At 44.5% G+C, this 57,671-nt stretch carries 52 protein-coding genes and 1 tRNA gene (2 of these 53 cut by a window edge); 18 read left to right on the top strand and 35 right to left on the bottom strand.

The window, feature by feature from the left end:
• Positions 1 to 875: the 5' portion of a 2OG-Fe(II) oxygenase family protein gene (locus FLAVO9R_RS02440; protein ID WP_159528459.1), read on the bottom strand. It extends 37 nt beyond the left edge of the window; 875 of the gene's 912 nt are visible here — the first part of the coding sequence; it begins with the start codon at positions 873 to 875; the stop codon falls past the left edge of the window.
• Positions 876 to 1,131: 256 nt separating this feature from the next.
• On the opposite strand from FLAVO9R_RS02440, the gene FLAVO9R_RS02435 reads away from it, so the two are divergent.
• The 3 genes from FLAVO9R_RS02435 (at position 1,132) to FLAVO9R_RS02425 (ending at position 2,817) form a co-directional block, all read left to right on the top strand.
• Complete coding sequence (locus FLAVO9R_RS02435) at positions 1,132 to 1,791, top strand: NADPH-dependent FMN reductase (RefSeq protein WP_159528457.1); 660 nt, start codon at positions 1,132 to 1,134, stop codon at positions 1,789 to 1,791.
• Between the two features lie 179 nt (positions 1,792 to 1,970).
• Complete coding sequence (locus tag FLAVO9R_RS02430; RefSeq protein WP_159528455.1) at positions 1,971 to 2,225, top strand: RNA recognition motif domain-containing protein; 255 nt, start codon at positions 1,971 to 1,973, stop codon at positions 2,223 to 2,225.
• A gap of 106 nt (positions 2,226 to 2,331) precedes the next feature.
• On the top strand, positions 2,332 to 2,817 hold the full coding sequence (locus FLAVO9R_RS02425) for a GNAT family N-acetyltransferase (protein WP_129736178.1): 486 nt from the start codon (positions 2,332 to 2,334) through the stop codon (positions 2,815 to 2,817).
• Between the two features lie 97 nt (positions 2,818 to 2,914).
• Here FLAVO9R_RS02425 and FLAVO9R_RS02420 read toward each other — a convergent pair whose 3' ends face one another.
• Both FLAVO9R_RS02420 and FLAVO9R_RS02415 read right to left on the bottom strand, forming a co-directional pair.
• On the bottom strand, positions 2,915 to 4,177 hold the full coding sequence (locus FLAVO9R_RS02420; protein WP_420838765.1) for an NRAMP family divalent metal transporter: 1,263 nt from the start codon (positions 4,175 to 4,177) through the stop codon (positions 2,915 to 2,917).
• Between the two features lie 115 nt (positions 4,178 to 4,292).
• Complete coding sequence (locus tag FLAVO9R_RS02415; protein WP_159528453.1) at positions 4,293 to 5,564, bottom strand: alginate export family protein; 1,272 nt, start codon at positions 5,562 to 5,564, stop codon at positions 4,293 to 4,295.
• Positions 5,565 to 5,836: 272 nt separating this feature from the next.
• Between FLAVO9R_RS02415 and FLAVO9R_RS02410 the strand changes: the two genes are divergently transcribed.
• Positions 5,837 to 7,480, top strand: a complete 1,644-nt coding sequence (locus FLAVO9R_RS02410; protein WP_159528451.1) for a methyl-accepting chemotaxis protein — start codon at positions 5,837 to 5,839, stop codon at positions 7,478 to 7,480.
• Between the two features lie 96 nt (positions 7,481 to 7,576).
• Here FLAVO9R_RS02410 and FLAVO9R_RS02405 read toward each other — a convergent pair whose 3' ends face one another.
• Together FLAVO9R_RS02405 and FLAVO9R_RS02400 are read right to left on the bottom strand one after the other, a co-directional pair.
• Positions 7,577 to 8,374, bottom strand: a complete 798-nt coding sequence (locus FLAVO9R_RS02405) for a substrate-binding periplasmic protein (protein WP_159528449.1) — start codon at positions 8,372 to 8,374, stop codon at positions 7,577 to 7,579.
• 9 nt (positions 8,375 to 8,383) lie between these two features.
• Complete coding sequence (locus FLAVO9R_RS02400; protein WP_159528447.1) at positions 8,384 to 9,502, bottom strand: hypothetical protein; 1,119 nt, start codon at positions 9,500 to 9,502, stop codon at positions 8,384 to 8,386.
• A 219-nt stretch (positions 9,503 to 9,721) separates the two neighbouring features.
• Here FLAVO9R_RS02400 and FLAVO9R_RS02395 point away from each other — a divergent pair, with 219 nt between their 5' ends.
• From FLAVO9R_RS02395 to FLAVO9R_RS02385, 3 genes are all read left to right on the top strand, one after another.
• Positions 9,722 to 10,123: a VOC family protein gene (locus FLAVO9R_RS02395; RefSeq protein ID WP_159528445.1), complete on the top strand. Its 402-nt coding sequence runs from the start codon at positions 9,722 to 9,724 to the stop codon at positions 10,121 to 10,123.
• A 37-nt stretch (positions 10,124 to 10,160) separates the two neighbouring features.
• Positions 10,161 to 10,463, top strand: a complete 303-nt coding sequence (locus FLAVO9R_RS02390; protein WP_013785580.1) for a hypothetical protein — start codon at positions 10,161 to 10,163, stop codon at positions 10,461 to 10,463.
• A 191-nt stretch (positions 10,464 to 10,654) separates the two neighbouring features.
• Positions 10,655 to 11,344 carry a YitT family protein gene (locus tag FLAVO9R_RS02385; protein ID WP_126872893.1) on the top strand — a complete coding sequence of 230 codons (690 nt, stop codon included), beginning with the start codon at positions 10,655 to 10,657 and terminating at the stop codon, positions 11,342 to 11,344.
• Positions 11,345 to 11,694: 350 nt separating this feature from the next.
• On the opposite strand, the gene alr is transcribed toward FLAVO9R_RS02385, so the two are convergent.
• Positions 11,695 to 12,762 (bottom strand): alanine racemase, encoded by a 1,068-nt coding sequence (gene alr / locus FLAVO9R_RS02380; protein WP_159528443.1) that lies wholly within the window; start codon positions 12,760 to 12,762, stop codon positions 11,695 to 11,697.
• Between the two features lie 306 nt (positions 12,763 to 13,068).
• Here alr and murQ point away from each other — a divergent pair, with 306 nt between their 5' ends.
• The 3 genes from murQ to FLAVO9R_RS02365 are packed head-to-tail and all read left to right on the top strand — an operon-like array spanning position 13,069 to position 18,555.
• Positions 13,069 to 14,010, top strand: coding sequence for an N-acetylmuramic acid 6-phosphate etherase (murQ, locus tag FLAVO9R_RS02375; protein WP_159528441.1), 942 nt, complete (start codon positions 13,069 to 13,071; stop codon positions 14,008 to 14,010).
• A gap of 16 nt (positions 14,011 to 14,026) precedes the next feature.
• Positions 14,027 to 15,457: an exo-beta-N-acetylmuramidase NamZ family protein gene (locus FLAVO9R_RS02370; RefSeq protein ID WP_159528439.1), complete on the top strand. Its 1,431-nt coding sequence runs from the start codon at positions 14,027 to 14,029 to the stop codon at positions 15,455 to 15,457.
• A complete protein-coding gene (locus FLAVO9R_RS02365; protein WP_159528437.1) occupies positions 15,454 to 18,555 on the top strand; it encodes an FAD-binding and (Fe-S)-binding domain-containing protein in 3,102 nt (1,033 codons plus the stop codon). The genes FLAVO9R_RS02370 and FLAVO9R_RS02365 overlap by 4 nt, the downstream gene beginning before the upstream one ends.
• Here the strand turns inward: FLAVO9R_RS02365 and FLAVO9R_RS02360 are convergent.
• Together FLAVO9R_RS02360 and FLAVO9R_RS02355 are read right to left on the bottom strand one after the other, a co-directional pair.
• Positions 18,508 to 19,545 carry a mechanosensitive ion channel family protein gene (locus FLAVO9R_RS02360; RefSeq protein WP_159534341.1) on the bottom strand — a complete coding sequence of 346 codons (1,038 nt, stop codon included), beginning with the start codon at positions 19,543 to 19,545 and terminating at the stop codon, positions 18,508 to 18,510. The two genes, FLAVO9R_RS02365 and FLAVO9R_RS02360, sit on opposite strands and share 48 nt — an antisense overlap.
• Positions 19,546 to 19,761: 216 nt before the next feature.
• On the bottom strand, positions 19,762 to 21,633 hold the full coding sequence (locus FLAVO9R_RS02355) for a glycoside hydrolase family 3 N-terminal domain-containing protein (protein ID WP_232370558.1): 1,872 nt from the start codon (positions 21,631 to 21,633) through the stop codon (positions 19,762 to 19,764).
• Positions 21,634 to 22,108: 475 nt separating this feature from the next.
• Here FLAVO9R_RS02355 and FLAVO9R_RS02350 point away from each other — a divergent pair, with 475 nt between their 5' ends.
• Positions 22,109 to 23,485 carry a Na+/H+ antiporter NhaC family protein gene (locus FLAVO9R_RS02350; protein ID WP_126872899.1) on the top strand — a complete coding sequence of 459 codons (1,377 nt, stop codon included), beginning with the start codon at positions 22,109 to 22,111 and terminating at the stop codon, positions 23,483 to 23,485.
• Positions 23,486 to 23,608: 123 nt separating this feature from the next.
• Entirely contained in the window at positions 23,609 to 25,249 is a 1,641-nt protein-coding gene (gene ggt, locus FLAVO9R_RS02345; protein ID WP_232370713.1) for a gamma-glutamyltransferase, read from the top strand.
• Between the two features lie 56 nt (positions 25,250 to 25,305).
• Here the strand turns inward: ggt and FLAVO9R_RS02340 are convergent, their stop codons facing one another.
• The 4 genes from FLAVO9R_RS02340 to FLAVO9R_RS02325 all read right to left on the bottom strand — a co-directional run bounded on the left by FLAVO9R_RS02340 (position 25,306) and on the right by FLAVO9R_RS02325 (position 29,035).
• Positions 25,306 to 25,725 (bottom strand): VOC family protein, encoded by a 420-nt coding sequence (locus FLAVO9R_RS02340; protein ID WP_159528432.1) that lies wholly within the window; start codon positions 25,723 to 25,725, stop codon positions 25,306 to 25,308.
• 10 nt (positions 25,726 to 25,735) lie between these two features.
• On the bottom strand, positions 25,736 to 27,142 hold the full coding sequence (locus FLAVO9R_RS02335) for an aldehyde dehydrogenase family protein (protein ID WP_159528430.1): 1,407 nt from the start codon (positions 27,140 to 27,142) through the stop codon (positions 25,736 to 25,738).
• A 238-nt stretch (positions 27,143 to 27,380) separates the two neighbouring features.
• Complete coding sequence (locus tag FLAVO9R_RS02330) at positions 27,381 to 28,679, bottom strand: adenylosuccinate synthase (protein ID WP_159528429.1); 1,299 nt, start codon at positions 28,677 to 28,679, stop codon at positions 27,381 to 27,383.
• A 170-nt stretch (positions 28,680 to 28,849) separates the two neighbouring features.
• Positions 28,850 to 29,035 (bottom strand): DUF2065 domain-containing protein, encoded by a 186-nt coding sequence (locus FLAVO9R_RS02325; RefSeq protein WP_159528427.1) that lies wholly within the window; start codon positions 29,033 to 29,035, stop codon positions 28,850 to 28,852.
• Positions 29,036 to 29,316: 281 nt separating this feature from the next.
• Here FLAVO9R_RS02325 and FLAVO9R_RS02320 point away from each other — a divergent pair, with 281 nt between their 5' ends.
• Entirely contained in the window at positions 29,317 to 29,742 is a 426-nt protein-coding gene (locus FLAVO9R_RS02320) for a hypothetical protein (RefSeq protein WP_159528425.1), read from the top strand.
• A gap of 28 nt (positions 29,743 to 29,770) precedes the next feature.
• Here the strand turns inward: FLAVO9R_RS02320 and trxA (FLAVO9R_RS02315) are convergent, their stop codons facing one another.
• Positions 29,771 to 30,640, bottom strand: coding sequence for a thioredoxin (gene trxA / locus FLAVO9R_RS02315; RefSeq protein ID WP_159528423.1), 870 nt, complete (start codon positions 30,638 to 30,640; stop codon positions 29,771 to 29,773).
• Between the two features lie 174 nt (positions 30,641 to 30,814).
• Here trxA (FLAVO9R_RS02315) and FLAVO9R_RS02310 point away from each other — a divergent pair, with 174 nt between their 5' ends.
• The gene (locus FLAVO9R_RS02310; RefSeq protein ID WP_159528421.1) at positions 30,815 to 31,144 is read left to right on the top strand and encodes a DUF962 domain-containing protein; all 330 of its coding nucleotides are present in this window, start codon (positions 30,815 to 30,817) and stop codon (positions 31,142 to 31,144) included.
• Positions 31,145 to 31,272: 128 nt separating this feature from the next.
• Here the strand turns inward: FLAVO9R_RS02310 and FLAVO9R_RS02305 are convergent, their stop codons facing one another.
• The 6 genes from FLAVO9R_RS02305 to purE all read right to left on the bottom strand — a co-directional run bounded on the left by FLAVO9R_RS02305 (position 31,273) and on the right by purE (position 35,456).
• Positions 31,273 to 32,406, bottom strand: a complete 1,134-nt coding sequence (locus FLAVO9R_RS02305; RefSeq protein WP_159528419.1) for a PQQ-dependent sugar dehydrogenase — start codon at positions 32,404 to 32,406, stop codon at positions 31,273 to 31,275.
• A gap of 29 nt (positions 32,407 to 32,435) precedes the next feature.
• Complete coding sequence (locus tag FLAVO9R_RS02300; RefSeq protein ID WP_013785598.1) at positions 32,436 to 32,909, bottom strand: Dps family protein; 474 nt, start codon at positions 32,907 to 32,909, stop codon at positions 32,436 to 32,438.
• Positions 32,910 to 33,048: 139 nt separating this feature from the next.
• Entirely contained in the window at positions 33,049 to 33,534 is a 486-nt protein-coding gene (locus FLAVO9R_RS02295) for a copper chaperone PCu(A)C (protein WP_159528417.1), read from the bottom strand.
• A 157-nt stretch (positions 33,535 to 33,691) separates the two neighbouring features.
• A tRNA-Thr gene (locus FLAVO9R_RS02290) sits at positions 33,692 to 33,767 on the bottom strand.
• Between the two features lie 61 nt (positions 33,768 to 33,828).
• Positions 33,829 to 34,965 carry a 5-(carboxyamino)imidazole ribonucleotide synthase gene (locus FLAVO9R_RS02285; protein ID WP_159528415.1) on the bottom strand — a complete coding sequence of 379 codons (1,137 nt, stop codon included), beginning with the start codon at positions 34,963 to 34,965 and terminating at the stop codon, positions 33,829 to 33,831.
• Positions 34,962 to 35,456, bottom strand: coding sequence for a 5-(carboxyamino)imidazole ribonucleotide mutase (purE, locus tag FLAVO9R_RS02280; protein WP_159528413.1), 495 nt, complete (start codon positions 35,454 to 35,456; stop codon positions 34,962 to 34,964). Before purE ends, FLAVO9R_RS02285 begins: the two co-directional genes overlap by 4 nt.
• A gap of 242 nt (positions 35,457 to 35,698) precedes the next feature.
• Here purE and nhaA point away from each other — a divergent pair, with 242 nt between their 5' ends.
• On the top strand, positions 35,699 to 36,976 hold the full coding sequence (nhaA, locus tag FLAVO9R_RS02275; protein WP_159528411.1) for a Na+/H+ antiporter NhaA: 1,278 nt from the start codon (positions 35,699 to 35,701) through the stop codon (positions 36,974 to 36,976).
• Here nhaA and FLAVO9R_RS02270 read toward each other — a convergent pair.
• From FLAVO9R_RS02270 to trxA (FLAVO9R_RS02255), 4 genes are all read right to left on the bottom strand, one after another.
• The gene (locus FLAVO9R_RS02270; RefSeq protein ID WP_159528409.1) at positions 36,938 to 39,754 is read right to left on the bottom strand and encodes an ATP-binding protein; all 2,817 of its coding nucleotides are present in this window, start codon (positions 39,752 to 39,754) and stop codon (positions 36,938 to 36,940) included. The two genes, nhaA and FLAVO9R_RS02270, sit on opposite strands and share 39 nt — an antisense overlap.
• Positions 39,755 to 39,781: 27 nt before the next feature.
• Positions 39,782 to 41,071: an amidohydrolase gene (locus FLAVO9R_RS02265; RefSeq protein WP_159528407.1), complete on the bottom strand. Its 1,290-nt coding sequence runs from the start codon at positions 41,069 to 41,071 to the stop codon at positions 39,782 to 39,784.
• 211 nt (positions 41,072 to 41,282) lie between these two features.
• Entirely contained in the window at positions 41,283 to 42,548 is a 1,266-nt protein-coding gene (gene rho, locus FLAVO9R_RS02260) for a transcription termination factor Rho (protein ID WP_057794263.1), read from the bottom strand.
• Between the two features lie 278 nt (positions 42,549 to 42,826).
• Positions 42,827 to 43,153, bottom strand: coding sequence for a thioredoxin TrxA (trxA, locus tag FLAVO9R_RS02255; RefSeq protein WP_013785606.1), 327 nt, complete (start codon positions 43,151 to 43,153; stop codon positions 42,827 to 42,829).
• A gap of 99 nt (positions 43,154 to 43,252) precedes the next feature.
• On the opposite strand from trxA (FLAVO9R_RS02255), the gene rhlB reads away from it, so the two are divergent.
• A complete protein-coding gene (gene rhlB / locus FLAVO9R_RS02250; protein ID WP_159528405.1) occupies positions 43,253 to 44,560 on the top strand; it encodes an ATP-dependent RNA helicase RhlB in 1,308 nt (435 codons plus the stop codon).
• A 13-nt stretch (positions 44,561 to 44,573) separates the two neighbouring features.
• On the top strand, positions 44,574 to 46,085 hold the full coding sequence (locus FLAVO9R_RS02245) for a Ppx/GppA phosphatase family protein (RefSeq protein ID WP_159534339.1): 1,512 nt from the start codon (positions 44,574 to 44,576) through the stop codon (positions 46,083 to 46,085).
• Between the two features lie 107 nt (positions 46,086 to 46,192).
• Here FLAVO9R_RS02245 and hemB read toward each other — a convergent pair whose 3' ends face one another.
• From hemB to tatA, 7 genes are read right to left on the bottom strand one after another with little or no spacing between them, the layout of a single operon-like run.
• Positions 46,193 to 47,191 (bottom strand): porphobilinogen synthase, encoded by a 999-nt coding sequence (gene hemB / locus FLAVO9R_RS02240; protein ID WP_159528403.1) that lies wholly within the window; start codon positions 47,189 to 47,191, stop codon positions 46,193 to 46,195.
• A 3-nt stretch (positions 47,192 to 47,194) separates the two neighbouring features.
• On the bottom strand, positions 47,195 to 49,084 hold the full coding sequence (locus FLAVO9R_RS02235) for a sensor domain-containing diguanylate cyclase (protein WP_232370557.1): 1,890 nt from the start codon (positions 49,082 to 49,084) through the stop codon (positions 47,195 to 47,197).
• Between the two features lie 5 nt (positions 49,085 to 49,089).
• The gene (locus FLAVO9R_RS02230; RefSeq protein ID WP_159528399.1) at positions 49,090 to 49,869 is read right to left on the bottom strand and encodes a TatD family hydrolase; all 780 of its coding nucleotides are present in this window, start codon (positions 49,867 to 49,869) and stop codon (positions 49,090 to 49,092) included.
• Position 49,870: 1 nt separating this feature from the next.
• Entirely contained in the window at positions 49,871 to 50,404 is a 534-nt protein-coding gene (locus FLAVO9R_RS02225) for a hypothetical protein (RefSeq protein WP_159528392.1), read from the bottom strand.
• 26 nt (positions 50,405 to 50,430) lie between these two features.
• The gene (gene tatC / locus FLAVO9R_RS02220) at positions 50,431 to 51,186 is read right to left on the bottom strand and encodes a twin-arginine translocase subunit TatC (protein ID WP_159528390.1); all 756 of its coding nucleotides are present in this window, start codon (positions 51,184 to 51,186) and stop codon (positions 50,431 to 50,433) included.
• A complete protein-coding gene (gene tatB, locus FLAVO9R_RS02215; protein WP_013785614.1) occupies positions 51,187 to 51,486 on the bottom strand; it encodes a Sec-independent protein translocase protein TatB in 300 nt (99 codons plus the stop codon). It abuts the gene before it with no gap.
• Positions 51,486 to 51,734, bottom strand: coding sequence for a Sec-independent protein translocase subunit TatA (tatA, locus tag FLAVO9R_RS02210; RefSeq protein WP_159528388.1), 249 nt, complete (start codon positions 51,732 to 51,734; stop codon positions 51,486 to 51,488). Before tatA ends, tatB begins: the two co-directional genes overlap by 1 nt.
• Before the next feature lie 179 nt (positions 51,735 to 51,913).
• Here tatA and FLAVO9R_RS02205 point away from each other — a divergent pair, with 179 nt between their 5' ends.
• Positions 51,914 to 52,873, top strand: coding sequence for a hypothetical protein (locus FLAVO9R_RS02205; protein WP_159528386.1), 960 nt, complete (start codon positions 51,914 to 51,916; stop codon positions 52,871 to 52,873).
• Between the two features lie 71 nt (positions 52,874 to 52,944).
• On the opposite strand, the gene ilvN is transcribed toward FLAVO9R_RS02205, so the two are convergent.
• The 5 genes from ilvN to FLAVO9R_RS02180 form a co-directional block, all read right to left on the bottom strand.
• Positions 52,945 to 53,442 (bottom strand): acetolactate synthase small subunit, encoded by a 498-nt coding sequence (gene ilvN / locus FLAVO9R_RS02200; protein ID WP_013785617.1) that lies wholly within the window; start codon positions 53,440 to 53,442, stop codon positions 52,945 to 52,947.
• Positions 53,442 to 55,160 (bottom strand): acetolactate synthase 3 large subunit, encoded by a 1,719-nt coding sequence (locus FLAVO9R_RS02195; protein ID WP_159528384.1) that lies wholly within the window; start codon positions 55,158 to 55,160, stop codon positions 53,442 to 53,444. The genes ilvN and FLAVO9R_RS02195 overlap by 1 nt, the downstream gene beginning before the upstream one ends.
• 202 nt (positions 55,161 to 55,362) lie before the next feature.
• On the bottom strand, positions 55,363 to 55,743 hold the full coding sequence (maoP, locus tag FLAVO9R_RS02190) for a DUF413 domain-containing protein (protein ID WP_159528382.1): 381 nt from the start codon (positions 55,741 to 55,743) through the stop codon (positions 55,363 to 55,365).
• Positions 55,744 to 56,003: 260 nt separating this feature from the next.
• Positions 56,004 to 56,498 (bottom strand): DUF4442 domain-containing protein, encoded by a 495-nt coding sequence (locus FLAVO9R_RS02185; RefSeq protein ID WP_159528380.1) that lies wholly within the window; start codon positions 56,496 to 56,498, stop codon positions 56,004 to 56,006.
• 76 nt (positions 56,499 to 56,574) lie between these two features.
• Positions 56,575 to 57,671: the 3' portion of a tetratricopeptide repeat-containing sulfotransferase family protein gene (locus FLAVO9R_RS02180; protein ID WP_159528378.1), read on the bottom strand. The gene runs 490 nt beyond the window's last position; only the last 1,097 of its 1,587 coding nucleotides appear in the window; its start codon lies off the right edge, out of view; its stop codon occupies positions 56,575 to 56,577.

Raw genomic sequence — 57,671 nt, 5'->3', positions numbered from 1 at the left:
ACTATCCATCGCTCTCGGGCATCAATATCAACGCTTTTCACACCTTGTGGTGGCATTTGCCCGCGATCCCCATACAACCAAAGTACAAAGTTACTTCTTTCGCCACTGGTGATAGGTTGTGCCGCATGCGGTACGTTTCCACGGTGGAGCATAGCGCTACCAGGCGTAAACGTTAATGGGTTTACTTTCCCTGCTTTTACATCATAAAAATCGACTGTCGAACCCGTAAATGTTTCACCCGGAACGTTTAGATTAATATTTAACGTTACTGCTGACGCGTCGGTATGCGGTCTTATCGAGGTATCGGTATTTGGCTGATAGTGAATAGAAAAGCCAAAGGTTTGTGTGTCGTACCCCATAATTTCCGGAAACAGTAAACGAGCAATTGGGCGCATGTAAGTGTCTAGCATCATGCGATAAAACGCTTGGAAACTTGGCGCAGCCAAATAGCCTTCTGAACGCTTATCTAGCATGGCACCACGACGGTTTAACACAATGCCGTAGGGCGGTCTTAGCGCTATTTCTGCATCCCATACTTTTTCTAAATAGGCGCGTAACTCAACCAAACGTTCAGGGTCAAAGAATTGGAATTGATACACATCGGGTGATACCTCTTCCAATAGCGCTTTTACCTCTGTTTCTTTTTCAGGATTTTCCCACGCTTGCATGACTGCGCTGCGTAATTTGGCATCTAGTAAAGCATCATCAAGGGTGAATAGGTTGTCTTTTTCACTGCCTTCCCACTCGCTCCACGCGTTGCTAAGCAACTCGTTATTTGTACTCCAAAACTGTTGCACAGATGGCGCACGATGAAGCATAGCCTCGCGGCTTGGTAAATCTAAAGCACGTGCTTGCTGTAATTGAGTAAATGTCATAATAAATTATCTCCAATGGCAAAATGGGGGACAGGCGTTGTATTTCAAACCGGGCCCCAAACCTATGCCTATAATCTATTACACCTGATTTAGTTAATAAATGCGGCTATTCTGGAAACAGAATTAAGATTTAGAAGATAATCAAAAATGGATATTCACTGCGATGATTTGCGATTTTCGCTTCAGTACCTCAGTATTGTTTCCACCAGCGGTGTTAGTAAACTACACAGAATAGTTTTGTAAAAGGGGCGTACCAATGAAGTTTCTTATTTTTTTAGGCACGGTACGGGATAGCACACCACCTAGACCAGCTCGTCTTGGGGAGCGCGTGGCAAAGGCGGTAATGGCCTGTTTGCAGCTTCGTTACGACGAGCATGACGTAGAATTGATAGACCCATTAGATTACCCCTTAGACGCTATCTTTAAGCCCCATTTTGCCTATGCCAAAGGTAAGGCGCCTTCAGAACTAAATGCATTGGCAGAGAAAATTGCCAATTGCGAAGCTTATGTCATGGTTAGCCCCGAGTACAATCACTCTATGAGCCCTGCCCTTGCTAATTTGCTTAATCACTTCGGTAGCTCGTTATTTGCTTACAAGCCTAGTGCTATTATCACTTATTCAGCTGGGCAATGGGGTGGTATGCGGGCAGCGGTAGGCATGCGTACTTTTTTGTCTGAGTTGGGCTGCTTACCGGTGTCGGCTATGATTCATATACCCAAGGCCCAACAAGTATTCGAAGAGAATGGTGAGATGTGTTCAGGGGAAGACCAGTCATCGTGGTTTGACTACTTTTCTCGTACTTTGAATCAATTGATGTGGTGGGCAAAAGCAGCCAAGCGCCATGGTGAAGACGTTAACCCTCATGAGGTGATTAAAAACTTTAATACCGCACCGTCAGAACGCAATTCGCCCTAAGGTAAAGCGCGCAACGCCCCTTAAATTAAAAAGGCAATCGGGGCTAATTACCCAACCGTTACGTTGACCTGCTTTTAATTTGATTTACTGCCGGTAAGTATGACGAAACCTATCTACATCGCTTTAGCTTTGCTGTATAACAAGCTTCTTCTTACCTTGTCGAGCGCACAGGAAACAAAATGAAAATATTAATACGTAATTTAGACAGACAAACTACACAAGAAGAGCTTGCTAGTTTATTTGAAACCTTCGGTTCTGTGCAGTCTTGTACAATTGTGGTTGATGAAAAGAGCGGTGCCTCTAAAGGCTTTGGATTTGTAGAAATGCCCAAGCCAGGCGAAGCTAAAGCGGCCGTTAAGTCGTTGAACAATCATGCTTTAGGCGATGCGAATATCCGTGTAAAAAAAGCAGAAGATAAACCCGAAACAAAGTAAGCCCGATACAAAGAAAACAGTGGTAGTGTAAAATCCACCAGCATTGTCTCTCATTATAAGTGGAACGTATATCAAGCTGGGGTCATATAAAGAAGTGAAGGTATGTATGAATATAGAAATCATAAAAGCAGATTATTTTGACGACGCTCATAAGCAAGCTATTCCTTATTTGCTAAACGAATATGCGAAAGATCCTATGGGCGGCGCTGAGGCACTTTCTAAACATACCTACGACAACTTAGTCGATAAGCTCTCTACACTACCCCATGCCTTTAGTATTCTTGCTTATGTTGATGGCAAACCCGCTGGGCTAATCAATTGCTTTGAAGCATTTTCTACTTTTGCCTGCAAACCCCTTATTAATACTCACGATATCGCTGTATTGCCAGAGTTCCGTGGTTTAGGACTTAGCCAAAAAATGTTAGATAAAGTAGAGGAAATAGCGCTAGAGAAAGGCTGCTGCAAGATTACCTTAGAAGTATTAAGTAATAACACGGTGGCAAAATCGGCCTATGAAAAGTTTGGTTTTACCAGCTATGAACTGGCGGAAGGTGAAGGCCACGCGCTATTTTGGCAAAAAAAATTAGGCTAACATTTAAAGTAGATTAAACGCTTTTAGTTATTGCTTGTTAAGACAACTTGCCTCATTCCCACGATGGCGCTTTTCTTAAGCGCCACAGATTAAATTATTAGCCCCATTTCCACCAAACAAACAGTAGTAAAAAGCCAAATAAATAAACTAAGCCTACGTAGCTAAGTAATGTTACCCACCAGCTGGCTTTTGCATCTTTATGTAGCGAAGCGCTTTTTACCAAACGATGATTCAGCCATGCAAACATTGGCGTGGTAACAAAGGCGAGAGTCATAGCAAAGCCTAACATGGCCAGCAGCGCAGATTTGAAAAACAGTACGATACTAAAACTGATGGCAGCCATAGCCAGTAATACGGGAACGAATACCGCATCACGAGCCATTTTATGTGGCGATACCAATGAAATGGCTTCGGCAATCACGCGGGCGTAGCCATCGTAAACTGTTAACGCCGAACCAAATATGCAAAGAAAGGCAACAATGGCTATAAGCCAGTGCGCCCAATCACCAATCGTGTTGGCATATAAGCTGACCAATTGCTGCGAAAAGCCTATGCCACCCGTTGCGAGTGTTTCGCCACTTCCATGTAATACTAAGGCGCCTAAGCCTAAAAAAAGCAGGGCTAAAATGGTGGTAACGGCATAGCCTAAGTTAAAGTCGAACAACGCATTTTTTGGAGTAACAGCGTGGGTTTTACATTGGCGCTTTAACCATAACGATGTAATGCTAGATATTTCTATTGGTGCAGGCATCCACCCCATAGTGACCACTAAAAATCCTACGGTAGCAAGCGTCCACGGTGATGGTGACTCAAAGCTGGCTGGCCTTGGCTCTATATTTATTACCGCTGCACAAAAAGCTGCGATAGTTGCTAAAACCAATACCCCCATAATGGCTTTTGCTACGCCTTCGAGGGCTTCAAAATGCCCTGCCAGTAAGATAAATAAGATGGCGCCGAGAATAGCCGCAGAGGTGATAGCAATAGAGATGTTGAAGGGCAGAAAGTAAGAAAGCAGGCTTGCAGCAAAGAGCAGGAGTGCGGCTGCGTTCACTACTGACGCCAACGCATTTAAGCACAGCGCCACAATCAAATAGCCTTTCCCCATTTGGTGGTAGCCGTATTGCAAGGTTTGCTTCGTACTGATGGTATAGCTGACACCGGCTCGGAAAAAAGGGTACTTGAGCACGTTAACCGCAAGAATAAGCACAACTAACTGCCAACCGAATTTCGCACCTGCTTGCGTTGAAGCAACAAGGTGGCTTCCGCCAACGGCGGCAGTGGCCATTAGAACGCCTGGACCAAGTAACTGCACCATGCGCATGAAGCGGTGATATTGTGTAAGTGAAATACTGAGGCTCAATCCTTTTCCTTTAATCGCAAACTGCTAGAAGCGGTTACGGAGTATACCTATTCCCGCCACAAAATTGCGAGCTTCCAGCAGTATTAGATTAAAACGAGTAAGAATTAGCACTTATTTAGAACTTGTATAACGCGCCGGTAAATACAAACTGGCTATCATCAGGGTAATCCCCACGCTCAAACCCATCACCTTTCAGCAGATAAGCCGCACCAATGGCAACCCTCAGCGAGGGTAATATCTGCCAGCGCCACCTTGCTTCCAACTGTTGCCCGATAAAGTTATCAACAGAATCAGGGGCTTTTTGGTACCACATGGCCTTGTAGCTAACCATAATATTATGTTCTTTAGAAGGTTTAGTCACACTTCTCGCGCCAACTGTGTATAAGTTTCTTCGAGGCATAGCCTGATAAACATCCGTTGGACCAAAATCGAAACGCCTTACCCCATAAAGGCTATCAAAGTTAGAAATGGTATTATCTGAGCTATCATTATCACCGCTAATCGCGTCTATTTCGCCGCGTAAGAACGTATGTTCGGTGATTTTCTTGCCTACGTTTGCGTGAAGTAACCAGCTCTCCACGTCTAGCTCCGTGGTGTCACTTGCACTGGAGGTTTGATGTGACGTGCCGGTTTGCCCAATCACTTCAATATTAGCTTTCCAAGTCTCTGCAAACGGCTTGGTGTAATCAACGGAAAGTGTGTATAAGTCACGATTTTTCGTGGCAAGTTTTTCAGAGTCTTCCTCTTTTAACCAGTAACTGTGAACCTTCACGTTTTTATCTGGTGAGGTTATATACAAACCAAAGAACTCACGTTCACTGTAGCTTTTATCAAAAGCACGTTCTGCATCGGCAACCGCCCCACTGTCGCTGGGTAATCGGCTGACCGGCAGCAAATAAAAACCACGGATGTCCCAATCATTAATTTGGTAATCTACCAGCACCCCATCGAATGCATTTTTTGTATTGCGGTACACGCCTTGACCTATCAGCCTGCGACTACCGTGATCGAAGGTAACTCGTCCCGCCGTAATCCCTTTTAAATATTGGCTATCTTGGGGCGTATACCGAGCGAAAAACTGTAGGGGTTCTAACGTATTTACCTGAGATGATTTCAACGTAGGATCGTTGTCGTCTAACCATACACGGGAATCGGCCAACTCAAGGGTGACATTGAATACATCCCAATTGGCTTCAGTTTTAAGTAGCACACGCGACGATACACGACGATTTACTTGGTCCCTGTCTTCGCTTGAGGAAGGAAATATGGGGTTATTTAAATGTTCGTAACGAAGACGCCATGAACCGCTAACGTCGAAACTGAGTTCGCTAGCAAACGACGGAACCGATAACGTTAGAAACACACCTAATATGACTATAAACTTCATAAGAGCTCTCCCCACAAAAACACTATTTCGATTTTTAAATAACCTAATTTCATTTCTATACCTCAATCGTTTTACAACTTCGACTGCTCTTAAGGCGTGAAGTATAGACGGTTAAATTAAAATCACATTACCTCTTTTGTCTACATGGTCTTGCTGTATATCTAACTAAAAATGTATTTGAAAGTCTAAGTGCAAACTTAGAATTCCTGGACTAACCTTTGCCTACGTGATTTGTAGATTAGTGCGTTATTACTAGCTAGGAAGTAAAGGCCATGCTGAACTTTGATAATTTATCTGTCAGGCAAAAATTTGCCGTTCCATTGAGTTTTGTTGCAATTTTAGTTCTGATTGTGAGTACAATAAGTATCAATAACAGTCGATATCTGGCACACAATACAGAGACACTATCTACGGTGTATACCCAATCCATCAGCATTGCCCTAAATGCCGACCGAGATTTATATCAAGCCCATTCGGCGCTGTTAGAACTCATGCTCAACCGCTCAATGAACTCAACAGCTGGCAGTGATCACCTTGCAGATTACGAAGAAAATGCTGATCAAGCTAAAGCTCGGATGATGGAGGTTAAAAGCCTGATTAAAGATTACCCGGAAATGCTCAGTGTTACGCGAGATTTCACCCAAGATTATCAAAACTGGATAGCTTTAAACCAAACCGTCATTGAGCAAATTGAGAATGGGAATATCTCTGCGGCAGCACAGCTATATCGCACCGAGGGGATGGAGTTGTTCGAAACCTTGCGAGGGAATTACGATCGTATCGGTGAGGCTGTTAAAACGCAATCTGATGAAGTTACTCAACAAAGCCTAGATTCAAATGCAGTGCAAACGTGGTTTCTCATCATTGCCATTGTACTAGCTGTGCTGGCTTGTATTGGTAGTATTATTGTTGGCCCCCGACTTGTCACCCGTCGCATTCATATTCTGAAAAACATGCTGGTTTCTATAAGCGAAGGTGAAGGTGATTTAACTCAACGCTTAAACACGGATGGGAACGATGAAATTACCGCAGTGGCTGTAGAATTCAATAATTTCATGAACAACCTACAACGACTTATCACTATGGTGAAAGCCGATGCTGAATCGCTCGCTGACGCACAGTATTCATTAATTAGTGCAGCCGATGCTACAAACACTATTTCGGGGCAGCAGAGCGAAAATTTAGATCAAATTGCGACTGCGGTTACCGAATTAAGTCATGCACTACGTGAGGTAGCAAATAGTACGCAAGGGTCATTGGCCGAAACTCAACTAGCGAACGATGAAGCACTTGCGTCCCAAGAGGCGGTATCACAATCGACCGAGAGTATTTCACTGATGTCAGGAACCATCAGCCAAGCAAGAGACGTTATTGAGGAATTAGCCAAAGAAACATCAAAAATTTCATCCTTGCTAGGGGTAATTCGCGATATTGCTGACCAAACCAATTTGCTAGCGCTAAACGCGGCTATTGAAGCGGCAAGAGCGGGCGAGCAAGGCAGAGGATTTGCTGTTGTCGCAGATGAAGTACGTTCTTTAGCAAACAGAACGCAACAAGCTACAGGCGATATTAACACTATGCTCGTTAATCTTAATAAAGGGGTAGATGAGGCAGTAAACTCAATAAACAGTGGTGCATCACAGGTTACCGATGTGGTGGGTTTATCTTCGGCACTTTCTGAACGATTGCAAAAAGTAGTAGAGGCAGTGAGTGGCGCTAACGACGGCATCTATCAAATAGCCTCTGCCACTGAACAGCAGAGTCAGGTAGTTGATAGCGTAAATGAAAACATTTCTTCACTGAATACGCTAACTCAAAAAGCAGTACACACTGTTACTAGGTCAAGCGAAGCCAGCGAGAACGTTAATAAGGTGTCGAATAGCTTAGGTCAGAATGTAGGGCGCTTTACTGTATAAACGCAGCAAAACTGAAATAAAAAAGGAGAGCGCGCTCTCCTTTTTAATGCCTCATTTCCGGCATAACCTTCATCGGTTAGCGCAACGGTTTAACCGTTAGCGCCTGTCGAAGTTAACCGGCTTTTTAGGATCTTGGTAAAAACCGTCTTTTAACAACCGTTTAAAGCGAGTTAGTTTCCCTTCTAATGTTAGTTCTTCTAAGCCTTTGTTGAAAAGCTCAATAAGAAGCCTGTCGTCATTTCTCCCCTTTGCTACCAGTAAATGCGTGGTGACGGTAGAGATAAACGGGTCGATAGTCATTACCGCTTGGCGCTGCTCGTTAGTGAAGTCGCGTTGAAGTAAATACCAACCAGTTAAATCATCGATGGGAAACAAATCAATTTCCCCACTCACTAAGGCTTCAAGGTTCTCTTTATCTGTAGCGTAGGTGGTTACCGAAGGGGTATTTTCAATATAAGCGGCCAACTCGTTATTGTACAAATAGCCTTCTGTCACCCCCATTTTTTTGTCTTTAAGTTCGTCAAAACTCGACCATGACGCTATATCAGACTTAGCATTTACATAAAAGACTAAGCTTTCGGCAGTGATAGGGTCGCTGTGCCAGAATTTCTCGCCTCTAGCGCGCACAAAATTACCGTACGACAGTGCATCAAATTCGCCATTCAATGTGGCTTCTACCGCTTCATCCCACGGCATTGAGACAAATTCAACCACCACTCCGGTTTCTAAAAAAGCCTGTGAAATAATGTGGTTAATATAGCCGTTGTGCTCCATCTCTGAAGAGGTGTAAGGTGCATATTCAGTGGTAGCAATTTTAATTTTTAGCCAGGCATGCCCCCAGCTTTGCAGTGGGACTAACGCCAAAAGTAGTGTGAAAATAGCTAATAAACGCATAATCTTCCCTTAGAAATAGATACCTAAATTAATATTCAATCTGTGTGTTGTTTCTTGTCGACCACCTAGGTCTAAGCCCACGCCTGGACCGCCAGAAAACCACATATTTTTCCCTTGAATACTATCTACATAAACAAACAATTTGTCCCAGCCAAAACTACAGCCATTTATCCATTGCGATGAATCTCGGCCTGACGCTTCGTCACCCTGCGCCACACTGTACTCGGTATAACACGTAAGTGAGTTAATACGGGTGAATTTATAAGGTACGGAATACACCAAATTCGCCGAATATGTCGACCCATCGGCAGCCGCTAAGAATGGAAAGGTAAATGCAGAAAGCGAAATTCTATCTGTGGCTTGTCCCTCAGGCGCAGCTAAATCGTATTCGTAATCAATGTATTGTAGCTCTACTTTAAAATCACCTTGCTGATGACGAACGTGAACGGCGTAAGCTGTCATGTCGCCATCTTCTAGCGTATCTAAGTTTAAGATATCGCCATATTGGTAAGACACACCAATGTCGGTGGTACTCCTAGGCAGCAGCTTCGCGGTATAGTTTGCACGTAAGTTGTATTGGCCATCTTCTTGGTTACGAAACTCACCATCGTCGGCCACATCGAATGAGTAGCGGCCAAATTCAGCGGCATCGTTATATTCATCATTCATGAAGTAAGCGGCTTGAAAGTCCCAATTACCGTAATCATGATTTATCTTAATGCCGGCTTCGTAGTCATCTTCAAAGCCTAAGTAGTAATTTACCGAAAACCAGAAGTTGTTTGAACCAAAGGGCTGCAAGCCGAAAGGAGTTTGGGTGATACCCGCGGTAATGTCGGTCGATTCGTCCCAATGGTAGGTAAGTTCGGCAAAGCGAATAGTGTCGAAATCGGTATTTTCATACCATCGGTATTCTGCTTTATAGCTAAACTGATCTGACTCGCCAGCGACACCTAACTTAATAGATTCAAATTCAAATCCATCTCTTATCTCAGGTAGTTGCCAATCTTGGTGCCCATAATTAACTCGCACATGGCCACTAAGCGTAAAAGGGAGCTCATCTGCCTGCACTGCTAAGGAATTGCTGCCTAGTAGCGCGGCTAAGGAAAGTAGTGGAAGTTGTCTGTTCATTCCTTGTCCTAATGTCAATTTGCTCACAATCTGGACCACCCCATTTTTGGAAGCCCTCGTTGTGATATATATTCCTTCAGTACAAATTATATAGAGTGAACCTTACAAAAAGATCATTGTCGTACACGAAATATGTAAAGTAAGTTTGTCGATGAAGCACATTTCATTTGCGTTAAATAGTGGGTAAAATTTCACAAAATTTACGTAAAACAAGATTCTATGCAGCATCACATTTCAGCTATTACCTTCCTTGTAGACAATTACGACAGCGCTATTGCCTATTTCACCCAAACCCTTAATTTTTCACTTACCGAAGACAGAGATAAAGGGGAAGGATCGCGCTTTGTATTAGTAACACCGAAAGGCAGCGCAACGTCACTCTTGTTAGCTAAAGCTAACTCGTACGAAGATAAAGCGATGATTGGAAAGCAAGCTGGGGGTAAAGTGTTTATGATTTTATATACCGATGACTTTTGGCGCGATCATCAATCAATGTGCGATAAAGGCGTTGAGTTTTTAGAAGCGCCGCGAGAAGAAGCTTACGGTACAGTAGCTATTTTTAAAGATTGTTTTGGCAATAAGTGGGATTTACTTCAACCCGCGCCTGCCGACCTTAATTAGGTGTAACGACACCCTCTGGAGATTTGTTTTGTCCCCCATGAAGCGTTCAATCATTACCGATATTGTGGCTATATTAGCCATTGCGATACTCATTGCAACGGCGTTTTATGGGCTTGAAGCCAGAAAAGAAGTTATCTATTTATGTGATAACTTTACGCCAGGGGTATCGAAAAATAGTGTTGAACGACAATTAAATACCACCAATTTACTGGTATGGGATACCGAGTTTTTAGCGGTTGGTAGCCGCATAGTGGCCTATAGCCCGCTAAATTTCGGCTACATGCACTGCCGGGTTGAGTTCAACAGGCAAGACATTGTGGTGTTTTCAGTAGTGGAATAGCCCGCTTTTCGCTCAGAAACGGTGCAATGTTTACAAGTCAGCAACTTACCGTTTACTCTGCGGTTAAAAGTCGTAAAGCTGTGCGTACCAATAGATTTTAAGCTAAGCATGTTATCTAACCACAGCCCTGTATACCCCATCAGCGTAAACGTATAATTACAGCGTGTCTTATCAACTAAGAATCGCCACTTATGCAAAACTCCAATCACAGTGTTATCGAAGATATCTTTGCATTAGTTAGTGCCGGGTTATTCGTGGCATTTGGTGTATTTCTATTCCAGTCTCAAGATTTGATGGTGGGTGGCGCTGCGGGTATCGCATTGCTGGGGACTTACGCAATTGATATGGACTTTGGTGTTCTATTTTTCCTAATTAACTTGCCCTTTTATACCCTTGCTTGGACTCGCATCAGCAAGCGCTTCACATTGAATACGTTTATTTCTGTGACCACGGTATCGGTCTTAACTGAGCAGATCCCAGCCTTCGTCGACATTTCTAGCATTGATCCTATTTTTGCTGCCATTTTTGGTGGCTTGCTTATAGGCGTGGGCATGCTGATTATGTTCAGACATAGCTCTAGTTTAGGTGGTTTGGGTATTTTAGCGTTTTACCTGCAGTCTCGATTTAATGTGCGCGCAGGTACATTTCAACTTACGGTAGATAGCGTTATTCTGCTTTGCGGGCTTTTCTTTATTCCATGGCATTTAGTGCTTATTTCGATTCTTGCCGCGTTCTGCTTAAATATGGTCATTTCGTTAAACCATCGCCCAGAACGTTATATACCTGCGAATAAAGAGAGTGAAAAGTCGCCTGAAAAAAAGGGGCCTAGCGTGCAGTCGTGTGCAACAGTAAACACTAATCTACACGCTCAAAACAACTAGTCTGTTAATTTTTCGCCTGCGCTAAACGTAAAAAACCCGGCCATATCAATGCCGGGTTTTTATATTATTCCTAACGTAACGCTTTGTATCCTTGTCGCTACCCTACTGCTTTTTTCTGCACAGGCTTAAACGGTCGACTTACTAGTCCTCGATTCACCCTAGGGCGAGAAAACGAAGTACGCATACAAACCTCACTTACGTGATATACCCACAACAGTCGAAGATGAAATATTCATCTCAATACTGAAAGTGGGACGTTAGTATAGGCACAAGCGAGTGAAAAACACCCCATTGTTTCGGTGAATGGTCATTCATCAGCGCATTTACAAGAATGTAAACTACTGTAAGTACTAGCGATATTTCACTATGCGAGGTACACGGGCTGATACTCGGGTTAACAATTCGTAATCTATGCTACCGGCAGCTTCTGCCACCTCGTTAATAGGTACATTCTCACCCCAAAGTTCTACCCTATCGCCAATGTTAACGTTCGAAATATGGGTAACGTCGATGGTGATCATGTCCATAGACACACGCCCGACTAGGCCAGCGCGCTCGCCGTTTACTACAACAGGCGTGCCGTTCGGGCAATGTCTTGGGTAACCGTCAGCATAGCCAATACCGACCGTAGCAATGCGGCTATCTTTTTGCGCCACCCAGTTTTGACCGTAACCAACCGACTCGCCTTTTGGCACATCGCGAAGGGCAATAATACTAGAACGTAACGTCATGGTAGGGGCTAATGCCACATTGGCCGTATTTGGCTGGCCGCCGTAAACAGCAATGCCTAGGCGGTTCCAATCGCCACGGCTTTGTGGCCATTCAATGGTGGCCGGAGAATTAGCAATACTAACAGGTAGGCCTAATTGGCTAACAACCTGAGTGAAGGCACTTAGCTGTTGTTGGGTGAAATCGTTACTGATGTCGTCTGCACAGGCCAAATGTGTGGCAAGCACAGTGTCTTTGGTAATAAGCGATGCGTATTGTTCAACAAGGCTTGGCAGGGTGTTAAGGGAAAAACCAAGTCGATGCATGCCACTGTCGGCTTTTAGCCAAATAGTGGGGCGATTGCCTTCAGGACACGCTAACATCCATTCTAACTGCGCTTGATTGTGCATGACTAGAATACAGCCATGCGCTGCAGCCATAGCGCACTCTTTAGCTTGGTGTGCACCTTCTAACACTACGATAGGCGCTGTTATCCCTGCCTCTCTAAGTGCAATAGCTTCTTCAATAATTGCCACTGCAAACCGAGGGGATACATGTTGTAGAATACGTGAAACGTTAACTGCACCATGCCCATAAGCATCTGCTTTTACCACCGCCATAGAACGGCTTGTAGGGGCTAATTCTGCTATTCGTTTAAAGTTACTTAAAATAGCATCAGCGTGAATAATGGCTTGGGTTTGACGGCTCACAGTAAACAGATAATCCTTTGTATTTGCATAGGGGCAGAGTGTATCACGAGTTGAATGAAATCGAATTCTCGGTACACAAATTTATGAACGCACGTACGAACTATGCTTCTGTTATCTTTTGCCCTATGGAGCACGCCTTGTTGGTTTGCGCCTCTCTGGTTTACGCTACAGGTTCGCCACATTATAATGCGTTGTAAATATGGTTAATTTGCTCTTACACATATATGCAAATTCAGTATGCTAGCCAAGACATCCAGCATGAATGTATAGCAAATTAACTCCCTTTGTCTTTCGTAAGGTATCACCATGCAGCCCACCGACTCATCACGTAGTATTCACCACCTCGCTAAAGATTTAGAACGGGTAGTGTCTGAAGGGCGAAACCCCAATACTGTAGATATTGATACCCTTTCCACAGAAGGAATGCTGGCGCGAATTAATCATGAAGACGCCAAAGTTGCCCCAAGTGTGGCAACCGAAATTCCTGCCATCGCAAAAGTGGTAAACGCCGCTGCACAAAGCATCGCAAAAGGCGGGCGGCTCATTTATATAGGCGCGGGCACCAGTGGCAGGCTAGGTATTTTAGATGCAGCTGAATGTAGACCCACCTTCAGTGTGCCAGATGGGGTTGTAATCGGCATTATTGCTGGCGGCGAACGAGCGGTTTTACACGCAGTTGAAGGGGCAGAAGATAATCGAGAAGCCGGCAAACAAGATGTTATTAATATTACGCTTAGTCAACACGACACTCTGGTTGGGTTGTCGGCAAGTGGGCGCACGCCTTATGTTTCAGGCGCCCTTGCGTATGCGCAATCTATAGGCGCGACTACAGCGGCTATAGCCTGTAGCCCAAACTCGGCCATATTTGAACATGCCGATATTGCCATTTGCCCAGTGGTGGGCCCCGAGGCACTTACCGGTTCAACAAGAATGAAATCTGGCACTGCGCAAAAGCTGGTACTTAACATGATAAGTACCGCCACCATGATCAAGCTGGGCAAAACCTTTGAAAACTTAATGGTGGATGTCAACGCAACTAACGAAAAGCTAAAAGCCCGCGCCCTACGCATTGTGATGCAAGCCACTGAATGTAATGAACACGACGCCGCTACCGCGCTAAAAGCATCGAACAACAATGCAAAGCTGGCTATCTTAATGGTGCTAACGGGGGCTAATGCCGACGACGCGGCTAAACAATTGGTGGCCAGCAATGGCTATTTGCGTCACGCTGTAAAACAACCGCTTTAAAAGGCCACCTTCATAAATGCCTATTAAGTCGCTACTTACATTCGTTTTGCTATTAAGCGCTGCTATTACTTTTAGCATGCCAGGCTATGCCCAAGCTGCTACAAATACCAAAGCCACTGTAAATACCAAAGCCCATGAGAGGGCTGACGTTGCTGAGCGTAGGTTACAAGTAGGCGCGGCGCAATTTGATGAATATTTGCCTTTACTTGAAGGCAAACTAGTTACTCTGGTGGTTAACCAAAGCTCGATTATAGAAGGCTCGGGGGTAGGAAGCTCGGGGGTAAAAAGCTCGGTTTCATCAAAAAGTTCTTCGGAGCCAACCCACTTAGTCGACGCGCTGCTAAGTCGTGATATCAATGTGGTGAGTATTATGTCGCCCGAACATGGCTTTCGCGGCAAGGCGGGAGCGGGTGAAAAAATAGATAACGATGTTGATGCTAAAACGGGTCTTCCTATTCACTCCCTTTACGGTAAAACGAAAAAGCCGACGGACGACATGTTAGCCAATACCGATATTCTGGTGTTCGACATTCAAGATGTAGGGGTGCGTTTTTATACGTATTTAAGCACCTTACATTACGTACTAGAGGCCGCTGCTCAGGCGCACATTCCTGTCATAGTATTAGACAGACCCAATCCTAATGGCGCCTTTACTGATGGCCCTATTTTACAGCCGGATTATACATCGTTTGTAGGCATGCACGCCATTCCTGTATTGCACGGTATGACGTTAGGCGAGCTCGCATTATTGATAGTGGGTGAACAGTGGATTGCGACCGATGCCATTGATGCGAAACAGCCAGCGCAGCAGCATCAATCTAAGTCGCTGGCGCATCAAACCAAGCAGCAGGCGCTGTTAACGGTTATTCCCGTGGCAAATTATCATAAACAAATGCCTTACTCTCTGCCTGTTGCCCCCAGCCCGAATCTACCTACTGATGCTGCCATTACCTTATACCCCACCCTTTGCTTTTTTGAAGGCACGGACGTAAGTGTGGGAAGAGGTACACCGCTTCCTTTTCAGCTTATCGGCCACCCTGTTGTAGCGCTTGGCGATGAAAGTATAGACGTAGCTGCTAACCAAGCAGCCCCATTCCCTAAACACAATAACACTACCCTGAAGGCTGCATTAATGACACAAGCCCCTATTTCAGGGTTAGATATTGAGGTACTACTTAGCGCTTATGCTCAGTTTACGGAACAAGGCATTAACTTTTTCACTCGCCCAGATTTTTTCGATAAGTTAGCCGGTACGGATTCACTCCGACAGGCCATTATCGCGGGGAAAACCAGCAACCAAATACAAGCAAGCTGGGCTGAAGGCTTGGCTACATTTAAACAGCTTCGCGCTCCCTATTTACTTTACCCGTTTACGGCTTCTGAATTACCTAGCGAAGGAAAAGGCAGCGTTGTAAACCGTAAATTTCAAAGCGATGACGCCCAATGAATAGCCGCAATACGCCGGAAAAAGCTCAAACAGAGATGGTAGTGAATAATGTGGCAAGCACACCTGCTGATGATATTAACTTTCATGCCTTTTTAAAGGGCATTAGTGAATGGTTAGCGCCCGATAATATTATTAACGATAAACCTAGGCTAATTGCCCTTGCTACCGACGCCAGCTTTTACACCAAAATTCCTAAGTTAGTAATAAAAGTGCCTAGTATTCACGTTATGTGCCGCGTATTAGCAATGGCTAATCGCTTAAATATCGCCCTGACATTTCGTGCGGCGGGCACCAGTTTATCTGGTCAAGCAATTACAGACTCGGTATTGGTCATGCTAACCCCAGATTGGCAACAGTTTGAGGTAATAGATAACGGTGAGGCCATATCATTAGCGCCGGGTATTATTGGCGCAAAAGCGAATCGAATATTGGCAGGTTATGGCCGAAAAATTGGGCCAGATCCGGCTTCTATTAACGCCTGTAAAGTGGGCGGGATTGCAGCGAATAATGCGTCGGGCATGTGCTGTGGGGTGAAAAACAACTCGTATCACACTCTGCGTCACATTCACGTATTGTTGCCCGACGGCAGTGAAGTCAATACCGCTGATGCACAAAGCGTTGCAGCGTTTGAGCAAAGCCATAGTGTGTTGTTAGCCTCTCTTGCTGAGCTTCGCAGCACGCTCTTGGCGAATACAGCACTGACTGAAAAAGTGCGTTACCAATATCGCCTTAAAAATACTATGGGGTATGGCCTCAACGCCTTACTTGATTATGAAAACCCGCTAGATATTTTTACACACCTAATGATTGGTTCAGAAGGCACATTGGGCTTCATTGCCAACATTACCTACAACACCGTGCCTTTGCCTAGTGCGCGAGAAACCGGGTTATACTTATTTGAAGATTTTGAAGCCGCTTGTGCCGTTATCCCTGCGCTAAAAGCCTGTGATGTAGATGCTGTAGAGTTGATGGACGCCAGAGCATTGCGCACAGTTGCGCCGTTGCTAGACGAGGTGGTAGTTAGCAAACGCAATATTAGCAACCCAGATGCTGTTGCTCTACTTATTGATGTAGGTGCCCCTTCACAGGCTGAACTTGATTGTACGCTTAAAACGGTACGCGACATTTTAACCCAGCCAGCACTGGGTTTAAGTAAAGAACATGAGCACCCTGCTAAGCAAGAGCATAAGCAGAAGCAAGGCCAGCCTCTGCAAGATTTCACCGCAGAGCCTAGCATCATCGAGAAATTGTGGAACATTCGAAAAGGACTATTTCCCGCAGTTGGCGCAGTAAGGCCGACTGGCACCACGGTCATTATTGAAGATGTGGCCTTCCCGCTTGAAAATTTAGCCGATGGATTAAATGCGCTAGTCGCCTTATTCGAAAAGCACGATTACCACGACGGCATTATTTTTGGTCATGCACTCGATGGCAATGTGCACTTTGTTTTTAGCCAAGGGTTCAATTCCGCAAAAGAAGTCAGCCGCTATCAGGCCTTTATGGCCGATATAAGCGTGCTAGTGACACAGCGCTTTGCGGGGAGTTTAAAGGCCGAGCATGGCACGGGGCGTAATATGGCACCGTTTCTTACTGCACAGTGGGGTGAAGAAGGCGTGGCGTTAATGCGCGCTCTCAAAGATATTATCGATCCTAAAGGTATTCTAAACCCAGGGGTTATTTTAAATGACGATCCTAAAGCACATATTACTCACTTAAAGCCGATGCCGGCAGTACAAGACACGGTAGATGCCTGTATTGAGTGCGGCTTTTGTGAACCTCAGTGCCCTTCGCTTAATTATACCTTGTCGCCACGCCAACGCATTGCATTGAAGCGGCGACAAACGTCATTAACAGAACCTAGGGTTATCAATGAAATTAGCGACGCATTTTCACATTTAGCGGTAGATAGCTGTGCAGCAACCGGCTTATGCGCAAGCGCTTGTCCGGTAGGCATTGATACTGGGCAGTGGATAAAACAAATACGTGGCCAGCGTGTTAGAGGTCCTGCGACCAAATTAGTAAGTGACCTTGCCGCTAAACATACCGATAAGGCGTTATCAATTGCACGTTTTTCACTAAATATCGGCCATAAAGTAAAAGGGGTAATTGGCGAAAAGACATTTAATTCTATTACAGGTGCACTTCATTTACCCCAGCTTCATAATGCTGTTCCCCAAGCTTCGAAATATAATAAAAATACTTCGCAGTATAAAAACGGGACAGATTTTAACGCTACTACTCTCGCTAATGAAACAGCATCTGAAGCACATAAAGCGACTGAAAAAGACGCTGAGTACATCGCAGAATTACCTACCCATTTAGGGCAGCAAAACTGCTCTGAAAATACAGCTGAGAAAGTGGCCGGGAAAGCGCTTTCTCAGGCGACTTCAAAAGTAGTTTACATGGTTAGTTGCCCAAGCAAAGTTTTCGGTGGCAACGCTAATGAAAAAAGTGTTATTCAGGCTGTGGTTTCTTTGTGTGAAAAGGCCAACGTGGAAGTGGTGTTCTCTAGCGCAAAAGACCTTTGTTGTGGCCAACCTTGGGATAGTGAAGGTGAAACAAGCACTGCGAGAGATAAACTCGCGGCATGGACACAAGAAGCTTATACACTTTCTGAGCAAGGACGCTGGCCTGTCATCATTGACAACAGCGCTTGTGCTTACAACGTAACTTCAAAAAACGCCAAAGATTTAAATACCAATAAAAGAAAAGCCTTTGAGGTAAGCGAGTATTTACTTCACCATATAGCACCTCGTTTAAAGGTAGTTAAAACAGATGCCCCTATTATGCTCCACATTGGGTGTTCAAGTACTAAGCTAGATTCAGGGGTTGCTATCAACGCGTTGACGAACCTTTGCACTTCAAACGTTATTATCCCTTCTGATATTACTTGTTGCGGCTTTGCGGGAACTAAGGGCTTCACTACCCCAGGGCTGAATAAAAGTGCACTGGCACCGCTTGCCAGTCAGGTGCCTGAAAATTGTTATAGAGGGGTATCTAATAGCGTTACATGCTCTATTGGGTTAAGCCGGCACAGTGGGGTGGTTTATTCACACATCGCGGTGCTGCTCGACGAGGTCAGCCAGCCGCTTTTCTAACGTCGCTTTGTGTGTTTTTAATTGTTCTTTTTCATCACCCTCTGCGGTTTCAAGTTGTAGACTGATAGCCGCGATTTGTTCGGCTAAACCTTCTCGATTTTTCTCATGCTGCTCAGCCTCTTCCGCTTTATCAAAAATGATTGCTTCGGGATTACCCTCTTCTTCATCCTGAGGCGCCGCTATCTCTTTCGATGTGCCAGATTGCTGAGGAATCATTTGCAGCCCCTCAGGTTGGGGCCGCTGATTCATAAAAGTGGGCGATACGATTTCAATCCCAGTATTGTGCAATGCATCAAGCACCGACTTGTGCAATCGAGAACGCGCACTTAGCATGCTTTTCACTTCTTTAAGCAGGCCAGCAACTCGGTAGCTTACTGAAAAATCGCCTAGAGAAATCACTTGGACAAAAGGCTCTTCTAACCCCGCATTGGCTGCCGCAGTTAGTAAGTGCTTCTCAACCTCTGAGTGATGAACATCATAACCTAGGCTTAAATCAACCGAGATAATCGCCCCTGAGGCACGAGTCACTCTCACCGGAGTGTTCACCATTAGGGTATTAGAAAAAGCAATTAACTCACGGGTTTCGGTTTGAATTTCCGTATCTAGCAAGCCCATTTCAGCCACCCTCCCGCTGTAGTCTTCCACGCGAATAAAGTCTCCCACTTTAAACGGTTTATTTACCCGCAATACCAAGCCAGCCATCAGATTACCCACCATGGTAGTAGATGAAAATGCAATGACACCAGATAACAAAACACCAATTAGCGCGATCACTTGATTGCGTGTACTTTCGTTCACCGGAAGTGCCATGGAGATGGCGACCAAACCTACAATAGTAAGTACTAACAAAGTAACTTGGCGCGGCAACTTTTGCTCACTGGTTAGGTGAGATTGTCGCGCAAGTAGCACGTAATGAAGTGTGCCCAACCCCACCACTACCAAAATAATCGCTAAGACTAGCGGAATAAAGGGAATGAGATAAGCCACCATCGTATCCACACTGAAACTCCATTTTTTCTTATTTCCAAGTTACATTTAACTTAGGTTTTCGCCGTATAGCGTTGAATTTTAAATTTTGTTTTTTGCTTCAGCCCATTAGCAACACTAGCGCTAGCTGAAAGTTTTTAATTAAATTCTCAGCCTCAATTGCTTACATACATAGCCTAGTCATTCATCGGCTGTCTGGACGACGCTATGACTTTAACACTACTCAGAGTCGCGATTCCACTGAACAGGTAAGTAATCGTTGGGTCTGTTCAAGCCTAGTAAGGTTTCTACTAAAGCATCGAAGATTGGGCTGTATATTTGACTATCCACGTTGTAACTGAATGTAGCAATAGCAATATCGGTGTGTGGCTGCATTTCTTTTGCTATATAGGGCATGCGAAGCGGCACTAGAACCGTGGTAAGCCCTTGTTTTTTCGCTTTTCCCAAGGCTGATTTAGTATATCTATGTACATCAACCAGCGACGCCCGTGAAGTCATCGCCTCTTCGCTATCGAAGCCTTTCATTTCATAAACGGCATGTTGTGGTGAAATATCTCCCACCATCAATAGATCGGCTTGCTTCAATGCGTAATCGAAGGTGGCTTTGTTTGGAAGCTTGGTAAGCGGCAGGCAAGCCATTCCTACCTTGGGCGCAATCGTAGATAGGCTTTTTTCAAGCGCTAAACACCTAAGCGCATCGGGCATTAATGCCAGCCAGGTTTTCTGAGTAACGGGTAGTTTTTCGGCGCCAAAAAGTGATGTGATCGCCGCCCTGGAAAGCGCTTTCTCAATTTGAATATTTCTTGTTTTTTTAGCGTTATTATTTACATCAGAGACCCACCAAGAAAGCGCTTTCCCAGCGTAGCTATTCAGGCTGAATTTAGCTTTAAGTAACGCAATGCGTTGTAAGGAAGTTGCAAGCTGTGTTGAGGGGACTTCCCCACTGCTTATCCGCTTACTTACCTTGCCCATTAATGCAGCAAACATTTTAATATCTTGTGGCGTTCTAATGGTAAACGGCATTAGGGCGATGTCGGCACCAGCTTGATAGGCTTTTATCATGACATCTTCAGGTGAGAAGTATTTAGCAATACCCGCCATATCTAGTGCATCGGTAACAACCACTCCTTGGTAACCCAACTCGCTTCGCAATACATCATGGAGTATTTTACGAGACAACGTTGCAGGGATTGTCATCACCCTTCCCTGTTTGTCTTTTACTGTAGTGCTATCTAATGATGGGTATTGGATATGTGCACTCATCAACATACCAGGCGGATTACCACCGCTGATAATTCGGCTAAAAGGCAATAGGTCTCCTTTTAGCGCTTGAGGTTTTGAATGTTTAACCTTAGGCAGGCCCGTATGGCTGTCTGTTTGCGTATCGCCATGACCAGGAAAGTGTTTAATAGCACTTATCACGCCCGTTGAATGCAACCCGTTTACAAACGATTGTCCTAGCACGGCAACATCGCTAGGTGATTCGCCAAAACTACGTACATTAATAACCGGGTTTTTTGGCTCGCTGTTAATGTCTACCGACGGGGCAAAATTCGTATTTATCCCTAATGAACTCAAACTACTGCCAATACCTTTCGCTACATTTTCAGCAAATGCTGTGCTGTGCTGATAATAGCTTGCCCCTATAGCCAAATTTCCGGGAAAAGGCGTGAGCATAGAAGAGGGTAAACGAGCCACTCTTCCCCCTTCTTGGTCTACCGCAATAAATAGCGGTGGCAAATTCGCTTTTGCCATTGACTGTTGCATGGCGTAATTCAGCTCTATTAGTTGCTTATTGGTTTTAATATTTTCAGAAAATAAGATAACGCCACCAATGTTGTGGGTGACGAGTAACTCTTTTAGCGCATCTGGTAGCCTGGTTACCGGCTTTTTGCACGCTTTCGAGCTAGTGCCATCATCGCAGTAGAATCGAAAATCGAGAATGACTTTTTGACCAATAGCGCTTTGTTCCTCAGAGCTTTGTTTAACAGAGCTTTGTTTAACAGAGCTTTGTTTAACAGAGCTTTGTCCAAAAGACTGGTTTATCTGTTCGTATTGGCTTGACTGATTCGCATAAGCGCTCGGTTGCATGACTATGCATAGACTAAACAGGAAGCTGTAAGGTAATAAGTTGGCTAGTAATGGGAGAAGGCGCAAATAGGATCCTAGTTTTTTATAATGGCTTGAACAATGGTTTTGCCAGAAGTTGTGTTAGTTATTTCGGCAATCGCTGCAACAACCACTGTTATTTTGTTGTCGTTAACGTGATAAGCATAACGATAAGTTACGCTTTGATACGCATATTAATTGCCATGGTATCAAAAACCAATGCATACAGAATAAATACGTGTCATTCTGTGGAATTAACCGTGTGCTCTGCGTTACGCTAGTCGCTATTGCACATAATCATGCATATGAATTGCTGTTCAATGTGCAAATGTATAGCTAACCGCCCGTTTCGCATTCACGAACAGCGTCGTGTAGATTTAGTATCAACGTACAAGCTCAGATATTCGCTCTATAAGCGAATGGCAGTATTTCACAATAATAAAGTATGGAAAGTAGTATGGATTGGGTATCAATTATCCCCCCATTGGTTGCGATCATTGTCGTATTCTGGAAAAAAGAAGTTATCTTGGCATTGCTACTCGCGGTGCTGTGCTCTGAAGCACTTATTTTGTTAACTGCAAGCCCCGCCACCAGCTTTCTTGCGCCAATCAATGCTATAGAGCGCGTAGTCGATACCGCTTCAAGCCCAGGTAATACCCGAGTCATTTTATTTTCTGTTTTAGTTGGCGCCCTGCTGGCGTTCATTCGCGACTCTGGCGGTGTAACCGCTACGGTTAATTACTTAGTGGGCAAAGGGGTGGCCAAGAACAAAAAACAGGTTGGCAGCCTGACAATGTTTACCGGTATCGCAGTATTTATTGAATCGAATTTGAGTGTGTTAACGGCGGGGATCTTTGCTCGAGGTTTATTCGACCGCTTCGGCATGAGCCGCGCCCGTTTGGCGTATATAATTGATTCCACCAGCGCACCAGTATGCATACTCATTTTACTTAATGGTTGGGGAGCGTTCATATTGAGCTTGCTCGACACCTACGAGCTACCAGCATCTTCAGCCTCCATACTGTGGGGCAGCGTATTCTTTAACTTCTACGCTATTTTCACTTTGTTGATTGTGGCTTACACCATAGCCGCAGACAAAGTGCACGGGCCATTGGCTTTAGAAGAGAAAACCCTATCGAAAACAGACATTCCCCAACAAACTGAAACCGCCACTAAAGCGCGTTACATGTTAGTGCCATTGCTAACCATGGTATTCAGCATGGTGGGTTTTATGTTTTGGACCGGCAACGGCACCTTGTCTGAAGGCAGTGGCAGTAAATCTGTGCTTTATGCAACGGCTCTTGCCACAGCAATCGCTTATGGCCTTTTACTTTGGCACAAACGATTCACTCACAAAGAAGCCGTTGAGATTGGCTTTAAGGGTATGGGCGAATTACTACCACTCGTCACCATTGTGTTGCTGTCTCTTACCTTGGGCAATAGCTTAAAAGACTTAGGGACAGGTGTATTTGTGGCAGGCGTGGTGGGTGAATACCTCCCCCTTGTTTTCATCGTACCTATGTTGTTTATTGCAGGGGCGGTGATGTCCTTTACTACCGGAACCTCGTGGGGCACCTTTGCCATTCTTATTCCTATCGGCGTGCCATTAATTCAAACCCTTGGATTACCCCCTTCGTTGGTTGTTGCAGCCATTTTAGGTGGTGGTATTTTTGGTGACCATTGTTCACCTATTTCCGATACCACTGCTGTGTCGTCATTAGCCGCAGGCTGCGATGTATTAACCCATGTAAAAACTCAGTTTCCTTACGCGCTTGTGGCGGGCGGATTAACCTTGGTGGGTTATCTCATTGCAAGCATTATTATGATTGGCTAGCGCGAGTTACGTAAGGCTAGCGCTAGGTCTTTTTTTCACAATTCTGATAGTAAGTTTTATCAAAGTTTCTAAATTTTAAGGAGTGAGGCAGTGTTGAAGAAAACGTTTTTTCTATTCTCATTTATATTTCTGACAGCATGTAGTCAAACAGGCGGGGATGTAACGCGAACTCAGCAAGAAGCCGTAGCGATGCCCGATACCTTTAGTGCCGACGCCGCTTATGCGGTACTAGAAGAGGGGGGTAATGCGATAGACGCTGCCATTACTGCACAGTTTGTGCTGGCAGTAACCCTACCTGAAGCGGGTAATGTGGGCGGTGGTGGCTTTATGACCATTGCGTTTGAGGGCAACACTGATTTTCTCGATTACCGCGAAATGGCACCATCTGAGGCACATCGAGATATGTACTTAGATGACGAAGGAGAGGTAAAACCCTACGAGTCACTTTTTGGCGCGAAAGCATCAGGTATTCCAGGCACGGTGGCCGGTATGTGGGCTGCCCATCAAAAATATGGCAGTTTACCGTGGAGTCGCTTAGTAGCACCTGCGGTTGAGCTAGCTGAAAATGGCTTCTTGGTACCAGAAAAGCTTGCCAATAATATAACTCGCTACTTAGCTCGTACCCGCGAGCAAGGCTTAAACAGCAACTTTGCAGATTACTTTGAACAAGCCAAAGCCAATACGGTATTCAAGCAACCTGAACTAGCAACTACCTTAAAAGCGATTCAACAGCACGGCCAAGACGGTTTTTACCAAGGCGAGGTTGCAAAGAAAATTGTTTCCTTTATGCATGAAAACGGTGGGCTAATTAACCACAGCGACCTTGCGGCTTATAAAGCCGTATGGCGTAAACCGCTAGAACTTAATTGGCAAGGGTTCACACTAGTTACAGCACCGCCACCAAGTTCAGGCGGCGTGGCTGTAGCCCAGTGGATTGGCATGCTTGAAAGCTATGGTAGCAATCATACACTGCCAGATCATAACAGCGCCGAATACCTGCATGTGATGTCTGAAATTGGTAAACGTGTATTTGCAGATAGAGCAGAATACTTAGGCGATCCTGATTTTGTTGAAGTCCCTGTAGCTAAGCTTGTTGCCCCTGATTATATCAAAGGCCGCGCAGCCCTTATTCAACCCAATAGTATTTCAGACACGCCAAGTGTTAAACCTGGCTTAAAAGAAAGTGAAGATACCACCCACTTTTCTATTATGGATAAATGGGGCAATGCTATTGCTAACACCACCACCATTAACCTTACCTTTGGTAGTGGCGTGGTAGTAACGGGTGCAGGGTTCTTGCTTAATGATGAGATGGATGATTTTAGTGCCAAGCCTGGCGTACCTAATTTCTTTGGTGCTGTCGGCGGTGAAGCGAATGCTATTTCACCTTACAAACGCATGCTATCTTCAATGACACCTACTCTAGTAAAACAGGGCGGTGATGTGGTTTTAGCAACCGGTTCGCCTGGTGGCACTACGATTATTTCGTCGGTAGCACAGTCGTTATTAAACGCATTATTGTTTGATTTTGATGCCACAAAATCTGCTAACGCTCCTCGTTTTCACCACCAATTACTGCCTAAAGATACCATTCGTGTTCACCCAGGGTTTGATGAGTCAACATTGGCTGAATTAACTGACATGGGCTACACCATAGATGCCCGCCGCTTTGGAGATGTGCATTTAATTAAGCGCACAGCGCAAGGTGTACAAGCCGCTTCTGAAGCAAGCGGACGCGGTAAAAGCATAGTGTCTGCACGCTAAATCGTGCTGTTGTTGTAGCGCTTTCGCCTTTGAAAGCGCTCACGGTTCAATACAGGCTAATCAGTCGCAAATAACTGTTCAATAGAGGCAAATGCTTTGAACTCCAGTGCATTACCGCAATAGTCCATAAAGAACATGGTAGCTTGTTCTCCTGACTGGCCTTTAAATCGAATGTAAGGCTCAATAACAAACTCTATATCGGCGGCACTTACTTTGTCAGCCAACGCCTGCCATTGAGACATTTCAAGCACGACGCCAAAATGCGGAACAGGTACAGCATAGCTATCCACCCCATTATGGGAAGGGGGTGACGGCATTGCCTCAACGCAATGAGTGACTAGTTGATGACCGAAGAAGTTCCAATCAATCCATTGGCTATCACTGCGCCCTTTTTCACAGCCTAATAGTTCGCCGTAAAAGGCCTCTGCATTGGTAAGGTTACTGACAGGTATTGCTAAATGAAACGGCTGCGCCATGCGTTATGTCCTATAAAAATTTCTTCAATAACGATAGTTTGAATTTAGAAAATGGCGCATAACGTACGGGGGCATCTAAAGCGAAGGCCCGCTTCATTACGGTTTTGACATGACTAAAGGTATCAAACCCAGCTTGGCCATGGTAACTACCCATGCCGCTGTTACCCACGCCGCCAAAAGGTAGCTCTGGGTTAGTCATGAAAATCATCGTGTCGTTGGTGCACACACTGCCCGAGCTCGTTTTTTCAATGATATTATTAAGTACTTTATCGTCATCACTGAACGCATACAGCGCCAAAGGTTTAGGTCTGTCGTTGATAAACCCGATGGCTTCGTCGATAGAGGCGACGGGCACTATAGGTAAAATAGGACCGAAAATCTCTTCTTGCATGATTACGCTGTCTTTCGCAGGGTCGAGTACCAATGTAGGCGTCATGGCAGGCCGCGCTTCATTTATATCTCCGCCGTAAACTACGTTAACCCCATCTAAGTACCCTTGAAGGCGATGCAAATGGCGGGTATTGATAATATTACCGTAATCTTTCGATGAAAAAGGGTTTTTACCAAACTGGGATTTAAGCTCTTTCTTAATGGCGTCTATTAGCTTTTGTTCAAAGCCTTTCACCACTAGCACGTAGTCGGGCGCAATACAGGTTTGCCCCGCATTCATCCACTTGCCCCAAACAATTCGACGCGCGGTAATTTTCAAGTTGGTGCTACTATCAACAATACAGGGGCTTTTACCGCCCAGTTCCAGCGTAACAGGGGTTAAATGCCTAGCGGCTGCAGACATGACAATTTTGCCAACCGCTTCGCCGCCAGTGTAGAAAATATGATCCCATTTACACGCAAGTAATGCCGACGATTCTTCCTTTCCGCCCTCAATCACTTCTACACATGAAGTATCCATGTACTGGGGAATGAGTTTCGCCATAATCGCTGAGGTTTCAACGGCCAGCTCAGATGGTTTCAACACCGCGCAGTTACCTGCTGCTAATGCGGCAATGTAAGGCGCCAGCAACAACTGAAGTGGGTAGTTCCACGCGCCTATGATAAGCACTGTTCCCAAAGGTTCTGGTTGCTGAAAGCTTTTGCCCGGCCACGCAATAAGTGGGGTGGATACTTTTCGGGGCTGCATCCATTTATTTAAATGCTTTTGGGTATGCTTAATATCCGATAGCAAAAAGCCATGTTCGGCCACGTAGGCTTCACTTTCGCTTTTACCTAAGTCTTGATGAAGTGCGTGCAATATCTCTTTTTCGTTTTCAATCAGCAGGCGCTTTAGGGCGTCTAATTGACTCTTACGCCATTCTAAAGAACGGGTTTTGCCAGACTTAAAACTTGTTTGAAGCGAAGCTACCGTATCGAGAAAGCAAAAACCGGGTTCTACGGCATGAAGCGTTGGTTGATTAGACATAATACATTCCACCTGCATGTGAAGACTGTTGACCTGCTGGGTTTTAAATTCAGGTTCAGGCACAACCGAATAAGCCAATATTCATTTTATAGTAATGAGGGCAATAAACCACAACCCAATTATTTTGTTAATTAATGTTTAATTATTACCTGAATATCAGTTGACTGCCTACACGAAAAAGCCCGGTACTTAAAAATAAGTACCGGGCTTTTAAATGGCCTAACTAGACGGGGCTAGTTTACGCGTCGTATGGGTTGCGTAAAACAATCGTCTCGTTACGATCAGGGCCAGTAGAAACGATATCTACTGGAACACCGGTAAGGTGCTCTAGGCGCTGAATGTAGCTTTTCGCAGCTTGTGGTAAGCCTTCAAACGTCGTTACACCGTACGTGTTGTCGCTCCAGCCTGGCATTTCTTCATACACTGGGGTGACTTTATCGTAACCGTCAGCCGCCATAGGAGGAACATCTTTCACGTTACCGTCTGCATCTTTATAACCGATACAAATTTGTAGTGACTCTAAGCCGTCAAGCACATCTAATTTGGTTAAGCAGAAACCGGTAATCGAGTTAATTTGAACTGCACGCTTCATTGCTACAGCATCAAACCAACCAGTACGGCGCTTACGACCTGTAGTTGCACCAAACTCGTGGCCTTTAACGCCTAAATGATTACCCACTTCGCAATCGAGCTCGGTAGGGAATGGGCCAGAACCTACACGAGTTGTGTACGCCTTAACAATACCCAATACATAATCTAACTTTAACGGCCCAAAACCAGCGCCAGTGGCTACGCCGCCAACAGTGGTATTAGAAGACGTTACATAAGGATACGTACCGTGATCGATATCAAGCAATGTACCTTGCGCACCTTCGAACATGATTGGCAGACCCGCTTTATGGGCTTTATCTAGTTCGTCGGTTACATCAACAACCATTGCTTTAAGAATGTCAGCAACGGCCATGGCACCTTTTAAGGTTTCATCGAAATCGACTGCTTCTTCACCATAGTATTTAGTCAATGTGAAGTTGTGTACATCAAGTACTTCTTTGAGCTTAGCTGCAAAATCTTCTGCATTGAACAAATCGCCCACGCGTAAACCACGGCGAGCCACTTTATCTTCGTACGCTGGTCCAATACCGCGACCAGTAGTACCAATAGCTTTAGCGCCACGGGCTTTTTCGCGCGCTACATCTAAAGCAATGTGATAAGGAAGAATAAGGGGGCATGCTTCACTGATTTTCAAACGCTCACGTACCGGAACACCACGCTTTTCAAGCATCGTCATTTCCGTCATGAGTGCATCAGGGCTAAGTACTACGCCGTTACCAATAATGCAGGTAACGTTGTCACGCAGAATGCCTGATGGAATTAAGTGAAGAACGGTTTTTTTACCGTCGATTACTAGAGTATGACCTGCATTGTGACCGCCTTGATAGCGAACCACATATTTTGCTCGATCAGTAAGTAGATCTACTACTTTGCCTTTACCCTCGTCACCCCATTGAGTGCCGAGTACCACAACGTTCTTTGCCATGAATCATATTGTGTAAGAAAATTAGGCGGGGATTCTACCAAAAATTCATACCCTTTATCATCTGTTTTATGCGCAAAAATACGCCAGTTATTGAAGATTCATAGTCTTTATCAGTCTAATCCTTGCTAACCAACTGTATATTAGACCAATTTTTAGTAATAAATTTAAACTTATTGTGACAAGTAAAAAAGACAAACCACGCCTATCACAACTAAAACACCGCCGGTTTGACGTAGTTGATTGGTTGGCATTTGACTTATTTGTAATAAATACAAGCGCCAGCGCGTAGGAAATAACAAAGGGCCAATGCCCTCTACAATAAGCACTATTGCTAGCGCGGGCCAAAGCCAATCCATTTAAAACCCCGTTGTTTTATTTAAATTCATTTACACAAACCGCGTAAACTTCCATAAAGCTTGGTAGCAGCTAGCAGCGCCTAAGGTAATCACTTAAGCATAGAAATGACTCAATAGGGATAAACACTCGCACACACATCCCATTTTGCTAACCTGATGGTTATTCGAATATTTTATATTCAACCTACTGAAATTTTTCATTTTTAAAACGCTAAATAGTGCAAAAATTCTATCATCTGCTATACGTAGAGTATTGCACTTAATCACACGGAAACAAATTCATGCGTTTTCCCAAATATGGAAATTATACGTTAGATATCTCTGGGAATGTATTGGAAGTGTTTGCAACGGGTGCGTGGAATTTTAAAACCGCAGAAGCCTTTACTGAAGAAATACATGATTTAGTAGTTAGATTCGATGATAAACCATGGGGAGCACTTCTAGATGGCCGCAGATGGGTATTGTCTACACCAGATACACAACAAGTCGTCATTGACGCTATAAAATATAGCATTACTAAAGGGCTACGACGCTCTGCCTATGTATTAGACACAGGTATGGTAAAGCGCGCGCAGTTAGAATATACCCACCCTGCTAAAGAAAGAGATTTTAATCTTCTAGGCTATGAAAGGAACTACTTTCAACATTACTTTGCAGCGCTTAATTGGCTAGACAAAGAAGGCTTTTCACCTATAACTAAAAAGTAAGGGCACATCATGGCCCTTACTTTCAATGCTAATAAAGCAAGCTGTAGACCTTGCGTCTATATTCAGATTTCAGCGCATCGCCGTCGGTTAATGCATTAATCATATCCAGCATAATTTTACGTGCATCTCCAAAACCAAGCTCTTTTTTCAGTACGGTAAGCAACAAGGATAACGCTTCTTCAGATTTATTGGCTTGGTGTAATTGCACGGCCAAATCCACTTTAAGTTGTAAGTCATCAGGATTGGCTGCTACCGACGCCTGTAATTGGCGAATTTCAGGTGTATCGGCGGCCTGTTCAGCAAGTTCTATTTTACCGTTAAGGGTATTATAACGCGCATCCTGATCGACTAACTTAATCTCGTCCAACAAGGCTTTAGCCTGTGTTATCGACCCTGTCTCAATGTAGCAATCAATCACCATGTACTTGGCATTGATGTTGTCAGGGCTCATCTCTAAAACTTGTTTCGCATTCGATAAGCCTTCTACATAGTCGCCCCGTTGAATAGCTTGTCCTGCCGCGGCAAGAAAATCGTCTTCAGGGTTGGGCAGATATTTAGCTAGCATTTCACGAATTTGCGCTTCTGGTTGAACACCCGCAAAGCCATCTACAGGTTGACCATTTTGCACCACCATCACAGTAGGCAAGCTACGAATACCAAATTGACCTGCAACTTCTTGCTGCGTTTCACAATCCACTTTGGCAAGAATAAGGTGCTCGGCATACTCCCCTGCAATCTTTTCTAAGATAGGCAGTAGATCTTTACATGGTTCGCACCAGTCCGCCCAAAAATCAATAAGCACCAGCTTTTCTTGTGATGCTTCTAAGATAACTTGCTGAAAATTCTCAACAGTAATATCAACGATAGTTGCCGCATTGTTCGCAACAAGATTGTCCATAAAGTGGGCCTTTTAAACATTTATTTTCTGACAATGAATATGGGGTAACTGATAGCAAAAAACAACCGCTACAAAAAATCGGCAACAATGTCGTATTCGCGACATACTTACCTAGGTTGACGTGTTAATTTGTTGTTAACTTACGCGTAACGACACTCACTGGAGGGCTACGCCATGGCTACCGAGTCAAACGTTCACAATCAATTTCAATCTTTTAGCGAGTTCTATCCTTATTACCTTGCGGAACATGCCAATTTAACTTGTAGAAAATTACACTTTATTGGTTCGTGGTTAGTGTTAGGTGTCATCGCCAGTAGCATAGTTACAGGTAACTTAGCATTATTGTGGCTGATTCCGGTAGTTGGCTATGGCTTTGCTTGGGTGGGACATTTCTTTTATGAAAAAAATAAACCTGCGACTTTTCGCCACCCGCTCTATAGCTTGTTGGGCGACTGGGTGATGTTTAAGGACATCTTAATAGGTAAAGTCAGCCTTAGGGCTTAACAATTGCTAAAAACTTAATGGGTGCAAAAAAATAAAAACCAGACGCACCCAGTGCGCTGGCTTTTTAAGTTTTTACCGCAGTGCCTCGCTTTTAATCTACACACTAGAAATAGCGCTGCACTGACCGTTTACTTGGCGGGGGTGAGTTTTAACACTTTGCCGTTGGTAGCATCGGTTAGCAGATAGATAGCACCGTTAGGCCCAACTTCTACATCACGAATACGGGCTTGGTTATCACGCACATATTCATGTTGCTCACCAGGCTTACCGCCATCCATCTCGATTCGTCGTAAATGCGTGAACTTTAACGAGCCTACCAACAAATCTCCGTTCCACTCTGGAAACAAATCACCTTGGTAGAACGCCATACCGCTTGGTGCGATAGAGGGGTCCCAGTAAAGTATTGGTTGTTCCATACCGTCCATATGGGTTTTGTCACTGATAATGTCACCGCTGTAATCAATACCATAGGTAATGACAGGCCAACCGTAGTTAGCACCTTTTGACAACACATTAACTTCATCACCGCCTTTTGGCCCATGTTCCATGGCCCATACATCCCCGGTTTCTGGGTGAATGGTAATACCTTGAACATTTCGGTGGCCGAAGCTATAAATTTCAGGGGCTTTCCCGTCAATAAAAGGGTTATCACTAGGCACGCTGCCATCGCGGTTAACACGCACAATGGTACCGAAATGGTTATCGGTATTTTGCGCTTCCTTCATATATTTATAACGGTCGCCCAAGGTGATAAAAAGCTGCTTGTTGGCATCAAACGCTAAGCGACAACCAAAATGAAAGCCGTTATCAATAAGTGGAGCGGCACTAAAGATAGTTTCAACATTTGCTAGCGCGTTGCCGCTAAGCGTTGCTTTGGCAACGCTACTGCTGCTTCCACCTTCACCAGGTTGGCTGAAACAAAAGTATACCGAATTGTTAGTTTCAAACTCGGGATCGATGGCAATGTCTAACATCCCCCCCTGATTGTTCGCTTCAACCTCAGGCACATTTGATAAGCGCGGCGATAGTTCACCCGATTGGCTGAGGCGTCTGATGCCGCCCTCGCGCTCGGTAATCAGCATGTCGCCATTAGGTAGGAAGGTCATCCCCCAAGGGTGAACTAACCCTTGTGCTAATTCAGTAACCACTAGATTTTTATTTGTCTGTGTTTTAGCGTCTGCTTGTTGCGAAAACGCTGGCTGAGTTGCCCCAGCCAGCGTTAATGTACAAACAGACAGCACGTTTATCATAGTGCGTGTCATAATTTATCCGCCGTAAAGAGTATTTCGGCTTATTTTGCCAACATTGCGCGAAGCATCCAAGCAGACTTTTCGTGAACGCGCATACGATCACCAATCAGTGCAGCAGAAGACTCGTCATCTGCGTCTTGCGCTAACTTAAGTGAATCACGCGATGTTTTAACCACTTGCTCGTGACCATGGGTAAGTAATGCCACCATTTCTGATGCTTCAGGTACGCCTTCCACTTCATCAATTGCGCTTAATTCAGCGAATGACTTGTAGGTACCTGGCGCTGAAACACCTAGTGTGCGAATACGTTCAGCAATTTCATCAACTGCCTCTGCAAGCTCTGTGTATTGTTCTTCAAACATCAGGTGTAGTTGTCTAAATTGTGGACCTTCTACATTCCAATGGAAGTTATGGGTTTGTAGGTAAAGCGTGTAAGAATCTGCTAATAGTTTTTTAAGGCCTTCAGCCACTGCATTACGATCTTCTTCTGAAATGCCGATATCAATCTTGCTCATATGTCTCTCCTTGGGTTAGCAACTAATTCACTAATTTAGAATTGAAAATACCATTCAAATGTTACCTTAATGATACTCTAAGAATATTGATTTGGATTATAATTATAGCGATTGTGCACATCTACTTTGTCGATTCACTTCAATGATGATGCTGATGGCTCGCTTCTTTATCCATTCCTATAATCGGTAAATCTACGGTGTAATCTGGGGCAGCGTCAAAAGACAGGGTAAGTGACACACTATTGCCTTCAACTAGCCCTTTTTCTAACCCCAACAACATCACGTGATACCCGCCCGGCGCAAAGGAAAGCGATTCACTTGGCGCAATGACTATTCCCTCTTTTACTTCTCGCATACGCATCATGTCATTATTCATTTCGGTGGTATGAATTTGCGCGTCGCTGGCAATATCATTGCTTACGTTTACACCTGTTAATTTAACCGGTGTTTCGCTTTTATTGCGCAGCGTAAAGTAAAGGGCGGCAGATTGTGCCATTGGAAATGTAGCGCGGGCGAAGCCGTCACTAACAGAAACAGGGTGCGTAGCTTGAACACTGCACGCCGTCAGTGCAAACATAAACACTGAAAGTAACTTAAAGGATAGTGAATGAGTATTGGGTGTCATACCGCCGCTTCCAAAATAAAAAGTTGGCTAATAGTGTACGGTAGGTTTATTCAATAAAGAAGAAAATATAGAGATTCTGAAAATGTATCCCGAAAGGGAAAGCTATAGCGAGGAAGTTAACCTAGAAAGGACTAGATAAAAACGCGATGTGAAAGAATGGTGCCGACTGCCGGAATCGAACTGGCGACCTACTGATTACAAGTCAGTTGCTCTACCAACTGAGCTAAGTCGGCACACTTTTCACACCCACTGGGTTAACAGCGGATGCGTATAATAGCCACAATTAAAAGGTTGTCAACCTTTTAAACGTTTTGCCTCGCCAATCAGTTTCGGAAAGTACTCTAACGGCAAATATTGGCTCAAATCGTGTAATTTTTCGCCCAATTTTTGGTAGCTGTCAGTGGTAACATTGATATGACCCATCTTGCGTTTTTCACGCACCGATTTTCCATACCAATGTAAATGACTGCCATCAATACTCAATAGCTCTCTTGAAAAACTACTGCAGCCAATAATATTTATCATTGCGCTTAACCCAATAGCCGATGTGTCACCCAAAGGTAAGCCACAAATTGCACGAAGGTGATTTTCAAATTGACTGGTTACTGCACCTGATTGACTCCAATGGCCAGAATTGTGAACTCTTGGCGCAAGTTCATTAACCAAGAGCTCATCACCACATTGAAACAATTCAACCGCTAACACGCCGACATAGTCCATACCTTCAGCCAGTTTCACAAAAATATCGTGAGCTTTGGCCTGAAGCACTTCATTAACATGAGTAGCAGGGGCAACCGACACATGTAGTTGGCCTTGATAATGTAAATTTTCAGCGAGCGGGTAAGTGCGCACATCGCCTTGCTTGTTGCGCACGCCAATTAATGAAAGCTCACGTTCAAAGGCCACCATCTTCTCTACCACAAGAGGTACTTTTTCTAAATTTAAGGTGGCTAAAGCCCGTTTAAGTTCAGGCAGCTCATCTTTATTGGCTAATCGCCATTGCCCATAGCCATCATAACCATCACGACTGGATTTTAGAATCAGCTTCTCGCCCAATGCTTCAACACATTCATCAAGCTGATCTAAGTGAGTAACAATACGGTGCGCACTGTTAGCGACTTTCATGCCCTCAAGTAATGCTTTTTCTCGCACTCTATCAGCGCCAACCAAAATGCTTTCAATACTGGGCATTAACTTGCCCGTTTTGGTCGCTTCTTCAAGCAAGCGCTCTGGCACATGTTCAAATTCTACCGTGAGTGCATCAGCACCTTCTAAGGCTTGATCTAAGGTGGTATCAAGGGGGGTTTTACTTACTGGGTGCACGACAGTATCGTTGTTTACGTCGACAGCCTGCACGTCAATGCCGAGCGGACTGCCCGCCAAATACATCATTTGCGCCAATTGGCCTGCACCGTAAACGACTACTCTCATTCGTCAAGCTCCAAGGTATTGCTTGAAGCCAATACCGTCTCGGTTTGTTGCTTTCGAAAGGCAATGACTGCATCGCGCACATTCTTATCTTGCAAAGCCACCACTTGAGCCGCTAGCAGACCCGCATTGGCTGCACCTGCTTCGCCGATGGCTAATGTGCCAACCGCTACGCCCTTAGGCATTTGTACAATTGATAACAGGGAATCAAGACCGCTTAACGCTTTAGATTTTACCGGACAACCAAATACTGGCAAGTGCGTGTGCGCAGCAATCATACCCGGTAAGTGTGCTGCACCACCAGCGCCAGCAATAATGGCACTAAAGCCTTCATCTGCTGCACCTTCTGCAAATTCAACCAACAAGTTTGGCGTTCTGTGTGCTGATACCACTTTTGCGTCGAATTCAACACCAAACGACTTCAGCATTTTCGCTGCTTGTTGCATGGTAGGCCAGTCTGAGGTTGAGCCCATAACTATTGCGACTTTCGCCATCTAGAAATCCTCTGAGATAGGTAAATTGGATAACCGGAAAAGCCCGCGATTGTAGCCTAAATCGCCAACAAATCCCACATATTAGCCATAAGTGATCTAGCCGAGCCCTCATTTTCGTAAAACACTTATATAATTACAAATGGTTAATACTTCCAGTGCCACTTGGTAATCTTTACGACTACCTCTTTTTTCTCGACTGGTTGTAAGCCTTTATTTGGCTAAGGTAAACGGAGGTATCAATAATGTCGAAAGAGCATCAAACAGGCGTAATTGATGAAGTTATTGAAGAAGTGCAGGACGTAGTATCAGATTTTCTTAATAGAGAAGCCGCGCCTGGCATTTTACTGATGATTGCTACTGTTCTGGCGCTTATCATTGCTAACTCTCCTCTTGATCACCTATACGACCAATTAATTAGCCTACCGGTGCAAATTTCAGCAGGCACGTGGGCGATTGATAAGCCCTTACTTTTATGGATTAACGATGGCTTTATGGCCGTTTTCTTCTTTCATGTTGGGTTGGAGCTCAAACGTGAAATATGTGAAGGTGAACTATCAAACCCCAAAGATATTGTTTTACCTGCCACCGGTGCCATAGGCGGCATGCTATTACCGGCCTTAATTTACGTTGGAATTAACTGGGACAACCCTGTAGCAATTGCCGGGTGGGCGATTCCAGCGGCAACCGATATTGCCTTTGCATTGGGTATTTTGGCGTTATTAGGAAGCCGTGTGCCCACTAGCCTTAAGATTTTTTTAGTCACCTTGGCCATTATTGACGATATTGGCGCTATTGTGATTATTGCGCTTTTCTATACCAACCACATCACTATGGGTGCGCTGTTGGTGGCAGCGGCTTGCTTACTGCTGTTATGGCACATGAACAGACGCAATGTAGTGGATATTCCTGCTTATATGATGGTAGGCATTATCTTATGGGTGGCGATGCTCAAATCTGGAGTACATGCCACGCTAGCCGGTGTTATTTTGGCGGCCTTTATACCCATGCGTGACAGTAAGGATGAAACCTACTCGCCGGTAACCCGCTTAGAACGTAGCTTAAATAGCACAGTGAGTTTTGCCATTTTACCCCTCTTTGCTTTCGCTAATGCAGGGATAAGCTTCGGTAATATAAGCCCAGAGGGCATTTTTCACCCCGTTACTTTTGGCATATTTTTGGGCCTAGTGATAGGCAAGCAAGTTGGGGTATTCGGCTTTTGCTATTTAATGATTAAGCTCAAGCTGGCAACCTTGCCTGATGACCTCAACTTAAAACATATTTACGGTTGTGCCCTGCTGTGTGGCGTGGGCTTTACCATGAGCTTGTTTATTGGTGGTTTAGCCTTTGAAGAAACGGGTATTAATCAGATTTTCGACGAGCGAGTGGGTATTTTGGCCGGCTCAATTGTATCGGCAACCTTGGGCTACATTGTATTGTATATGGTAGGCAATAAACCTGTTAACAATAGAGGAAAAGTAGCGTCAAACGCGAGCAAGTTCACGGGCAATACTGTCGATTAACACCTGTTTTCTAATCGGCTTGCTTAAATGTGCATTCATACCGGCGGCTATACACGCCGCCTTATCATCGGCATAAGCATTTGCCGTTAATGCAATAATGATCACGCTATCTTTGTTCAGCGCATGCTGACGAATCTGTTTCGATGCAGTAAGGCCGTCCATTACAGGCATTTGGTAATCCATTAAAATAACATCAAACGTATGACGTTTCGCAGCCTCTATCGCTTCAATACCATTTTTAGCCCTGATGCGTTTAACGCCAACAGAGCCAAGCATATCCATGACAATATCAGCGTTTACATCGTTATCTTCAGCAAGTAATACTCGTAGTGTGCTTGGTAAAGAATGCGCTTTTACATTGGATGTAGCTTCTTGCGTTTCGCCTTTTTCACACGGAAAACTAAAATAAAAAGTGGTTCCTGTGCCTTCAGTACTTTCAACTGTAATACTGCCACCAAGGAGCTCTACAAGCCCTTTCGTAATGGCCAACCCCAATCCAGTCCCCCCATAATCACGGGTTATAGAGGCATCAGCCTGTTCAAACTGATCGAATATGCTATCAATCTTTTCTGGTGGTATGCCAATGCCTGAATCTGTAACCGAACAATAGAGCTCGCCTTGGGTGTAGCTATAATTGGCTTCAACCAAAATGGTGCCTTGATGGGTAAACTTAATCGCATTGCTTACCAAGTTATTAATGATTTGGCTAAGCTTGCCTCCATCGGTAATCACCACTTGTGGAACATTTTCATCAATACTCACGTCAATCGAAATGCCTTTCTTGCTTGCACTTCGCTCGTACAGCACACTGCACGCATCGATGGTTTGTGCAACGGAAACACTTCGCTTATCCAGTAGCATTTTACCTGACTCAATTTTTGACCAATCTAAGATGCTGTCGAGGATCATTAAAAGGTGGCTGGCAGAAGTCGATATCGTTTCCGTTCTATGGCGTGCCCCGTCAGGTAAGGGTAACTCCATCATTAATTCGCACGATCCAATAATGCCATTCATTGGGGTACGAATTTCATGGCTCATATTGGCTAAAAATTGGGTTTTAGCCACGCTCGCCGCTTTTGCTTCTTCAAGCGCCGTGGCCAAGTGTCGCGTTTTCTCTTCAATCTTATTTTCTAAACTATGGTTAAACTCAGCGAGTTCAACATTTAGCGCTTGTTCTTTGGCGCGGGCGAATTCAAGGGCTTTAAAAGCATCAAATAAGCGCCCTTCTAAGCTACTAAACTCATCATTAAGAGAAGCAAGTTCTTGTATGTGCAACGTACTCCCCGCTAACGTTGCCTCTCTACGTACTTCTGAAGGCGTAAAATTGGCTATATAGCGTATTAGCCTGCGAATGGGAGACTCAATCATTCGTGCCACCACAGAGCCCATGAACGTACCAAACACTGACAAGGCGAGGAGCAATAATAAGTCAATCAACAAATACTCGCTCATTGCCGACAAAAAACGTCGATAATCGTAGTAATAGCTAACCTGCCAATCTGCGGTAGGCAGCTGACCTTCCAGCCTCAACCATTGCTTGTTAAGCGGCCCATCTTCAATTTTGATATCGCACTCACCATCGCATGAATACGCAGGCGCCTTGTTCAGTGGCTTTAAGCCTAACGCGTCTGACGCGTAAATAACCTCACCTTTAGCATCTTCGAGTAAAAGCGAAAAACCATCAAGATTAAGTGCATCTACTGTCGAGAAGCTTCGAAGGGATAATGAGCCTTCTACAATACCAATAGGTGCGCCATTGTCATTTAGAATAGGCGAGGACATGGCAACAATGGCATCGTTTCCAAACCCTTGCCCTTGGAAAACATTAGAAAGATACGGCCCGCCCGTTTCCATTGCCTGAGAAAAATAAGGTCGGTAAGCCACATTGCCAGCACCGACTGCCTGTGCTTTGTTCAATAGTCCAGGTGGGTAGGAGTGGGTTATATTTCCACTTTCATCGGCCACTAAAAAAGTGATGAATTCAGGGTAATGCGCAGCTAAAACTGAAAGCTGATTGCTGCTAGCCTCTTCTAACTTTTCAATTGCATAGGGCGTAGATAGTGATTGCGAAGCAACAGCGATCGCTTTTTGATGTTGCCCTATAAAATCGGATAATTGTTGCTCTAATACCGCAACACGTTGTTGCATGTACCGAATGATTTGTGCTTCTTGATCATCTTGATATAGCGCGACAGATAAATACACCACCGCCATGGAGGCTGCAAAAAAACAACCTGAAAAGAAATAACTGAACAGAAAATGCAGTGAGACTTTTTCTTGCGACCCCGTATTGGTGTGTTTAAGCCCTTTATTCGCTAGAAACACAAAGTGCCCAGAGATAAGCCCAAACACACCGCTTACCCAGGTGACAAGCACACCCGAAAACATCATTGTTGGCTGGTCGGCTTCGTAAAGCGCATGTTCTAACAATAATATGGGTAGGAAAATAAGCGACCAAAAGCCAGCGCCTACTTTAATTACTCGGCTCAGGGATTTTTTGTACCCGAATAAGCTTACTACGATTGGGAGTAAAGACAAGCTTTCTTTACCCACAATACTGCCGTGAGTTAGCCATAAAGGAACGCAGATAACTAACGCAATCGGTATTGCGATTACAGGAGGGAACCGAAGTGCGGCATATACGCCAACCCCAACCCCGAAAACAGCGATACCGCTGCTATCAAATGGCGCAGGCACTGCGTTTAAAGCAATACCCACAACCACTACAAGTAACAGGTGTAATACCAGAGTTAACGACCACTGATGTTTATCGTACAACAACGCCCCCCTCTGGCATCACCATGATTAATGTTGCGCCATGTAATCTAACGTAAAGTTAGTCAGTAATTTCACACCTAGTTTCATACCCGAATCGTCTACATAAAACTCAGGGGTATGGTGAGCAGGGCTATCTTGCTCGGAAACATCCAGCGGCTTCCCACCAACCCAAACATACAAGCCTGGCACTTCCTCTTGGAAAAAAGAAAAATCTTCCGCTCCCGTGACAGGTTTAGACACGATGGCATTTTCAGCCCCTGCAGTACGTTGCATGGTTGGCACCATGGCTTGCGTAAGTTCGGGGTCGTTATAGGTAATGGGATAGTAGTAATCTAAAGGAAGCGTTAGTTCTGCTTGAGCACCCATACTCTCAGCGATAGCGTTCACTTTACGCGGAAGCGATTCGTAAATATGTTCACGTGCTGCTTTATTTAACGTGCGAATGGTGCCTACCATTTCGACTTCGTTGGGAATAATGTTTGAACGGTTTCCGCCATGAATTGAACCGATAGAAACCACTGCAGCATCATCAATGAGCTTAAGTTCACGACTAACAATGGTTTGAATAGACATGATCATTTGCGCCGCAGTGACCACTGGGTCGACACTTTTCCACGGGTACGCGCCATGGGCTTGCTTACCGTGAATAACAATTTTGAACGGGTCTACCGCAGCCATGGTGCCGCCAGAGTTGTAGCGCACTGTGCCTACATCGGTGTTTGAACTAATATGTAACCCGAAAATAACATCGACATCAGGGTTTTTAAGTACCCCTTCTTTTACCATGACTTCAGCACCACCCGTCTCACCAGAAGGTGCACCTTCTTCAGCAGGTTGAAAGATGAACTTCACTTTACCTTTAAGTTCACCTTTAATATTAGTCAGTATTTTTGCCGCCCCCATTAGCATGGCCATGTGAGTATCGTGTCCACAAGCATGCATAACTGGCACGTCTTGGCCGTTATATTCGCCCATTTGCGTAGAGCGGTAGGATAAATCACCCTGCTCTTTAACCGGTAAACCGTCCATATCAGCTCGCAGCGCGACAACAGGGCCGGGTTTGCCGCTATCGAGTATCGCAACTACACCTGTGCTAGCTACGCCGGTTTCAACTTCCAGGCCAAGCGATGTAAGGTAGTTTGCTACGTATTTCGCGGTGTTAAATTCACGATTAGACAGTTCTGGGAATTCGTGAAAGTGGTGGCGCCATTCAATAACGTCTGCTTCTACTTCCGTGGCCAATGCATCAACATTGACTTGTGCAAAGGCAAAAGTGGCACAGCTTGCCATAGCGAGAGAGATTAACTTTCGATACATAACATCTATTCCGTTGTAGAGTAAAACGCCAGAATAAACTATCTGGTAGCTAAAAAATACGAGTACCAATTGCGGTGTGACTTCTGAAAGTAACCTATTCAATGGCCAGTGAACATTAGACAGAAGTCTAATAAGAATTGTTTCTATTAAGTGGGAAGTAAGATTCGGGCACAAAAAAAGCGCCCTTAGGCGCTTTTTCTATAAAAACGGGTTAGCTCTTTTGACGCTTCATGGCGTTGAAGAACTCATCGTTAGTCTTAGTCATAGCGAGCTTATTGATAAGGAACTCTATGGCATCAATCTCTGACATCTCGTGCACAATTTTACGTAAGATCCACATTTTCTGTAGTTCTTCTTGCGACGTTAATAGCTCTTCGCGACGAGTACCTGAACGATTGAAGTCAATAGCTGGGAAAACACGCTTTTCAGCAATCTTACGATTTAAGTGTAATTCCATGTTACCGGTACCTTTAAACTCTTCATAGATAACTTCATCCATTTTAGAGCCAGTATCGATAAGCGCTGTAGCGATAATCGTTAAACTACCGCCTTCTTCAACGTTTCGAGCAGCACCAAAGAAGCGCTTAGGCTTATGTAGTGCATTGGCATCAACACCACCGGTAAGTACTTTACCTGATGATGGGATTACCGTGTTGTAAGCACGTGCTAAACGAGTAATTGAATCAAGTAAGATAACGACATCTTTCTTGTGCTCAACTAAGCGCTTCGCTTTTTCAATAACCATTTCAGCTACCTGAACGTGACGGCTTGCAGGTTCATCGAACGTTGAAGCAACCACTTCACCTTGTACAAGGCGATGCATTTCTGTTACTTCTTCTGGACGTTCGTCGATAAGCAATACCATCAATTCAGCTTCAGGGTGATTCGCTGCAATAGATTGCGCGATGTTCTGAAGTAAAAGGGTTTTACCGGCTTTAGGTGGTGCAACGATAAGACCACGTTGCCCTTTACCAATTGGTGAGGCTAGGTCTAATACACGCGCCGTAATATCTTCTGTTGAACCATTACCACGTTCCATGCGCATGCGAGATGCAGCATGTAGAGGAGTAAGGTTTTCGAAGAGGATTTTATTACGGGAGTTTTCAGGCTTGTCGAAGTTTACTTCGCGAATTTTTAACAGGGCAAAATATCGCTCACTGTCTTTAGGCGGGCGTATTTTACCAGAAATGGTATCGCCCGTTCGCAAGTTAAATCGACGAATTTGGCTTGGTGATACGTAAATATCATCAGGCCCTGCTAAATACGAAGAGTCTGCTGACCGCAAGAAACCAAAACCGTCCTGTAAAATTTCCAGAACCCCGTCACCGAAAATATCTTCGCCGCCTTTCGCATGCGATTTCAGTATCGAGAATATGATGTCTTGTTTTCTAGCGCGAGCCATGTTTTCCAGGCCCATTTCTTCGGACATGGCGACTAATTCGCTAATCGGTTTGTTCTTTAATTCTGTTAAATTCATACTGGTGGGTCTTTGTGCTTGGGGTTTGCTTACAGGACTGGTAGTCACTCTGTTCTAATTTTTGATTTGATTATGCCTGAATAGAGGCTAAGCAGAATGCTGCTCGGGTGAGCGCTAAGGAAAAGTTAGCACTAAAATTAATCAACGTCCAGCGTTTTACTCGTCAATTGTTAAATAACTTGTATTCACACTGTTGCAGGCGTTGTAACTGCTTATTTTTCATGTGTAAATAAAAAACCGGCAGCTAAGCCACCGGTTTTTTCTGAATTACTATTTTACTAAAGGTTTTCGTTTAAGAACTCAGCAAGTTGCGTTTTAGATAACGCGCCTACTTTGGTTGCCGCTACGTTGCCGTTTTTGAAAAGTAGTAATGTAGGAATGCCACGAATACCATATTTAGGTGGAGTTTCGTTATTTTCATCGACATTCAACTTGCCAACTGTTAACTTGCCTTCAAACTCGTTCGCAACTTCTTCTAAGATTGGCGCGATCATTTTACAGGGGCCACACCATTCGGCCCAAAAGTCAACCAGTACAGGACCTTCAGCATTGATAACATCTGCTTCGAATTTATCGTCAGATAACTGGATAATTTTGTCGCTCATTCTTTTCTCCATTTTTGGTCGGTCGCTGATTTGTTTCAGCTCTACCATAAGTGTTATATAGAAACCGTTTTTAATGCAAGCACTGATAAGCTATAAGCTATGCCTACTCACTTAACTGATACTCATTTTTCCGACCTGCCGATTAATAGCAAGGTTGTTGACGCCTTAACGGCGGCAAATTTCAATAATTGTACACCAATACAGGCGTTATCTCTGCCTCCATTACTGGAAGGCTTAGATATTGCCGGACAAGCTCAAACGGGTACAGGTAAAACTATTGCCTTCTTGGTTGCTACTTTTCATTATTTGCTAAGCAAAGCAGATAATGACGAGAACAGCAAATCAAAAGGCCCTAGAGCCATCATAATGGCGCCAACCAGAGAGTTAGCCGTCCAGATTTTCAACGATGCCAAATTGCTCAGTGAGCATACCGGTTTGTCGCTTGGATTGATTTATGGGGGCGAAGGTTACCAAAGTCAACGTGAAACCCTTGAAGAAGGGGTAGATATCATTATTGGTACGACAGGACGCATTCTGGATTATTACAAACAGAACGTGTTTACCTTGAATAACATTCAAGTTGCCGTACTTGATGAGGCCGATCGTATGTTCGATTTAGGCTTTATTAAAGATATCCGCTTTTTGTTCCGACGCTTACCGCCTGCAACTGAACGCCTAAGTATGCTGTTTTCAGCTACACTTAGTTATCGCGTTCAAGAACTCGCTTACGAGCACATGAACAACCCAACTCACGTTCAAGTGGCACCAGAGCAAACGACAGCAACACGGGTATCGCAAGAGCTGTTCTACCCCTCTGATGATGATAAAATGTTGCTGCTTCTTACGCTATTTGAAGAAGAGTGGCCAGATAAAGCCATTGTGTTTGCTAACACCAAATACAGCTGTGAGCGCGTAACCGACTGGCTTACTGCCGACGGTCATCGTGTTGGCTTGTTGAGCGGTGACGTACCACAGAAAAAGCGCTTGGGTATTTTAGAAGACTTTACCAAAGGTAAGCTAGACATTTTAGTGGCCACGGATGTTGCCGCACGTGGCTTACATATTGATTCGGTCACTCATGTGTTTAACTATGATTTACCTGACGATGCAGAAGACTATGTTCACCGAATTGGCCGAACCGGTCGTGCGGGTCAAAGCGGTATCGCCATCAGTTTCGCCTGTGAAAAATACGCATTGAACTTGCCAGATATTGAAAAATATATTCAGCATGCTATTCCTGTTACCGATTACGATGCGAGTGCCTTGCTTGAAGATGTAAATGCGCCTAAACCAAGACGCAGACGCACACCAAACACGAGAAACTCGTCTCGACGTGGCAATGGTAAAGGTCGTGGTAACAGCGGTGGAAATAGAGGTAAACCGTCTAATCGCGGAAACAGTAACTAACATTCGAGACAATATGCAGGCAGAACTTCAGCACGACTCTGAAAGCTATGGCGAATATTACGCCGCAGTAGACTTAGGCTCTAATAGCTTTCACATGGTCATTGTTCATGTCGTTAATGGTAGCGTTCAGATCATTGGCAAGGTGAAACAGAAAGTACGTTTAGCGGCAGGGTTGAATGACGACTTTGCACTAGATGAAATGAGCATGGAGCGTGGTTGGCAATGCCTGCAAACCTTTTCCGAACGGTTACAAGATATTCCCCCCTCAAATATTAAGGTAGTGGCTACCGCTACCTTACGTCTTGCGACTAATGCCCAAGTGTTTATTGGGAAAGCCGAGCAAATTCTCAAGCATAAACTCAACGTGATAAGCGGCGAGGAAGAAGCACGCCAGATTTATCTTGGCGTAGCCTATACCTCGGCAAATCAAGGTAATAGCTTAGTGATAGATATAGGCGGTGCCAGTACTGAAATTGTTATTGGCAACGACATGCAACCCATCCACTTAAAGAGCTTGGATATGGGGTGTGTGACCTTTATGGAACGCTATTTTGATGGCGGTAAGATCACCGCTGAAAACTTCGAAAGTGCTAAAAAAGCCGCGAAGGCATTACTTTCCCCTGTAGCGGACGCTTTTCTTTGTTTTGATTGGGAAAATTGCTTAGGTGCCTCGGGTACACCGCAGGCCATCACTGAAATATTGGTGGCGCAGGGCATTAGCGATTCAATACGACTTGATTACCTTCATCACCTAGAAAAACAATGTGTTGAATGTGGTGAAATTAACCAGCTTAACATTGAAGGTTTAGAAGAAAATCGCAAGGCCATTTTTCCTTCTGGCTTAGCCATTTTAATTAGCTTATTTGAAGCGTTAGCCATTCAAAATATGAATATTTCTGGTGGTGCGCTGCGCGAAGGGCTTATTTACGGCATGTTAGATAACATGCAGGAAAATGACCGCCGCGACCAAACACTTAACCAGACCATGGCTCGATACCATATCGATAAAGCCCAAGCGAATTCAGTAAAAAGTGTATCAACACAGCTATGTACACAGTTATGCGCACAGCAAAACATCTGTCATCTTGATACCGAAGCTATTTTAGGTGCAGCTGCGTTACTCCATGAAACGGGCTTGCATATAGAATACAAAAAGCATCATGAGCACGGCGCTTATATTCTGTCTTTTATAGATTTGCCTGGCTTCACACGCCTGCAGCGGGCGGCTATTCGAGACCTTGTTGCCCATCATAGATTAACTATTCCAGCTGATGCTTTTAGTAATTACCATGATGACTCTCAACCTATGTTATTGGGTTTACTTAGGCTGTTACGTATTTCTGTGGTGCTGTGTTTGCGACGACAAAACAAGCATATTCCCCATGTAGATTTAGTCTGCGACGGTGATAAATGGGAAGTGACCTTCCCTGAGGGCTGGCTGAAAGCACACCCGCTGATTAACGCTGAGCTAGCCAATGAAAGCTGGTTACAGCACAAAGCAGGCTGGGAACTTATCTGTAAATAGTCAGTGCTGAAAATTGCAAAGAACAAAAAAATGGGATGTAACCTAAGGTTGCATCCCATTTTTGTTTTTAGCCTATTTATTGTTTCTTTGATTTTCTATTCACGGCTCTAGTCGCCAGCGAGAAGCGCAGCCGCTTTCGGAGCAAAGTAAGTAAGAATGCCGTCTGCTCCAGCGCGTTTGAAAGCCAGTAAAGACTCTAGTATTACTGCCTCTTCGTTTAACCAACCATTCGCAAATGCCGCTTGATGCATGGCATATTCGCCACTGACTTGATACGCAAAGGTAGGCACCTTTAGCTCGTCTTTGCAACGGCGCACAATGTCTAAATAAGGCATACCAGGCTTAACCATTACCATATCAGCACCTTCTTGTACGTCTAACGCAATTTCGTGTATGGCTTCATCGCTGTTTGCAGGGTCCATCTGATAGGTCTTCTTATTACCGCCTTTTATGTTCGCTGAAGAGCCGACAGCGTCGCGAAATGGTCCATAATAAGCAGATGCGTATTTTGCTGAATACGCCATAATGCAGGTGTTAATAAACCCCTCGCGCTCAAGTGCATCACGAATAACCCCAATACGGCCATCCATCATGTCAGAAGGTGCCACAATGTCTGCGCCTGCTTCTGCATGTGAGAGCGCTTGTTTTACCAACACGTCAATGGTGACATCATTCATCACGTAACCGGCCTCATCCACCAAGCCATCTTGCCCGTGAGACGTAAAGGGATCTAACGCGATGTCAGACATTAACATCACATCTGGAAACTCTGCTTTTATTGCACGCATAGCCGTTTGTGCAAGGCCATCTGGATTGAACGCTTCTTTGGCGCACTCGGTTTTAAGTGACATGGGGGTAACAGGAAACAGGGCTAGTGTACGTATACCAAGGGCTACCCATTTTGCCGTTTCCTCTAATAACAGATCGATAGACAGACGCTCTACCCCAGGCATTGAAGGCACTTCTTCACGCTGACCTGTGCCAGGAAGAACGAATACAGGGTAAATAAGGTCGTTAGTAGTAAGACGTTGCTCGGCAACTAGATCTCGCAGTGCATCTTTTGCACGAAGGCGTCGCATGCGACGAGCGGGGAATGAAGCATTCATAAATTATCCTGAAATCGGTTTAAAGAGTACTTTGTTTCGTCCTGATTCTTTCGCAGCATAAAGCTGCTCATCGGCCAACCGAAGCAACGCTGCAGCATGATCTTCATCCGTGATAACACTGGTAGCCAGCCCTGCACTTATGGTTAGTTGTATTGCTTCTCCATCAAACATGATAGGAGATTTTTCGATGCGCTCGCGAATGGCCTCTACCACATGGTAGGCACCTTGGCTGTCGGTATTCGGAAGAATAAGTGCAAATTCCTCCCCGCCTATTCGACATAAATCATCGGATAAACGAAGCAACATACTTTGAATAATGCCCGTTATATGAATAAGACAGGCATCTCCACCAGCATGTCCGTATTTATCATTAATACGTTTAAAGTGGTCAATATCGATGACTGCAATAGACAAAGGAGTTTGCTCTCGGCGACTTCGTCTGCCTTCTGATTTTAACTTTTTATCAAAGTGACGACGATTATTAATTCCGGTAAGTGGGTCGATTGCCGTTAGCCGCTCTAGCTCTTGGTTTACTTCAGACAGCTCACGTAAGGTAATCTCAAGTTCTAACGTTCGCTCTTCTACTTTGTATTCCAAGTCATCTTGATAACGTTTCTGCACTTCTAGCAGGTCTTCTTTTGCCTTACTCGCCTGCTGCTCTTGTTCAAGGGCAAATTGTTGCGTGGTAATAAGTTCGTCGTACCTGTGACTATAATTAATTGCCAAGATAAGGGCTAAAATCACCGTTTCAACGGTACCTGCAATTATGAGTAAATAACTCGTAGAAATGCCTAAATTTATTATATTCACGCTATCTAGGCTAACGACAAAGCCGCTAAACAATAAAAATAGCCACGCCACAGAGAAGTATCGGGCAATAGGCACGCCTTTAAATGATAACCAGCCACCTGTGAACATTGCCACAAACACGATTATCGACAACATGACTAAATAAAGTTTTATGGCAAAGGGGTAAGGCAGTATCGCACTCGTGAAAATACAGCCTGCAAATGCCCACGCCGCTACCTTAGATATTTTATCTACTACTGCGCTAAATTCGGCAATAGGCAGTAAATGCCGGGAGAACAGTACGGCAAATAAAATCGTCGCATTACCAAAAATGAGTACCGCCTTGCCCTGCAACCACGCCTGCTCAGGCCATAAATAGGCATAGCCCAACCCCTGCAATGAAGCCAAGGTTAAGCCTAAGCTCAGTGCATAGCCGGTATAGAATAAAAACGAGCGATTTTTGGTAGTAAAAAATAAAAAGATATTACTGATGGCCATGGCACATAAAAAACCAAAAAACAGCCCCAGTGCTATATTTTGGCTTGCTGCGTATTCTATAAATTCTTTTTCTTCCCACACCACAATAGGCATGCGAATAGTGCCGCTAGATTTGACGCGAACTACTACGGTTTGCGGTTTAGCACTTAAAGGTAAGGAAAAAAGTGGCGTGTTATTCGCGATGGGGCGTACATTAAATGCTAGGTTGTCTCCGGCCTGGTAACGTACAACAGGCGAACTTGCTAACGGCGGATAAACCGCAACGTCAACACTATCTAGCAAGGCGTAGTCAATCTCGAAAAGGTAACGTAGCGCTTGAGATTCGTTGGGAGTGACAACAAAGGAGAACCAATGTACATCACTGCTCATTCCTAAATTTATTGGCGACACCGCTGGCGTCCACAGTTCTCGGGGTTTATCGAGCACTGTTTCAAAGGTTAACTGGTTCTCGGGATCGCTAACAAAGGCTAACTGAGAAACTCGGCTATTTGTGGTTCGCTCTGGTACTACACTTAGTGCAATGAACGCAAAAATTGACACCGCAACAACGGTAATAACGAAGAGGTAAAGATCGTAATTGCGAACTTTTTGACGATATATGTGCATTACCATTAATCACTGATACAAAATAAACGACAAGTATTAGCATAACTGCAATCTCGTAATTTATCAGGGGCAACCTGTATTAGTTCGCTAATTTGTTCACCAATATGAGGCAATAGCGCAGGCTCATTGTTGCGCTTTCTAGGCCGAAGAGTTTTCGGGAATAAGTAAGGGGCATCAGTTTCTACAACGATACGGTTTAAGGGAATGGTTGGAATTGCGTTACGAAGAACCTCTCCGCGCTTTTCATCACATGCCCAACCAGTAATACCGATGTACAACCCCATATCTAAATAGGCACTTAACTGGGTGGTATCGCCTGTAAAACAGTGTGCGATACCACCGCTAAGAGACGGCAGCACTTTTTGAAGGCAGGACACTTGTTGTTCAAACGCATCTCGTTCGTGAAGAAACACAGGCAAGTTCAATTCTACCGCCAACGATAATTGGGCTTCAAACACACTTATTTGAACATCTTGGGGAGAAAAGTTGCGATTAAAATCTAAGCCACACTCGCCCACCGCCACTACGCCAGGCTCTTTTGCCATGCTTCTTAATCGCTCGTAATCACTATCAACGACATCTTTAGCATTATGGGGGTGTATGCCTAAGGTATAACTACAAATCTGCGGAAACTGGTGATGAAGTGCAGCTGCTGCATCCCACTCGTTGGGATGAGTGGTAATAATACACAGCCTGGAAACACCGGCGTCCACGGCATTTGAAATAATCTCTTGAGGATTAAATCTGCGATCTAATAGATTAACGCCAGCGTCAAACCAAGGCATATTATTTTACACGTTTTACTTTCATGCGTTTGTTAAGCCCTTCTTTTTTCAAATAGAAAGCGCCTAATAATCCACGCTCAATTAGCACGGTTTCACCTTCTTTTACTTTCAACGTGGTATCTGTAGTTTGCTGCCAAACCGAGCCGTTATCGAAGGTTAAAATAAACTTCCCACGTGCAGTTTTCTTAATCTTAGTTACCTTACCTGCAAATGTGTCGGCCAAGGTTTCCGTTTTTACTTTGTGCTCTAAACCAAACTGCTCTTCTTTGGGCGCTGGCGCTTGGCTTACTGGCTCCACACGGCGACGTTCAGCGGCAACGGTTGGTGTGTGGCTAGGCATTGTAACCGGCAGACCTGCCTGCGCACCTGAGAGGCGATTGACTTGTTTTTCAACGCGGTCGTAGCATACTAAACGTTGAAGACTATTTTTGGTTTCGCTACATTTGGCTAGCGCTTCGCCTACGGTTTCTGCCTGTGCTAAAAACGCACTGAAAGGAAGTACACTTATTAGCAGTAATAATGTACGTTTTTTCATGGTAAATCCTTTGTTTTAATTAATTGTTATTCGATTTCAGTGCCCGTTTTTTCATCGTTATCTCGGCGGCCTTTTCCCGCATACAAGCTACCTACCACAACACCTATTTCAAACAATATCCACATAGGGATAGCTAAAAGCGTTTGAGAAATGATATCCGGCGGCGTAAGTAACATGCCCACCACAAACGCACCAACAACCACATAGGGGCGTTTTGCTCTAAGTGATTTTGCGTCGGTTACCCCCGTCCAGCACAGTAAGATAATGGCAATGGGAATTTCAAATGAGACCCCAAAAGCAAAGAAGAGTTTCAATACAAAATTAAGATAACTAGAGATGTCGGTACTGACCGTAACACCTTCTGGGGCCACACTATTAAAAAAGGCAAACGCGATTGGAAATACCACAAAGTAGGCGAATGCCATGCCCGCATAGAACAATAGAGTACTTGAGAGTAAAAGCGGCGCAACGAGCTTTTTCTCGTTACGATATAGGCCTGGCGCAACAAATCCCCACACTTGATAAAGTACGTAGGGAATAGCGATAAAGAATGACAACACCAGCGTAAGTTTAAACGGTGCGAAAAAAGGTGAGGCGACATCGGTGGCAATCATGCTAGCGTTTTCTGGCATAGAATCAAGCAACGGCAAAGCGAGCCATTGATAGAGGTCTTGCGAAAAGTACGCCAAACACAAAAATACCACCAGCACACTTAACAGTGCTTTTAGAATGCGGCTACGAAGCTCAATTAAATGAGATATTAAATTGTTTGCGTCAGACATTTACTGTTTTTTATATGGTTCCTGAACCGACTCAGCCGCTTTTTTAAGCTCATCAACACTTTGTTCAAGCTCTGGCGAGAGATCTTTCAAGCCTTGCTGCTCAGCTTTCTTCAGGTTTTCGTGTAATTCGTGCACGCGCAGCTGATGCTCAACTTCTTGCTTAAAGCCAGTTGCTGTATTTCGCACACTTCGAATAGTGTTAATGGTGGACCGCATGGCACCTGGCAAACGTTCTGGACCCAGTATCAACAAGGCCATCACACCAATTACCAATAGCTCCCAAAAGCCAATGTCAAACATCAGGATTTTTCTTTAACGTCGCTCTGCGTTTTCGTTGAAACAGTGTCAGCGGTATTAGCGGTGTCTGTATCTTCTACCTGCTTCTTCTGCTCGAAATCGGCATCTTGTTCGTTTTCAGTAACTGCTTTTTTAAAGCCTTTGATTGCGCCACCTAAATCGGTGCCAATCCCTTTCAAACGTTTAGTGCCAAAAAGTAAAACTACAATTACTAAGATAATAAGTAACTGCCAGATTCCAATACCGCCCATAAAAATAATCTCCGATACAACAGTTAGGGTAGTATGCCACCCAAAGCGCTAGCTTTCACGTGAATATTTGCGTGGATGAATAATCGTTGACGTTTATTATCACAACACGCATCCTGATGGTAATTAATTGATACGGATATCATTTCACCGCGAAATCGTTAGAGGGAGTTTGGGTTGTTATGTTGTGTTTAGCAGTCTCATTGTGTTTATTGCTTACTGACCAGAGTGATAACCGGCCTGTTCCTACCCACGAGGTAGTGAATAATGCACAAAACAATGTTGAATATCATCAACCTATGCAATGGTTTGATGTGTGGCAACGCAGCTTCACCGACTCTATGGACTTTACCGTAAGTAAGTTCGATGGCTTATTCTCCGATGGCTCAAAAACCAAAGAAAAAGCAAAAGCAGAAGGGAGAATTCAACTTAGCTGGGAACCTAGAACCAGAGATATCGCTGAAACCGATCTTCGGTTTCGTATTCGTGTTTCCCTCCCCCACCTCGAAAATCGCGTAGACTTGCTATTAAGTGATAATGAAGACGAAACCCAAAGTGATACTATAAAAGCGGCGCGCTCTCCCTCGCTGGGAAGGCAAGACAATACGACCATTTCACTACGCTTTCGCCCAGATCAAAACTCTCACTATTCATTTCGTGTTGGTGCAGGAAGACGGGATCAGCTGTATGTAAAAGCTCGCTACCGTGATGCCTATGCATTTAACTCCCATTGGGCCATGCTATACGACACTGAAATATATCAATACACGCGGGATCAATTTGGCGCAGAGTTAGGTACCTCTATCCAGCATGTTAGCAGTAACAATAACGTCACTCGGTTAAATAACCGCTTTTATTTTCGAGACAATAGCAACGACTGGTTGTGGCGACACGAGTTACAACACTTATACTCTATTAACAACAACAACGCCTTGGTTTACAGCTTTATGGTGGAAGGCTTGAACAAACCTACCTACCAAGTAGAAGAGGTTTACACAGGTTTGCGTTGGCGCAGTAATCCAATAAGAGAATGGCTTTACTTCGAGGTAGAACCATTTGTATTGTGGCTTCGACGTGAAGACTTCTCGCCGTCTTATGGTATGGCACTTCGCTTAGAAGCTTATTACGGAAAAGGCGAGTAACACTCGTTACTCGCCCTTTTTCATTTCTTTAGCGCTTTATGTGCTTCGCTTTGCACGTTAAATGTCACCCGTTAAGGGCGTAATGCGCGCTCGCCTCGTGCTAAACCACACACACCAGTGCGTGATGATTCAATTACTTCCGCACATTGGGCCATGGTAGCCGCAAAAGCGTCTAGTTTGTCGGTAGTGCCCGTAATTTCAATGGTGTAGTTATTCGCATGAACATCTAAGATGCGCCCACGGAAAATATCACTATTACGCTTTACTTCAGCACGCACAGATTCAGTACGAGTAGCCACTTTAATTAGCATCAACTCACGCTCAATATGTGTGCCTTCAGTTAAATCCACCACTTTAAGCACATCAATAAGCTTGTTCACTTGCTTAGTAATCTGCTCAATGACTTTATCATCACCATGGGTAATGATGGTAAGGCGAGATAAGCTACCATCGTCAGTAGGGGCTACACAAAGAGAGTCTACGTTGTAGCCGCGCTGTGAGAAAACGCCCACAATACGAGATAACGCGCCAGGTGCGTTTTCCATTAATACAGAAATGATACGTTTCATTAGGTACGCTCCGTCTTACTTAAGCGCATATCATCCATAGCGCCAAACTTAATTTGCATTGGATATACGTGCTCGTTCTGATCTACCGCTATGTCCATAAACACAAGGCGGTCTTTAAGACTGAAACATTTTTCCATCGCTGCATCTAATTCGTCTAATTTATCTACTTTGATACCTACATGGCCATAAGACTCTGCAAGCTTCACAAAATCTGGCATTGAGTCCATGTAAGAATGCGAGTGACGACCTTTGTAAATCATATCTTGCCACTGACGAACCATGCCTAATGCGCGGTTGTTCAAGGTAATGATTTTAATCGGCAGGTTGTACTGCAAACAGGTAGATAATTCCTGAATATTCATTTGAATACTACCGTCACCCGTTACCACTACCGAGGTAGACTCTGGGTGTGCGAACTGTACGCCCATCGCCGCGGGTAAACCAAAGCCCATGGTGCCTAAGCCACCTGAGTTGATCCACTGGCGAGGCTTATCAAACGGATAATATAAGGCAGCGAACATCTGATGCTGGCCTACGTCAGAACTTACATAAGCTTCACCATTGGTATGCTTATAAATAGACTGGATAACTTGCTGTGGCTTGATTACCGTATCGCCTTGCTCGTAATTCAAACATTCACGAGAGCGCCACTGAGTAATTTGTTGCCACCAATCGGCTAGCTTCTCTTTTTGACCAGATAGGTCTTTATTAACAAACTGTTCTAAAATTTGGTCGAGTACTTTATCTACCGAACCAACCACCGGAATATGTGCGTTGATGGTTTTAGAGATAGAAGCCGGGTCGATATCTACGTGAATAATATCAGCATGAGGGCAAAATTTCGCTACGTTGTTGGTAACGCGATCATCGAAACGTGCGCCCAAGGCAATAATGCAATCGGCATTATGCATGGTTTTATTTGCTTCAAGGGTGCCGTGCATACCTAGCATACCCACGAACTGCTCATGTGTACCTGGCATAGCGCCTAGCCCCATTAACGTACAGGTAACTGGTGCATTTAACTTTTCAGCTAATTCGATAACTCGTGACGACGCTTCAGATGTAACCGCGCCACCACCAACATAAAGTACTGGACGTTCGGCTTTCATCAATGAAGCGACCGCTTTCTTAATTTGCTTTGTATGCCCACGCTCGGTTGGGTTATACGAACGCATGGTTACATCGGTTGGGAACACATAAGGGTGATCTTCAGCCACATTTACAATGTCTTTTGGTAAATCGACTACCACTGGGCCCGGTCGGCCAGTATTTGCAATGTAATACGCTTTCGCAATGGCTTCTGGAATATCTACCGCACGCTTTACTAGAAAGCTGTGTTTTACGATTGGGCGAGAACACCCTACCATATCGGTTTCTTGGAAAGCATCTTCACCAATGTGCATAGAGGGAACTTGCCCAGACAATACAACCATTGGAATTGAATCCATATAAGCGGTAGCAATACCCGTTATGGTATTGGTTGCACCAGGGCCTGAGGTGACGAGGACTGTGCCGGTTTTGCCAGTTGAACGTGCATAACCATCCGCCATATGAGCGGCTGCCTGTTCATGACGCACGAGGACATGTTCGACATCTTGTTGCGCATATAAAGCGTCATAAATGTCTAGTACGGCACCACCTGGGTAGCCGAACACATGTGTTACTCCTACATCTTTTAGCGCTTCTACCACCATGGCAGCGCCCGACATCATTTTCACAGTTCTCTCTCCTGTATCGGTTTGGTGTATTGTCAGCGAATGTTGACGATGAGCGGACTATAACGAAGGAAGTAGGAAGATAAAACACCAAACCGCACAAAAGTGAGATATATATCCCAATATTCAAGATAAATAGGATAAACCTTTCGTTACGATGAAAATAATGGCGCTTATTAGGATGAATTTCACAAGAAATTAACAACTAATCGTCATCAATGTCTATTTCAATGTCGCTGTTATCCTCTATTCCCATATTATCGTCTGCATCTTCTGTTACAGCACGCTTAGAACCATAAATACTGGCCGCTTTGGGCCGGTTAATTCGGTTTTGATATTTTATCCATGCTTTTGCTTGTGGAGTTTGTGGCTCACATTGCCCCAACGCAGCATTGAGATAATTAATTTCAACATCTGAACTAGGTTCAATCTTGCCATCGACTAAGGCTGCAAACAAACTACCATGGGCTTGCAATAACTTACTTTCAGAAATTGAAAAGTCACCGGAGCGAGCGAAGCCATATGGGTAATGCTTTTTATCTGCAAACGGACGGTTGATCAGTTTCTCTCTGGATAACGTTGTCATATGACCCCCTATCTCAGCCTTTCTAACTATTATCATACTCCGCATCGTGCGCCGATGAGGACCCATTAGCCGCGCGCCTGTGCCGCTTGGCTTATTACACTGATAATTAGATAGTTGGGATTAAGAATGCTGTCAAACAGAAAAACGTGATAAGAGAAAACTTAATAAAACTGTAAAATGCTTAGATTGAACATGCGCGTTGCATAAGCAACGCGCACATGGTAATCAGGCGTACTCGGCCTAATTTTTAAATACAGGTACTACTTCCTGCTTTTAGGCACCCAAGCCCAAATCATTTCACATAGAACAGGCTCGATACCTTGAGCATCGGTTACTTTAACCGCTACCGTAACTTCACCTTTCTCTTGAGTTTGCATTAACGCTATTTGTTCATCGGTAAGGTGCGCTACTGCATGCATATCGCCCTGTGCGCGCTTCACATATTTAAAATTCATTTCTTTAATCAGCGGTAACTTGTCGCCAGGTAGGTTAACTCCAACTACAAAGCCCGTAGAAGACTCCGCTAGCAATGCCATAGCAGCCGCATGCACACTGCCAATATGGTTTTGTGCTTTCTTGTAGTTTTTTTGACGAAACGTTACCGACTTTAAATCGGTTTCCAGAATATCGATACTGACCGTGCCCGTTAACTTTACTTTGTACCTGAACATCCACGTGAGCATGCGTTGACGTAGCCATGTTGGATAGGTATTGGCTTTTTTCACAAAGTTGCGCAACGGGTTTGGTACGGACATAATTTTCTCTCTGAAATTCACTTCTTCTGGTTAGACCAGTGAGGTTATGCTGCCACCGCAAAGGATGCAAGTAGTTTTAACAATACCCTAACAATTTCTGGAGCGAATTGGTGTGGTTGCTATACTGCTTCCAGCGCCCAATCGAACGCGTATTTATTGCTTCACGCACTTGTACTTTGCTCGCCGTAGACACTGGCAATGCGTTTCGCTCTACATGCAGACACTGCTCTTCCCAAGCTAAATCACAAAACGACAGCAGCTTGGGGACTTCTTCATTAGGGCCTATCGCCAATGCTTCGTAAGATTGAATATATACATTGTCAGGAAATTTCTGCGCCCACGCTTTCATTACCTTGTTAAATCGCAAGTAAAAACGTCCAACGGCATTCAAATCATAAGCATAAGCGTAGTATGGGCTGTGAATAGAAAATAGTTGGCGGTAGTTGCCCACACAGGTATCCATGGGGTCACGCATCAAGCAAATGATTTTGGCATTCGGTAAAGCACGACGAATAAGATCAACATAAAAGAAATTAAACGGCAGCTTGTCGACTAAACGCTGCCCGTCTTGTTTAAGATAAGCGGTTCGCGCTAGGTAGCACTCCCCAATTTCTTGCATATTAAGGTTTTCCGCTGCTTTTAGGGTGTCTAAATCAAGTACATGTTGTGAGGGCGTGTTGGCCAGCGATTTTACTGCCACTCCAAAATCTTGCAGTTCACCGCCTGAAGCAACTTGACTATGGTGGCTTAAAATACGCTCTACCAAGGTAGTGCCAGAGCGGGGCATGCCTATTACGAAAATTGGCGAGCTGTCTTGGGCGCCATGTGCTTGAATGCTTTTAATCAAGTTCTTATTAGCGCTTCCACATGGGCTATTCGCCTGCTGCTGTAGATAATCGAATAACATTTCATAATCAGCCAAGGCGTCTTGACTAGCCTGCTGCTTAGGCGCTTTGGCGTACTGTAGTGCTTCAAAAGCCTCATCGTATTGCCCTAATGCTTCATATTCTTTTGCTAGTGCATGGCCAATATGTAGTCGTCCTTCTACGTGTTTTTCACAAGTGCGTGATGCGTTCAGCAAACGGTTGATATGGTTTTTCTCAGCTGTGATCCCCCCTAAATCAGACAGCGCAAAATGCGCCTGATAAAAATTGGGGTTCAGTGAAATAGCTT

Origin of the sequence: Alteromonas sp. 38, assembly GCF_902506055.1 — a bacterium.
In the GTDB taxonomy this organism is placed as follows: domain Bacteria; phylum Pseudomonadota; class Gammaproteobacteria; order Enterobacterales; family Alteromonadaceae; genus Alteromonas; species Alteromonas lipotrueae.
Note: the sequence above shows the minus strand (reverse complement) of the source record. Positions and strands in the feature narration are given on the sequence as shown.

Coding starts and splice junctions, on each gene's coding strand:
- FLAVO9R_RS02370 (WP_159528439.1), top strand. CDS start 14,027: ATGCCTATTAAGTCGCTACTTACATTCGTTTTGCTATTAAGCGCTGCT.
- FLAVO9R_RS02430 (WP_159528455.1), top strand. CDS start 1,971: ATGAAAATATTAATACGTAATTTAGACAGACAAACTACACAAGAAGAG.
- FLAVO9R_RS02395 (WP_159528445.1), top strand. CDS start 9,722: ATGCAGCATCACATTTCAGCTATTACCTTCCTTGTAGACAATTACGAC.
- maoP (WP_159528382.1), bottom strand. CDS start 55,743: ATGACAACGTTATCCAGAGAGAAACTGATCAACCGTCCGTTTGCAGAT.
- hemB (WP_159528403.1), bottom strand. CDS start 47,191: ATGAATGCTTCATTCCCCGCTCGTCGCATGCGACGCCTTCGTGCAAAA.
- FLAVO9R_RS02340 (WP_159528432.1), bottom strand. CDS start 25,725: ATGGCGCAGCCGTTTCATTTAGCAATACCTGTCAGTAACCTTACCAAT.
- FLAVO9R_RS02300 (WP_013785598.1), bottom strand. CDS start 32,909: ATGAGCAAGATTGATATCGGCATTTCAGAAGAAGATCGTAATGCAGTG.
- FLAVO9R_RS02425 (WP_129736178.1), top strand. CDS start 2,332: ATGAATATAGAAATCATAAAAGCAGATTATTTTGACGACGCTCATAAG.
- FLAVO9R_RS02415 (WP_159528453.1), bottom strand. CDS start 5,564: ATGAAGTTTATAGTCATATTAGGTGTGTTTCTAACGTTATCGGTTCCG.
- FLAVO9R_RS02360 (WP_159534341.1), bottom strand. CDS start 19,545: ATGGTGGCTTATCTCATTCCCTTTATTCCGCTAGTCTTAGCGATTATT.
- FLAVO9R_RS02410 (WP_159528451.1), top strand. CDS start 5,837: ATGCTGAACTTTGATAATTTATCTGTCAGGCAAAAATTTGCCGTTCCA.
- FLAVO9R_RS02405 (WP_159528449.1), bottom strand. CDS start 8,374: ATGCGTTTATTAGCTATTTTCACACTACTTTTGGCGTTAGTCCCACTG.
- FLAVO9R_RS02325 (WP_159528427.1), bottom strand. CDS start 29,035: ATGGATTGGCTTTGGCCCGCGCTAGCAATAGTGCTTATTGTAGAGGGC.
- FLAVO9R_RS02185 (WP_159528380.1), bottom strand. CDS start 56,498: ATGTCCGTACCAAACCCGTTGCGCAACTTTGTGAAAAAAGCCAATACC.
- FLAVO9R_RS02225 (WP_159528392.1), bottom strand. CDS start 50,404: ATGAAAAAACGTACATTATTACTGCTAATAAGTGTACTTCCTTTCAGT.
- purE (WP_159528413.1), bottom strand. CDS start 35,456: ATGGCGAAAGTCGCAATAGTTATGGGCTCAACCTCAGACTGGCCTACC.
- ilvN (WP_013785617.1), bottom strand. CDS start 53,442: ATGAAACGTATCATTTCTGTATTAATGGAAAACGCACCTGGCGCGTTA.
- FLAVO9R_RS02365 (WP_159528437.1), top strand. CDS start 15,454: ATGAATAGCCGCAATACGCCGGAAAAAGCTCAAACAGAGATGGTAGTG.
- trxA (WP_159528423.1), bottom strand. CDS start 30,640: ATGGACAATCTTGTTGCGAACAATGCGGCAACTATCGTTGATATTACT.
- FLAVO9R_RS02295 (WP_159528417.1), bottom strand. CDS start 33,534: ATGACACCCAATACTCATTCACTATCCTTTAAGTTACTTTCAGTGTTT.
- FLAVO9R_RS02305 (WP_159528419.1), bottom strand. CDS start 32,406: ATGACACGCACTATGATAAACGTGCTGTCTGTTTGTACATTAACGCTG.
- tatB (WP_013785614.1), bottom strand. CDS start 51,486: ATGTTTGACATTGGCTTTTGGGAGCTATTGGTAATTGGTGTGATGGCC.
- FLAVO9R_RS02400 (WP_159528447.1), bottom strand. CDS start 9,502: ATGAACAGACAACTTCCACTACTTTCCTTAGCCGCGCTACTAGGCAGC.
- FLAVO9R_RS02310 (WP_159528421.1), top strand. CDS start 30,815: ATGGCTACCGAGTCAAACGTTCACAATCAATTTCAATCTTTTAGCGAG.
- FLAVO9R_RS02205 (WP_159528386.1), top strand. CDS start 51,914: ATGTTGTGTTTAGCAGTCTCATTGTGTTTATTGCTTACTGACCAGAGT.
- FLAVO9R_RS02435 (WP_159528457.1), top strand. CDS start 1,132: ATGAAGTTTCTTATTTTTTTAGGCACGGTACGGGATAGCACACCACCT.
- FLAVO9R_RS02335 (WP_159528430.1), bottom strand. CDS start 27,142: ATGTCTAATCAACCAACGCTTCATGCCGTAGAACCCGGTTTTTGCTTT.
- tatC (WP_159528390.1), bottom strand. CDS start 51,186: ATGTCTGACGCAAACAATTTAATATCTCATTTAATTGAGCTTCGTAGC.
- trxA (WP_013785606.1), bottom strand. CDS start 43,153: ATGAGCGACAAAATTATCCAGTTATCTGACGATAAATTCGAAGCAGAT.
- FLAVO9R_RS02350 (WP_126872899.1), top strand. CDS start 22,109: ATGGATTGGGTATCAATTATCCCCCCATTGGTTGCGATCATTGTCGTA.
- FLAVO9R_RS02235 (WP_232370557.1), bottom strand. CDS start 49,084: ATGCACATATATCGTCAAAAAGTTCGCAATTACGATCTTTACCTCTTC.
- FLAVO9R_RS02245 (WP_159534339.1), top strand. CDS start 44,574: ATGCAGGCAGAACTTCAGCACGACTCTGAAAGCTATGGCGAATATTAC.
- FLAVO9R_RS02230 (WP_159528399.1), bottom strand. CDS start 49,869: ATGCCTTGGTTTGACGCTGGCGTTAATCTATTAGATCGCAGATTTAAT.
- rho (WP_057794263.1), bottom strand. CDS start 42,548: ATGAATTTAACAGAATTAAAGAACAAACCGATTAGCGAATTAGTCGCC.
- FLAVO9R_RS02320 (WP_159528425.1), top strand. CDS start 29,317: ATGCGTTTTCCCAAATATGGAAATTATACGTTAGATATCTCTGGGAAT.
- tatA (WP_159528388.1), bottom strand. CDS start 51,734: ATGGGCGGTATTGGAATCTGGCAGTTACTTATTATCTTAGTAATTGTA.
- FLAVO9R_RS02385 (WP_126872893.1), top strand. CDS start 10,655: ATGCAAAACTCCAATCACAGTGTTATCGAAGATATCTTTGCATTAGTT.
- FLAVO9R_RS02390 (WP_013785580.1), top strand. CDS start 10,161: ATGAAGCGTTCAATCATTACCGATATTGTGGCTATATTAGCCATTGCG.
- FLAVO9R_RS02265 (WP_159528407.1), bottom strand. CDS start 41,071: ATGTATCGAAAGTTAATCTCTCTCGCTATGGCAAGCTGTGCCACTTTT.
- FLAVO9R_RS02330 (WP_159528429.1), bottom strand. CDS start 28,679: ATGGCAAAGAACGTTGTGGTACTCGGCACTCAATGGGGTGACGAGGGT.
- rhlB (WP_159528405.1), top strand. CDS start 43,253: ATGCCTACTCACTTAACTGATACTCATTTTTCCGACCTGCCGATTAAT.
- murQ (WP_159528441.1), top strand. CDS start 13,069: ATGCAGCCCACCGACTCATCACGTAGTATTCACCACCTCGCTAAAGAT.
- nhaA (WP_159528411.1), top strand. CDS start 35,699: ATGTCGAAAGAGCATCAAACAGGCGTAATTGATGAAGTTATTGAAGAA.
- FLAVO9R_RS02355 (WP_232370558.1), bottom strand. CDS start 21,633: ATGCAACCGAGCGCTTATGCGAATCAGTCAAGCCAATACGAACAGATA.
- FLAVO9R_RS02285 (WP_159528415.1), bottom strand. CDS start 34,965: ATGAGAGTAGTCGTTTACGGTGCAGGCCAATTGGCGCAAATGATGTAT.